45 protein-coding genes and 3 pseudogenes (1 of these 48 only partly in view) are annotated in these 57,671 nt (G+C 32.2%); 40 read left to right on the top strand and 8 right to left on the bottom strand.

The annotated features are described in order from the left end of the window. The 9 genes from DET63_RS09180 to spoIISB all read left to right on the top strand — a co-directional run. Positions 1–215, top strand: the 3' portion of a protein-coding gene (locus tag DET63_RS09180) for an ABC transporter permease (protein WP_113936505.1). 2,125 nt of this gene lie to the left of the window's left edge; 215 of the gene's 2,340 nt are visible here — the last part of the coding sequence; its start codon lies off the left edge, out of view; it ends in the stop codon at positions 213–215. 12 nt (positions 216–227) lie between these two features. Next, positions 228–989 carry an ABC transporter ATP-binding protein gene (locus tag DET63_RS09175; protein ID WP_113936504.1) on the top strand — a complete coding sequence of 254 codons (762 nt, stop codon included), beginning with the start codon at positions 228–230 and terminating at the stop codon, positions 987–989. A 106-nt stretch (positions 990–1,095) separates the two neighbouring features. Continuing rightward, positions 1,096–1,806 carry a class I SAM-dependent methyltransferase gene (locus DET63_RS09170; RefSeq protein WP_113936503.1) on the top strand — a complete coding sequence of 237 codons (711 nt, stop codon included), beginning with the start codon at positions 1,096–1,098 and terminating at the stop codon, positions 1,804–1,806. A gap of 118 nt (positions 1,807–1,924) precedes the next feature. Further along, positions 1,925–2,338, top strand: a complete 414-nt coding sequence (locus DET63_RS09165; protein ID WP_113936502.1) for a VOC family protein — start codon at positions 1,925–1,927, stop codon at positions 2,336–2,338. A 450-nt stretch (positions 2,339–2,788) separates the two neighbouring features. Beyond that, complete coding sequence (locus DET63_RS09160; protein ID WP_002017049.1) at positions 2,789–3,265, top strand: MarR family winged helix-turn-helix transcriptional regulator; 477 nt, start codon at positions 2,789–2,791, stop codon at positions 3,263–3,265. A 153-nt stretch (positions 3,266–3,418) separates the two neighbouring features. Next, entirely contained in the window at positions 3,419–4,156 is a 738-nt protein-coding gene (gene gpmA, locus DET63_RS09155; RefSeq protein WP_113936501.1) for a 2,3-diphosphoglycerate-dependent phosphoglycerate mutase, read from the top strand. A gap of 337 nt (positions 4,157–4,493) precedes the next feature. Continuing rightward, entirely contained in the window at positions 4,494–5,234 is a 741-nt protein-coding gene (locus tag DET63_RS09145; RefSeq protein WP_113936499.1) for a type II toxin-antitoxin system SpoIISA family toxin, read from the top strand. Positions 5,235–5,346: 112 nt separating this feature from the next. Beyond that, complete coding sequence (locus DET63_RS09140; RefSeq protein WP_000588712.1) at positions 5,347–5,472, top strand: hypothetical protein; 126 nt, start codon at positions 5,347–5,349, stop codon at positions 5,470–5,472. Between the two features lie 75 nt (positions 5,473–5,547). Then, positions 5,548–5,724 carry a stage II sporulation protein SB gene (gene spoIISB, locus DET63_RS30175; protein WP_172798766.1) on the top strand — a complete coding sequence of 59 codons (177 nt, stop codon included), beginning with the start codon at positions 5,548–5,550 and terminating at the stop codon, positions 5,722–5,724. 19 nt (positions 5,725–5,743) lie between these two features. On the opposite strand, the gene DET63_RS09135 is transcribed toward spoIISB, so the two are convergent. Further along, the gene (locus tag DET63_RS09135; RefSeq protein ID WP_033733970.1) at positions 5,744–6,133 is read right to left on the bottom strand and encodes a YxeA family protein; all 390 of its coding nucleotides are present in this window, start codon (positions 6,131–6,133) and stop codon (positions 5,744–5,746) included. A 251-nt stretch (positions 6,134–6,384) separates the two neighbouring features. Between DET63_RS09135 and DET63_RS09130 the strand changes: the two genes are divergently transcribed. The 23 genes and pseudogenes from DET63_RS09130 (at position 6,385) to DET63_RS09015 (ending at position 33,658) form a co-directional block, all read left to right on the top strand. Beyond that, on the top strand, positions 6,385–7,854 hold the full coding sequence (locus tag DET63_RS09130) for an aminoacyl-histidine dipeptidase (protein WP_016102002.1): 1,470 nt from the start codon (positions 6,385–6,387) through the stop codon (positions 7,852–7,854). A gap of 359 nt (positions 7,855–8,213) precedes the next feature. Continuing rightward, on the top strand, positions 8,214–8,363 hold the full coding sequence (locus DET63_RS30170) for a hypothetical protein (RefSeq protein WP_002069316.1): 150 nt from the start codon (positions 8,214–8,216) through the stop codon (positions 8,361–8,363). Positions 8,364–9,106: 743 nt separating this feature from the next. Continuing rightward, positions 9,107–9,766, top strand: coding sequence for a CatB-related O-acetyltransferase (locus tag DET63_RS09125; RefSeq protein WP_113936498.1), 660 nt, complete (start codon positions 9,107–9,109; stop codon positions 9,764–9,766). Positions 9,767–10,488: 722 nt separating this feature from the next. Then, the gene (locus DET63_RS09110; RefSeq protein ID WP_113936497.1) at positions 10,489–11,211 is read left to right on the top strand and encodes an ABC transporter ATP-binding protein; all 723 of its coding nucleotides are present in this window, start codon (positions 10,489–10,491) and stop codon (positions 11,209–11,211) included. Positions 11,212–11,227: 16 nt separating this feature from the next. Next, positions 11,228–13,075, top strand: a pseudogene (locus DET63_RS09105) (FtsX-like permease family protein). A gap of 538 nt (positions 13,076–13,613) precedes the next feature. Beyond that, on the top strand, positions 13,614–14,780 hold the full coding sequence (locus tag DET63_RS09100) for a hypothetical protein (RefSeq protein ID WP_113936496.1): 1,167 nt from the start codon (positions 13,614–13,616) through the stop codon (positions 14,778–14,780). 344 nt (positions 14,781–15,124) lie between these two features. Beyond that, on the top strand, positions 15,125–15,811 hold the full coding sequence (locus DET63_RS09095; RefSeq protein WP_113936495.1) for a response regulator transcription factor: 687 nt from the start codon (positions 15,125–15,127) through the stop codon (positions 15,809–15,811). Further along, complete coding sequence (locus DET63_RS09090; RefSeq protein ID WP_113936494.1) at positions 15,808–16,890, top strand: sensor histidine kinase; 1,083 nt, start codon at positions 15,808–15,810, stop codon at positions 16,888–16,890. The genes DET63_RS09095 and DET63_RS09090 overlap by 4 nt, the downstream gene beginning before the upstream one ends. Positions 16,891–17,097: 207 nt before the next feature. Beyond that, entirely contained in the window at positions 17,098–18,201 is a 1,104-nt protein-coding gene (locus DET63_RS09085; RefSeq protein ID WP_113936493.1) for an efflux RND transporter periplasmic adaptor subunit, read from the top strand. Beyond that, positions 18,198–18,872: an ABC transporter ATP-binding protein gene (locus DET63_RS09080; RefSeq protein WP_016126976.1), complete on the top strand. Its 675-nt coding sequence runs from the start codon at positions 18,198–18,200 to the stop codon at positions 18,870–18,872. Before DET63_RS09085 ends, DET63_RS09080 begins: the two co-directional genes overlap by 4 nt. Positions 18,873–18,898: 26 nt before the next feature. Beyond that, complete coding sequence (locus DET63_RS09075; RefSeq protein WP_420196575.1) at positions 18,899–20,050, top strand: ABC transporter permease; 1,152 nt, start codon at positions 18,899–18,901, stop codon at positions 20,048–20,050. Between the two features lie 160 nt (positions 20,051–20,210). Next, complete coding sequence (locus DET63_RS09070) at positions 20,211–20,798, top strand: class I SAM-dependent methyltransferase (protein WP_016126978.1); 588 nt, start codon at positions 20,211–20,213, stop codon at positions 20,796–20,798. Continuing rightward, positions 20,788–21,474 (top strand): response regulator transcription factor, encoded by a 687-nt coding sequence (locus DET63_RS09065; protein WP_016126979.1) that lies wholly within the window; start codon positions 20,788–20,790, stop codon positions 21,472–21,474. Before DET63_RS09070 ends, DET63_RS09065 begins: the two co-directional genes overlap by 11 nt. After that, on the top strand, positions 21,471–22,550 hold the full coding sequence (locus DET63_RS09060; protein ID WP_113936491.1) for a HAMP domain-containing sensor histidine kinase: 1,080 nt from the start codon (positions 21,471–21,473) through the stop codon (positions 22,548–22,550). The genes DET63_RS09065 and DET63_RS09060 overlap by 4 nt, the downstream gene beginning before the upstream one ends. 523 nt (positions 22,551–23,073) lie before the next feature. Further along, the gene (locus DET63_RS09050; RefSeq protein WP_002185854.1) at positions 23,074–24,387 is read left to right on the top strand and encodes a D-alanyl-D-alanine carboxypeptidase family protein; all 1,314 of its coding nucleotides are present in this window, start codon (positions 23,074–23,076) and stop codon (positions 24,385–24,387) included. Positions 24,388–25,141: 754 nt separating this feature from the next. Then, the gene (locus tag DET63_RS09045) at positions 25,142–25,657 is read left to right on the top strand and encodes a transglycosylase SLT domain-containing protein (protein ID WP_002141806.1); all 516 of its coding nucleotides are present in this window, start codon (positions 25,142–25,144) and stop codon (positions 25,655–25,657) included. A gap of 142 nt (positions 25,658–25,799) precedes the next feature. Beyond that, on the top strand, positions 25,800–26,957 hold the full coding sequence (locus tag DET63_RS09040) for an acyltransferase family protein (RefSeq protein ID WP_113936490.1): 1,158 nt from the start codon (positions 25,800–25,802) through the stop codon (positions 26,955–26,957). A gap of 89 nt (positions 26,958–27,046) precedes the next feature. After that, positions 27,047–27,178 (top strand): annotated as a pseudogene (locus tag DET63_RS30585) (Fic family protein); the annotation flags it as partial. Positions 27,179–27,340: 162 nt separating this feature from the next. Next, entirely contained in the window at positions 27,341–28,372 is a 1,032-nt protein-coding gene (locus tag DET63_RS09035) for a VanZ family protein (protein ID WP_113936489.1), read from the top strand. Between the two features lie 169 nt (positions 28,373–28,541). After that, a complete protein-coding gene (locus DET63_RS09030) occupies positions 28,542–29,135 on the top strand; it encodes an SGNH/GDSL hydrolase family protein (protein WP_113936488.1) in 594 nt (197 codons plus the stop codon). 451 nt (positions 29,136–29,586) lie between these two features. Beyond that, positions 29,587–31,560 (top strand): penicillin-binding transpeptidase domain-containing protein, encoded by a 1,974-nt coding sequence (locus DET63_RS09025; RefSeq protein WP_113936487.1) that lies wholly within the window; start codon positions 29,587–29,589, stop codon positions 31,558–31,560. A 747-nt stretch (positions 31,561–32,307) separates the two neighbouring features. After that, positions 32,308–32,841, top strand: a complete 534-nt coding sequence (locus DET63_RS09020; protein ID WP_002127457.1) for an RNA polymerase sigma factor — start codon at positions 32,308–32,310, stop codon at positions 32,839–32,841. Then, on the top strand, positions 32,831–33,658 hold the full coding sequence (locus DET63_RS09015) for an SH3 domain-containing protein (RefSeq protein WP_113936486.1): 828 nt from the start codon (positions 32,831–32,833) through the stop codon (positions 33,656–33,658). The genes DET63_RS09020 and DET63_RS09015 overlap by 11 nt, the downstream gene beginning before the upstream one ends. 11 nt (positions 33,659–33,669) lie before the next feature. Here the strand turns inward: DET63_RS09015 and DET63_RS09010 are convergent, their stop codons facing one another. Beyond that, a complete protein-coding gene (locus tag DET63_RS09010; protein WP_113936485.1) occupies positions 33,670–35,430 on the bottom strand; it encodes a peptidoglycan D,D-transpeptidase FtsI family protein in 1,761 nt (586 codons plus the stop codon). 410 nt (positions 35,431–35,840) lie between these two features. On the opposite strand from DET63_RS09010, the gene DET63_RS09005 reads away from it, so the two are divergent. Continuing rightward, complete coding sequence (locus DET63_RS09005) at positions 35,841–37,976, top strand: peptidoglycan D,D-transpeptidase FtsI family protein (protein ID WP_113936484.1); 2,136 nt, start codon at positions 35,841–35,843, stop codon at positions 37,974–37,976. A gap of 392 nt (positions 37,977–38,368) precedes the next feature. Continuing rightward, positions 38,369–39,295 (top strand): class A beta-lactamase Bla1, encoded by a 927-nt coding sequence (gene bla / locus DET63_RS09000; protein ID WP_395922005.1) that lies wholly within the window; start codon positions 38,369–38,371, stop codon positions 39,293–39,295. 7 nt (positions 39,296–39,302) lie between these two features. Here the strand turns inward: bla and DET63_RS30580 are convergent. After that, positions 39,303–39,392, bottom strand: a pseudogene (locus DET63_RS30580) (undecaprenyl-diphosphatase); the annotation flags it as partial. A 603-nt stretch (positions 39,393–39,995) separates the two neighbouring features. Between DET63_RS30580 and hblC the strand changes: the two are divergent. From hblC to DET63_RS08975, 4 genes are all read left to right on the top strand, one after another. Next, complete coding sequence (hblC, locus tag DET63_RS08990) at positions 39,996–41,315, top strand: hemolysin BL lytic component L2 (protein ID WP_142675676.1); 1,320 nt, start codon at positions 39,996–39,998, stop codon at positions 41,313–41,315. 65 nt (positions 41,316–41,380) lie between these two features. Beyond that, positions 41,381–42,607 carry a hemolysin BL lytic component L1 gene (gene hblD, locus DET63_RS08985; RefSeq protein ID WP_002136363.1) on the top strand — a complete coding sequence of 409 codons (1,227 nt, stop codon included), beginning with the start codon at positions 41,381–41,383 and terminating at the stop codon, positions 42,605–42,607. Positions 42,608–42,638: 31 nt separating this feature from the next. Next, the gene (hblA, locus tag DET63_RS08980) at positions 42,639–43,772 is read left to right on the top strand and encodes a hemolysin BL binding component B (RefSeq protein WP_113936483.1); all 1,134 of its coding nucleotides are present in this window, start codon (positions 42,639–42,641) and stop codon (positions 43,770–43,772) included. Between the two features lie 511 nt (positions 43,773–44,283). After that, positions 44,284–46,893 carry a putative mucin/carbohydrate-binding domain-containing protein gene (locus DET63_RS08975; RefSeq protein WP_113936482.1) on the top strand — a complete coding sequence of 870 codons (2,610 nt, stop codon included), beginning with the start codon at positions 44,284–44,286 and terminating at the stop codon, positions 46,891–46,893. A 681-nt stretch (positions 46,894–47,574) separates the two neighbouring features. On the opposite strand, the gene DET63_RS08970 is transcribed toward DET63_RS08975, so the two are convergent. Next, positions 47,575–47,829, bottom strand: coding sequence for a DUF5065 family protein (locus tag DET63_RS08970; protein ID WP_078177185.1), 255 nt, complete (start codon positions 47,827–47,829; stop codon positions 47,575–47,577). Positions 47,830–48,352: 523 nt separating this feature from the next. Here DET63_RS08970 and DET63_RS08965 point away from each other — a divergent pair. Both DET63_RS08965 and DET63_RS08960 read left to right on the top strand, forming a co-directional pair. Continuing rightward, a complete protein-coding gene (locus DET63_RS08965; protein WP_113936481.1) occupies positions 48,353–49,552 on the top strand; it encodes an NAD(P)/FAD-dependent oxidoreductase in 1,200 nt (399 codons plus the stop codon). A gap of 66 nt (positions 49,553–49,618) precedes the next feature. Next, complete coding sequence (locus DET63_RS08960) at positions 49,619–51,055, top strand: MBL fold metallo-hydrolase (protein ID WP_113936480.1); 1,437 nt, start codon at positions 49,619–49,621, stop codon at positions 51,053–51,055. Between the two features lie 426 nt (positions 51,056–51,481). On the opposite strand, the gene DET63_RS08955 is transcribed toward DET63_RS08960, so the two are convergent. The 4 genes from DET63_RS08955 to DET63_RS08940 form a co-directional block, all read right to left on the bottom strand. Further along, entirely contained in the window at positions 51,482–52,609 is a 1,128-nt protein-coding gene (locus DET63_RS08955; protein WP_113936479.1) for a Ger(x)C family spore germination protein, read from the bottom strand. Continuing rightward, on the bottom strand, positions 52,606–53,709 hold the full coding sequence (locus tag DET63_RS08950) for a GerAB/ArcD/ProY family transporter (RefSeq protein ID WP_002085467.1): 1,104 nt from the start codon (positions 53,707–53,709) through the stop codon (positions 52,606–52,608). The genes DET63_RS08955 and DET63_RS08950 overlap by 4 nt, the downstream gene beginning before the upstream one ends. Beyond that, positions 53,696–55,204: a spore germination protein gene (locus DET63_RS08945; RefSeq protein ID WP_113936478.1), complete on the bottom strand. Its 1,509-nt coding sequence runs from the start codon at positions 55,202–55,204 to the stop codon at positions 53,696–53,698. Before DET63_RS08945 ends, DET63_RS08950 begins: the two co-directional genes overlap by 14 nt. An 842-nt stretch (positions 55,205–56,046) precedes the next feature. Next, positions 56,047–57,090, bottom strand: coding sequence for a Fic family protein (locus tag DET63_RS08940; RefSeq protein ID WP_016091364.1), 1,044 nt, complete (start codon positions 57,088–57,090; stop codon positions 56,047–56,049). Positions 57,091–57,671: the final 581 nt, after the last annotated feature.

Here is a 57,671-nt window from a genome sequence, read left to right as displayed (position 1 = left end):
TTTTAACAGGGACATTTATAGCTGCTACGTTTGGAGAAACACTAATAAGCTGGTTAGGTTCATTTATGGGAGCAGCTCACATAAAGTTTGTTGTTAATCCAATCATTTCTTATGTAATTTGTCCAGCTATTTTATTTATATCTGTGACCGTAGCAACACTTTTCAGTAGTTTTACAGTGAAACAAACAAATGATTTAAAGCTAAATGGGGAGTAGGAGGTGTGTAATTTGAAAAAAATTTTAGAAGTAAAACAATTAAATAAAAAATACGAAATGGATGGAAATAAAACTTACCATATGTTAAAAAATATAAATTTAGAGATTTATGAGGGAGAGTTTATATCGGTTATGGGACCTTCTGGTTCAGGGAAATCGACGTTACTATATAATATTAGCGGAATGGATCAAATGTCATCAGGAAGTGTGAAAGTTGATAGTAAAGAAATAACATGTATGAAAGAAGAAGTGTTAGCAAAATTACGACTCAGCGAAATGGGATTTATTTTTCAACAGAGCAATCTTCTTAGAAATTTGAATCTTTTTGATAATATAGTTTTGCCTGCGTATTTAGCAAAATTTGAGAGCAGGAAAATAATAAATAAACGTGCACTTGAATTGATGAAAAAAACGGGAATTAGTCAAATTGCAACTAATAATATAACTGAAGCATCAGGAGGAGAATTACAAAGGGTATCTATTTGTAGAGCACTCATAAATAAACCTAATATTATTTTTGCTGACGAGCCAACGGGTGCTTTGAATTTAAAAGCGACAGAAGAGGTAATGGATATTTTAGCAAATATAAACCGTATGGGAACTACAATTTTGCTAGTTACTCATGACGTAAAGGTAGCAGCTAAAACAGAAAGAGTTCTTTTTATGGTGGACGGGGAAATTGTTAGCGAAATACAGATGGGTAAGTATAGAGACGATGATTTGAAAGTGCGAGAAGAGCAGTTGTTAAAATGGTTAACCGTACTTGGATTTTAAAGAGATAATATTTTTGACTCCTATTGAATATAGGAGTTTTTTCTTTGTTTGAAAGTTCAAAAAGAGATATAATAATTTTCTGACTATTGATTATGGAGGGGTATAAATGAAAAATGAAACGTTACGTACACAAGAAGATATATTAAAAATGCTTGATTCATTATTAAGACCTGCAGAACCATTTTGGAATGAATTTTATGTGAATAGAGAAAAAGATGTTCCGTTTTTTGAAAATGTTCCAGATGAGAATCTAGTTTCGTATATACAAAAAGAGAGTGTTTCAAAAGGGAAAGTATTAGAACTTGGATGTGGTCCAGGAAGAAACGCAATTTATTTAGCGAATGAGGGATTTGATGTAACAGCAGTAGATTTATCTATAGAAGGTATTAATTGGGCGAAAGAGAGAGCATTAGAAAACGGAATAGAAATACAATTTGTTTGTGAATCGATTTTTAATTTGGATTTTCAAGATGAATATGATTTTGTATATGATTCCGGTTGCTTGCATCACGTTCCACCACATAGAAGAATGAATTATGTTGATCTAGTTAAAAACTCATTAAAATCGGGTGGTTATTTCGGATTAACATGTTTTGCAGCAGGTGATTTGAATGAGCGAAATGGATCGGAAATAACGGACTGGGATGTGTATAGAGGATGGAGTTTGCAAGGTGGTCTTGCATATTCAGAAGAAAAGTTAAGAGAGATATTTAAAGAATTTGAAGTAATTGAAATTAGAAAAATGAAGCAAATTGAACAACCAAATAATATGTTTGGAGAATCATTTCTTTGGACAGCATTATTTAAGAAGAAATAAAACATAGATAATTGACAAACTCATGGTTTTTATAGACAATACACTTATAAGAATATACGTTCGGTTTTATTGTCCGATGTATGTTTTGCATAAATACATAACAAGGGGATGTCTCTAAATGGGTAACACAAATCAAAAAATCACTACATTTTTAATGTTTGAGGGCAAAGCTGAGGAAGCGATGAATTTTTACACATCGCTATTTAATCAATCAGAAATTGTAAGTATCTCTCGTTATGATGAGAATGGACCAGGTAAAGAGGGAACTGTAATTCATGCAACTTTTACGCTAAATGGACAAGAGTTCATGTGTATTGATAGTTATGTAAAGCATGATTTTACATTCACTCCAGCTATGTCTCTTTATGTAACTTGTGATACGGAAGAGGAAATCGAAACCGTTTTTAATAAACTAGCACAAGATGGAAAAGTTCTTATGTCTTTAGGTTCATATCCGTTTAGTAAAAAGTTTGGCTGGTTAAATGATAAGTATGGTGTGTCTTGGCAGTTAACTCTTGCTGGAGATGAATAATTAAAATAATATGGTGACATTAACGTCATAACAAAAGGGATGATTCAAGATTAATATGTATCATCCCTTTTATTTTTTGTTTTACAAACGTCACTGGTTTTTAAAGAACGTTTCATTGTTATAACTAAAGAAGAAAGACCATCGTTATTCAATAAGATTAAAATAGATTTAGCTACCCGTTGTATTTATAACACCTTTAGGTTTGTATATAATATAAAACTGCTAATTTAATTTTTTAGCTTATCTAGTAATGGAATTCATTAACTGGAAGAAGTCTTTAAAAAGTAATTTGGATACTTTATTTGAAGGTATGGTTTACGAATTAAACAACCTTCAAAAAATATAATAGTTGAAATTTGTTGGTTTTAGAATGAAGAAATTAGGCTCAATATACCAACTAAATTATTCATAATTGAGTTGTGGTATAATTTACATACAGGGGGAAAGTAGATGACACAACATAAAGAAGAGCAAATGAATGAGGCATTAGCATTATTTTACTTTGCATATAAAACTTTTACAGAAAAACCAGATGAAATAATAAAAGAGTATAGTATACAGCGTGTACATCATAGAATTCTGTTTTTTATCGCTCGTTTTCCAGGGCTTAGTGTAAATGAGCTGTTATCACTTTTAGAAATAAGTAAACAAGCTCTTCACGGACCGTTGCGCCAACTGTTAGATAAAGGACTTATTGAGAGTAATGAAGCTGCACATGATCGTCGTGTGAAACAGCTGTCTTTAACAGAAGAAGGAACAGACTTAGAGAAAAAACTGAGCGATGTTCAAAGAGAACAAATGGGAGCTATTTTCTCACAGTTTGGCGAATCGTGTGAAGAAAATTGGCATCAAGTTATGAATGAAATGGCAAATAGCCGTTCAGGATTTGATGCATGGACGTCTAAGCGTGAAATACCAGTAGAATAAAAGATAGAAACAGTATCTTGTTTTGTAGTTTGGAAAATCAAAAATTTTTATCTGTATATTTGGCAACTATGGATAAAAAATTCACATTGCCAAAAACTTTATATGTGTACGTATTGAAATTTTAAAATTCATATTTCCGAGAGGGGAATTATAATGATAAAACTTGTACTCATTCGTCACGGACAAAGTTTGTGGAATCTTGAAAATCGATTTACAGGATGGACAGATGTGGATTTATCAAAGAATGGATTAAGTGAAGCGAGAGAAGCAGGAACAATATTAAAAAAGAATGGATATACATTTGATGTTGCGTATACCTCGGTACTAAAACGAGCAATTCGTACATTATGGATTGTACTGCATGAAATGGATCTCACTTGGGTCCCTATACATAACTCATGGAAGTTGAATGAACGCCACTATGGTGCACTACAAGGATTGAATAAAGACGAAACTGCAAAAAAATATGGAGATGAACAAGTTCATATTTGGAGAAGAAGTATAGATGTGAGACCGCCTGCACTTACTGAAGATGATCCTCGATATGAGGCGAACAATCCAAGATATAAAACGTTAAAAAAAGATGAATTCCCATTGACTGAATGTTTAGAGGATACGGAGAAAAGAGTAGTTGATTATTGGCATTCAGAAATTGCATCGTCATTAAAAAGTGGTGAGAAAGTAATTATTTCATCGCACGGTAATACAATTCGTTCGCTAGTGAAATACTTAGACAACCTTTCAAGTGATGGTGTGGTTTCATTAAATATTCCAACTAGCATTCCGCTTGTTTATGAGTTAGATGAAAAATTACGTCCGATTCGTCATTATTACTTAAGTATGGATGGAGAAGTACCTGAAGGGGAAATTCCGAAACATATTTCTTTTTAACATGAAAATTTGAAACGCATGCTTGTCTACATATACAATGTAGATTCATGATAAAGTGAAACTTTAATCAGTGGAGGGTGTTCATCCCGCACTGATTATTAGCCTTCACCAATCGGGCTTTTATGGGCAGTTGATCCCGCACCTAACGTCTTTGCTTTCGCTGAATTTTGAGGTGGGGGGCTTACTGCTCGTTAATGCGGGATAAAAGACGTGGCCTGCTTCTAATGTATATGCGATGTTGCTAACTTTAGAAGGTTGTCCACGTCTTTTGTCATAAAGAGAGCTGTTTGTGCATGTAATGGTATCGTGAGTAGTTTTGGAATGGAGGGTGATGTGATTGACGATCTCTAACATTCGAATTGGCTTATTTATTTTAGCAATCGTTTTTATTGTTCTTGTTTTCTTTTATTGGAGAAATGAAGAGTTGTACGAGGAGAAGAAACAACGAATTCGAAAAACGTGGTACGGTTTGTTCATAACATCAGTCACAGTTTATTTCACGATAAAAGGAATAGATTTAACCCTCTGGAAAAATCTTTTAATGTTTACTGCGATGGTAATTTTCGTTGATATTGCATTCATTTTGACACCAAATATTTCAGAAATATGGGGCGCAAAATTCAGCGATATTGGAAAGACGGTCCAATCAATTAAAAGGTCATTAATTGCTTCAAAAGCAAGGGGAGAAATATATACGACAATTATTCAAAATGTGAATCCAACAGCCTTTGGGACAATGGAATGGCATACGGAAGAGGAATATACAAAAAGCTTAAACACATTTTTAGATTCATATGGGGAAAAGATTGGTGCGAAAATTGTTGTATTTGAAGCGGTGAAGGAATTAAATACAAACTTTCGTGGTATCCGCTCTCAATTTAGTATTATGGTTCCATTAGAACACATCGAGCAATTGAATGAGCAGAAAGCGGTGCAAGTAGAAAATGTCGGAATTATACCAGCAAAAATAGTTAGTGATGTTTTCATTGTTATTGATGGGAAGAAAAATAACCTTCAAGATCGAGATTTTGAAAATGTATATAATTTAACAATTCATCATAGTTATTTTAGTAAATGAGGACAGAATCTTTTTCTGTCCTTTTCACCTATACATAAAGGGAGAACAAATTCAGACAAGCTTGTATAAAATTGGACAATCATTCCTACACTAGCACGTAGAGGTGATTGTAGTGATAAAAGATTATGACAATGATTTTTTTAAAGAAGATAATGAAGATACAACAGATTTCTCTTTAATAAAAGGAGATACTTTGCAGCAAGTAGAAGAGTTAGAAGAAGAATTAAAAAGAAAATGATACGTGTACACTCTGTCTGCATTTGCTATATAATATAAATAAAAGGTTGTATCTTTTTGAAAAGGGGGAGAAGAGATGGCAGAAGTAAATGCTCAAAAATCTTCGTTTTTTAAAACTAAAAAAGAAGAATCAAATACAGATTTCTCTCTTGTGAAAGGTGCATTAACAGAAAATATAAATCGTTTAGAAAAACTTATGGATAGTAATAGTTCGAAATATACTCGAGTGAAAAAAATACAGGAAAATGCATAAGAGCATTTTCCTGTATTTTTTATTTTGCATTAAACTTTTCTTTTACTTTTAAAGGTAAATCCGCTTTTTGAATTTCTTCATAGGATTTTACTTCAATCGATGATATTTCATTTTTATCTTTATTTTCTTGGTCTACATAAATGCACAAAAATGCCTTTTCATTTAATTTTTGATCGTTTGATTGTTTTTTACTTCTAAATGTAATTTGTTTTCTTACTCCATCTTCATCATATGCCGGCAATGTGTAGTTCCGTAAGTTTCTACCTTCTATCTTTTCAATAAACCCTTCACCTTTTATCTGTACGTAATATACATCCTTACCGATTCTATTTAGAGAAGCTCTTTCGCACCCGATAGTTAAGTTGCAAAATAATAAACTTAGTGTAATAACAGATAAAAATTTTTTCATTTTCATTATCTCCTTTAAATTATGTATTTAAAGTATGCGGTTATTTTTTAAATAGAAAAATCGATTTTGATTACAGCACTCTTACAATCTTGTAAGAGTATAGCTTATTTACAATAAATTAAAAAATATGAGGATGGAATGAATAGGTTATAATGAATTTTTGAAATCTTAAAATAAAAGTAAAATAATGAATCATGGTATAATAATAAAGGACGTACATATTATTTTGTCAATTGGAGAGGAGCTTAAAAATGTATTCTACTTTAGAACAATTAACAAAGCACCCTGTATTTTATCATTTTGCAGAAATTTCAAAGATTCCTAGAGGATCAGGTAATGAAAAAGAAATTAGTGATTACTTAGTGAGTTTCGCAAAGGAACGTAATTTAGAAGTTATTCAAGACGAAGCGTTAAATGTCATTATAAAAAAAGAAGCTACTTCTGGTTATGAGAATGTTCCAGCTATTATCATTCAGGGGCACTCTGATATGGTGTGTGAAAAAAACCAAGCGACAGTTCATGATTTTGAGAAAGATCCAATTGAATTAAGGATTATTGGAGATATGTTATATGCAAACGAAACTACTTTAGGTGCTGATAATGGTATTGCCGTTGCATATGCATTAGCATTATTGGATTCAACAGACATCCCGCATCCAGCTTTAGAAGTTGTTATTACAACTGAAGAAGAAACGACAATGGGCGGTGCATTCGCTGTTGATTCAAATCATTTTGACGGAAAAATATTTATTAATATTGATTCTGAAGAAGATCATAAATTACTAGTGAGTAGCGCAGGTGGTGCGAAAGCAGTTGAAACGATTTCAGTGATTTGGGATGAAGCGTCAGTAGATATGGACACATACCGACTATATGTTGGGGGACTTAAAGGTGGACATTCTGGTTTGGAAATTGATAAACAACGCGGTAATGCGAATAAAGTATTAGGACGAGTTTTACGTGATTTATCACTTCACATTCAGTTTAATATGAGTGAAGTTCATGGCGGCTTAAAAACAAATGCAATTCCGCGTGAAAGTGTAGCTACAATTTTATTACGTGCAGAAGATGTACAGCAAGTAGAAGAAAAACTAAAATCATGGACACGTATGTTACAAGAAGAGCTACGTGCTGTTGATCCGGATGTTCATGTTTCACTTACAAAAGTAGAAGAAAAGGCGGAAAAAGTCTTTTCTAAAGAAACACAAAAACAGCTTATTTCTTCATTATTCTTAATTCCAAATGGTATACAAAGTATGAGCATGGATATTAAAGGTCTTGTAGAAAGCTCAACTAATTTAGGAGTTATTCAAACACTGCAAGATGAGATTAAATTACGAAGCGAAGTGAGAAGTTCTGTAAGTAGCTTAAAACAACATATTGTAGATGAAATTAAGTATATTGCGGAATTAGTAGGGGCAACATTTGAAAAAGAGTCTGAATATCCAGAGTGGCCATATAATCCTAATTCGCCTATCCGTAATTTATTCGAAAAAGTGCACCAAGAAAAATACAGCAAAGATGCTGAAATCTTCGCAGTACATGCAGGAATTGAGTGCAGTGTATTTGTTCAAAAAATGCCTGAGTTAGATGCTATTTCATTCGGTCCAGATATCTTTAATGTTCACACTCCAGATGAACATATTAGTATTTCTTCTGTTGTGAATAACTGGGGATTTTTCGTTGATGTAATGCAGGGAACGAAAGAATTAGCTAAGTAATAAAAGACGGAATAAAAAGCAGCCTAAATTTATAGGTTGCTTTTTTGTATAGAATTTTATGTGAAGCAAAATAATGGCAAGAAATTTACCTATTGTTGATTTAAAATAAAGTTTGATAAAAAGATCTATTTTGCAGAGTATCTCTTTCTTCAACAATCGGGCCATTTAATTGAATAAGACTACACAAAAAAGTCGCTTTCCCTTACCTAAGAAAAGCGACTTTTTAGATTGGTTTTCCCCTTATTATCAAGCTTTTTACTTTAAGTTCCTTTGACTAATAAGGTTTACTTCAGTAAAATAAGGTATATTATATTTGTTGAATAGATTCTCTTTAAAGACAAGAAAAGTAGGTGAACAAAGTGGGGAAATATCAATTGGATTACAAAGGTCAGGCAGCTGTGGCAAAGTTTCATGAAAAACAGACGCCTGCCAAATTTGATAAAAAGCAGCAACTTGAAAAATTGCGTGCGGAGTATTTGAAAAAGAAGCAAAAACAAACAGATAAATAATACGTTATGTTTTTCTGAATTTTCTTTATGTAATGCAAACAAACACAAGAAAATAGGTAAGTTATTCATCGTTCAAATATATACAGGCTATTTTTTCAAACCTCTTACTTAATGAACTAAAAAGTCGATTCCTTGAGATGGAAATCGGCTTTTTTAATAAGTGACATTTCCTTAGCGTTGTAAATCCGCATTTTCCTGACGCTATCCCAAGAAGTAATTATCTACCACAGTCGGGCGCTTTAATTGAGTGATGTTCACAAAAATCATCAAAATTTTTTATAAAAGGATGATTCAATTGAATATAGAAAAAGCGTGTTTTGATCAATCTTTTTTTCAAAACACGCTTTTTCTATTCGCTCTTTTATCAAGGTTTATTAAGTTAAGTTAATCAAACTTTATTCAAAAGCTACACCTATGTAAAAGTGCTGCTGTAATATTATATCCTCTTGATAAGGAGAAAGTATTACTACACAAGTGTCATGTGAATTTCATGTACCGTAATTTAAATAAAAAAATAAAGAGTTTCAAAAAAATATAAAATGGTTTTCTTGTCCGCATTCTCGGATTTATTATAACTTGGTTAATTTGACTTGTGTAATTTATTACGTTATGATTTTTCATTATAACTGAAAGGCTTGAAGATAATGATTCGTCGTTTGAAAAAGTTTAAAAATGTCGCTGTCGTATTAAGCTTCTAAGGAAATTGCAAAAATCTACAATACTTAGAAGCGAGGAATATAGTTATGAAGCATCCATTATTTAATCATTGGTCTGAAACAAAGTATTTAAAAGATATAGTAACAAATCCACTCATTGAAGTAGGAGAGTACTCCTATTATTCAGGGTATTATGGAAATCAAAATTTTGAAGATGGTTGTGTAAGGTATTTATGGGGCGATGCTAAGTCCCAAACACTTTTCAATCCAATTGAACAGATGGGTTGGCATCTTGATAAGCTCATTATTGGAAATTATGTTTGTATTGCAAGTGGAGTTGTCATTCTAATGGGTGGGAATCATAATCATCACGCTGAATGGATTACAGTGTATCCATTCGCTGAGCAAATCGGACAATCTTATGAACCGAAGGGTGATACAGTCATTAAAAGTGATGCCTGGATTGGTATGAATGCTACAATAATGCCTGGCGTTACAATCGGTGAAGGTGCAATCGTTGCGGCAGGATCTGTCGTATGTAAAGATGTTCCGCCATATACAATAGTGGGCGGTAATCCTGCTAAGGAAATAAAAAAACGGTTCACTGATACAGAAATTAATATGCTAATGGAAATGCGTTGGTTTGATTGGGATAGAGAATTGATTAAGAAGGCAATTCCTCTTTTATCTAGTCCAGCCATTGAACCATTATTTGATTTTTATAAAAATGAAGTAAAAAATAAATAAATCAGCTAGAAAAACTACATTCAATATAGGATGTAGTTTTTTTATTATTTGTACTAGAAACAATTATGAAATAATCTCCCCATTATGGTTTAGTTTTTATAAATTATCTTAAGAAAGATTAAGAAATATAACCAGTAGTTCTTAATATGTTTTATTTATAATTCAAATGATTGCACAAAATTGTTTCTTCATTTTGCCTTCAAGGTGTTCCATCGCGAATTACTCGCCCGGAGGTAGAAAAGGTAGTTTATATGTTAGAAGTTTCAGCGATACTCTAAAAGCATCCACCTGAAGTATCTAGTGGGCAGCAACATGTGTACTTGTGCATGAGCCGGCCATTATACAGTTTATAAAATCTGCAGCAATGATTCTTTTTTTGAGATAGCGAAAATGGATTTTTTTATGCAATTCATTTTGTTTTCTTAACAAAATACCTAGTGCTTTCTTATCTTAACGGGGAACAAATTTATTACTTAGATGGTCTATTACGTGTATTCCTAAAAATGGATGTCCAAATTGAATACAATATATCCCGTTTGATATCTATTTTTATGTATTGCAAAAATATGAAAGGACTTATTATTTTGAAAAATAAAAGGATATATATTGGTGGGGTACAAGTTTAATACTTTTACAGATGAGGCATTGCAAGTGGAAACGAAAAAGAAAAAGAAACAACCCAAACGGTAGCTTATCAATCATAGAGACGTAGGAGAATATATATGATAAAACAAGTCGTAGACGTAAAAAACATTCAAAAAGTGTACGGTAAAAAAGGTGAGAATCAATCACACGCATTAAAAGGTGTTTCATTCTCGATTCAAGAGGGGGAGTTTGTTGGGATTATGGGGCCATCTGGTTCTGGCAAAACGACATTATTAAATGTAATTTCAACTCTTGATAAAGCGATAGGTGGCGTTATTGAAATTGCAGGAACGGATATTACGAAAATGAAGCAAGGTGAGCTTTCTGATTTCCGTTCGCAAAAGTTAGGATTCATTTTCCAAGACTTTAATTTATTAGAGAATTTATCTATTTACGAAAACATTGCACTTCCATTATCCCTTCAAGGTGTCCCATCACGAAAAATTGGGCCGAAAGTAGAAAAGGTAGCTGATATGTTAGGGATTGTAACAATACTTCAAAAGTACCCATCTGAAGTATCTGGTGGACAGAAACAGCGTTCAGCAGCAGCACGTGCGTTAGTGCATGAGCCTGCAATTATTTTAGGGGACGAGCCAACAGGAGCTCTTGATTCTAAAAATGCAACTAGTTTACTTAATGCGATGACAAATTTAAATAAAGAACAAGGCGTATCGATTATGATGGTTACGCATGATCCATACAGTGCAAGTTACTGTCAGCGTATTTTATTCATTCAAGATGGTGAGTTATATAAAGAAATTTTAGACGTGCTTGCAGATTTAGGCACACAAAAAGCGTAAGAAAGGAGGTTTGGGCATGTTATTTAAACTTTCCATGTCAGGGTTGAAAAGTAAATTGCAAGATTATATTGTATTACTTATTGGTCTTATTGTATCTATTTTTACTTTCTATATGTTTCAAACGCTATCACTAAATAAAGTGTTCCTTGAATCTAATGCAAACATTGGTCCTATTGTATTAATATTCCAAATAGGTTCCTCTTTATTAGCGATTGTAACATTTTTTTACATTATGTATGCAAACTCTTTCTTATTATCTCTTCGCCAAAAAGAGTTTGGTATGTATATGATGTTAGGAGCAAAAAAGTATAAAGTTACATTACTGATGTTCCTTGAAACAATTATATTAGGTGCGGCGTCACTTGTGATTGGGATTACAAGTGGTGTAGGACTTGCAGAAGGTATCGGACAGTTATTAATGAAACAATTGGAGTTGACTGGAGAAGGTTACCAAGCTTTGTACATTCCATCAATGGTCGTTACTTGCATCTTCTTCTTTGCATTATTTGTACTATCAGCAAGTATGAATAGTATTAAATTGTCACGTATTTCTATATTATAACTTGTACATGCAGGTGCACAAACAGAGCGTGGCGCGGTAAAAGGAAAAATGACAGTTGTAGTTGCATTACTTGGTCTGATTTTGTTAGGTATTGGTTATGCATCATTGCTCTATATACCACAGGCAAAAAATCTAGGAACCGTTCCTACATTAATGGCTCTTGGATTAATCGCAGCAACTGTTAGTACTTACATGTTGTTTGGATCACTTCTCCCAGTTATGATAAAAAAAATAAAAAGTAATAAAAAGCGTAGTGAAAAAGGGCTTAATGCTTTTACCTTTGCTCAATTAAACTTCCGCATTAATGGCTTAACAAATGTGCTTGCGACGGTAGCAATCTTAGTAGCCCTTGGAGCAGGTGGAATTGCGTGTGGTATGGCATTTAAAAACGACGTTTTAAAGCAGACTGATAAAGGAACAATTTACGATTCGGTAGTTCATAATCCAACAGCAGAAGAAAAGAACATTTTGAGTAGTATTTTATTTCAAGAGAAACTTGAATATCGTTACAAAGTAGATGATAAGTATGTTTATTATATAAAAGAAGAGCTAGAGAACAATCATCCTTTAGTAAAAGATAGAAAAAATGAGAAGATAATGAAAGTTTCAGAAGAGATTCCCATGGATGCATTTGCATTGTCAAGACAATGGGGTAAAGAGGATGCAAAATCAAAACAATGGAGCGACGCTTTCGAAACAATTCAGCCAAATTATATATATCCTAATCATAAAATAAAAATTGTAGATCAAAACATATACGATAGTATGAAAGGTAAAGAAAGTACTGTGTTTATTGGGAAAACAGATGATTTTGAAGCATATTTAAAAGAATGGAAAAAACTTGATGAATTACAGGTAGTTAAGTATAAAAATGTGAAATCTAAAGAGCTGTATAGTAAGTATCAACAATATATTGCAAATCAAGGTTTTTCCAGCGGACTAATGTTTATGGGGTTCTTCGTTGGAATTGCGTTTTTAGCAATGATGGCAAGTTGCTTAATGTTTAAAATTCTATCTGGTGCATTTAAAGATAGTATACGTTACCAAATGCTTCGTAAAATTGGTGTTCGCCAGGAATTATTAACACAATCGATTTATAAGGAGTTATCCTTCGTATTCTTAGTCCCAGCAATTATCGGGATTGTTCACATATTAGTTGGTATGAATATGTTTGGCCCTCTTTTAATCGATCCGTATTTTCGTATTTGGTTACCAATTGTTATTTTCATAGTGATTTAATCGATTTACTACTGGATTACAGTTCAATTGTATAAAAGAATTGTACTTCCGAAAGAAGGTTAATGTAATAATGTTATGTATACTAAGTATCATCATAATTGGCCCCCGTTATGATGAAGTGAAAAAATATCATGTAAGCAAAATAGAAAGTGGATTTGAGATACAAATATGCAGCAATGAGCGGCAGAAAGTGTTAGAAAAAAAGTAAATACAAGTAGGGGGCGCATTTCATGTATAACTTACAAGAAGATATGTATGAGCAATTAAAAGAGAAAAATACTATTCTTTCTATATCTTAATAATGAAGGGAAAAGAAGAGGGAAAATAGCATCGTTCCTACATTGAGTACTACTTTAACCTTATTTGTAGGAACTCTTGCACTATCCCCTTACAATAAAATTGAATAATCATCCAATATTAATTGTTAACTATTATCGGAATTTTGACAGGATAGAACAATTTTCAAAAAAATATCTTGTATTCATTGTGTCTATTATAGCTATTATTTAAAATTGGGTTTGCACCAAAAGAGTGTAAATAAACATAAAACTTGTAAACTTTATTCATCATAAGGATTATCGTTTTAGAAAAGGAGTGTGTGTTGAAAAAAATTTTAAAGGTAATTTTAATCTTATTAGTAATATTTATAGGAATTATGTTGGGAAGCATAATTTTAAATAAAACATATCATACAGAGTTTAAGTCTTTAGATAACACAGATCAAAACATGTTAAAAGAATTATCTACTATTTATAAGAGCTTCGAAGAATCGAGTGATAAACTTTGGAATGAAGATTATCGCTTCGAAAAAATGCCATTGGTTCTGATACGTAGTAATAAAGACGGGGGATTCTTTAGACAAGAAGCTTATGCAGTTAATGTAACGGGATTAGAAAATAGTATTTTTGCAAAGGAAATAAAAGTCTCAAATTCTCTGCATCTATCTAAAGTCTATCGCTTAACTCGTTTTGATTTTAGAACTATTTCTACCTGGATTCCTTGGAACTTTGGGACAATAAATATTAACGATATGGATGTATTTTATTTAAAATATCATCCTAAAATGTTTAGTAATCCAGATTTATATTTTGATTTTTCATCTTTCTTATTACATGAAGGTTTTCATGCTTATAAACAAAAAGATTGGACATATGATGCAAATGGTGGAGAGTCTATTCACGAATATCCGATTAATAAAGAAAATTACGCGCTAATGGGATTAGAATTTAAGCTATTAGATAAAGCAATGATTGATACGAACCCAGAAAGTATTAATCAGGCATTATATGATTGGACAATTGTACGTAACTATCGCTATAAAAAATGGCCTCAATTAATTGGAGAAACAAAAACTGAAGCAATAGAAGGTTCAGCACGATACTTAGAGTATCGTTATAGTAAATTAACTGGTGGAAATCTTATGGTACTTGCAAAGAAACAGAAGCCATATCATGTTACTTTTATGGAGGCGTTCAACTTCATTGCTAATGGACAGGCAGAATCTCCAAGGTTTTTAGAGCGGAATATGAGATATGAGACTGGTTCAGCCCTTGAATTAAGCATGGACAAAGTAAATATTCCATGGAAAGAAGCTATGGAAGATAGTGCAATCAAACAAGGAAAGACACCATATGAAGTATTAAATACGTACTTTAATATAAATAATACGCCCACAATTGAAAATAAAATCAAAGAAATTAAAGAGAACAATGACTATGAAACACTTTTAGAACAAGGAGAAAAACTGGTGAAAATAAGTAACGAGTAAAGAAAATACGATTTGAAAAAGAATTTTCTTTAAAGAGCGTATTGAAGAGGATTCTTTTTTCATTTTATAAGTTATATACACTACCGGTGTAATCAAAAAAAATTAATTAAAAGAAGGAATCTCAAAATAATTTTTTTTATTAAAAGCTAAATTTAATGAAGAAGAAAAATTATTAATTGTAAATGGATCTAAAGAAAATTTTGAACAATATTTAAGACGTTATCTTTTATATCGATTATGTTACTTTTGGTCATTCAATTGCAGGTTTACAAAAAAGAGGATAGAAATGTACCGTCTGCTTATGCTTTTAGTTGTTCAATATGAGAAAAATGTGGAGGAATCATATGGAGTCAAAAATTCTTATTGTTGATGATGATAAAGAGATTAGAAATCTTATCTCTGTATATTTGGAAAATGAAGGTCTGAAAACTCAAAAGGCAGAAGATGCTATTGAAGCGTTAGAACTGTTAGAAGAAAAGCGATTCGATCTTATTATTTTGGATGTTATGATGCCTAATATGGATGGCATTGAAGCGTGTATGAAGATTAGGGAAGAACGAAATATGCCTATTATCATGCTTTCTGCAAAATCAGAGGATATAGACAAAATTCAGGGTTTAGCCTCTGGCGCCGATGATTATTTATCAAAACCGTTTAATCCGTTGGAGTTAATCGCTAGAGTAAAATCCCAATTAAGAAGGTTTAAAAAATATAATACAAATACAGATAATGATAAAAGTGTCCTAGAAATTGGTGATTTGACCATAAATACAGATACACGTCAAGTATGGATAAGAGGCACGGAAGTAAGGCTAACTCCAAAAGAGTTTGATATACTCGAACTACTTGCTCGTAACAAAGGGATTGTTCTGAGTGTTGCAAAAATATATGAAGCAGTTTGGAAAGATGCTTTTTATAAATCGGATAATACCGTCATGGTGCATATTACAAAAATAAGAGACAAAATTGAAGAGGATTCTAAACATCCAATTTATATTAAAACTGTTTGGGGAATTGGGTACAAAATATGAAGAAGGTTAGTTTTAGAAATAAGATAATAATAAAACTTCTTGGTGCTGTTGCAGTTAGTTTTTTTGTTTCGTTTGGTTTAACAATCCTCACTTTTATATATATTATAATACCATTAAATCTAAATCACTATCTTGATGATCTTAGTACATTTGAAAATAATATACTTACATTTCTTATATTTGCGTTAGCGATCTTTACTTTTATTATCATTTTTTTAATATTGGTTCGAAAGAAAATAGTATATTTGAAGCTCATTTCTGATAATGTGAATGATATTGCCAATGGAAAACTGGGTTTGACAATTGGGATTGAGGGAAAGGATGAATTGACTCATCTTGCTCAAAATATTAATTATATGTCCAAGGAATTGGAGAATACATTTGAACAGGAAAGACAATTGGAACGTACAAAAAATGAACTCATAACCAACGTATCTCATGACTTACGCACACCGTTGACATCTATTATCGGCTATGTAGATTTATTAAAAAGAGGGCAATACGACAGTAAAGCACAATTACAGGAGTATCTCGAAACCACTTATTTAAAATCACAGAGATTGAAATATCTAATTGATGAACTATTTGAGTACACCCGTTTATCAGACATCGATGCTAAGTTAAACATTAACGAAGTTGATTTATCAGGCTTGTTGGAGCAAATAGTTGGAGAATACATTCCTATATTTGAAAAGGAAAGCTTAATCGTTCAAAAATCAATCACACAAGAAACAATACCTATCTTCATAGATGTAGAAAAAATGGTACGTGTATATGAAAATCTCTTTATGAATGCGATAAAGTACAGCATAAAACCATCCGAATTATCCGTATGTCTTGAATTAATGGATAACAAAGCAATTTTGAAAGTGTCAAATACAGTCGAGAAACCGCCTGTTAGCGATCCAAATAAATTGTTTGAAAGGTTTTTCAGGGGGGACAAGGCAAGAAAAGATGACCAGGGAAATGGTCTGGGGCTTGCTATCTCAAAAAGAATCGTTGAGCTTCATAATGGTAATATACATGCAGAATCTAAAGACGACTGGATGTCCTTTATTGTTGAACATCCAATTAAATAGAATGGCTTATGGAATTATAGGTTCCATAAGCTTTTTTTATAAAACTTAAGAATTCTTAAGAATTTTACGGGGTGTTTCCTAATTTTCATAGTTTATCATGTATGTATTGAAAGCGATGAGGAGAGTGAAGAAATTAAAAAAGAAAATTTTCTTTGTAGCTTTCAGGTGGATACATAGTGACAATCTCATTGAAAAGGTGATAAATAGATGAAGAAGAAAAATAAAGTGTTAATTACTAGTGTAGTAGCAATTGGAATTGCTGCTGGATCATATTTTGCATTTGCTGGCGGCGGTTCGGAAGTAGCAATGGAATATAGCGGTTATAAAGTTATAGAAAAACAAATTGAAAATGCACAAAAATTTGGCGGTGAAGTTATTCCAAATGGAATTGAAACAATTTCATTCGATCCAACAAAAGGTACGTATGAATCAGCTGTTAAAAAAGGCGATGAAGTGAAAAAAGGTCAGCTTCTGTTTAAATATAATGCCCCTACTGCTAAACAAGGTGTAACGGAAGCAGAAATGCAAAAGAAAATCGCACAAAAAGAAGTAACATTGTATCAAAAACAACTTGATGCAGCGAAACAAAAATTACAAAAAGATAAAAATGCTGGTCTTCCTCAGGAAGCATTAAAAGCATCGGAAATCGAAGTGCAACAATTAGAATCACAACTTGAAATGAAAAAATTTGAAGTTGAAAAATCTGATGAAATGATTAAAGAAGCAAAAGAGAAAGTAAACACACTTTCTGTAACGAGTCCTGCTGATGGTGTAATTGATGATATCGTAAAAACTGCTGATGAAAAAACAGGTATGAGTGGCATTACACTTCGTCACGCTGGTCCATTTAAAGTAAAAGGTCAACTTTCTGAACATGAACTTGCTAGCATGAAAGTTGGGCAAGAAGTAACTGTCTCATCAAAAACTGTAACTGATAAGAATTGGATAGGAAAAATAACAGAAATCGGTTCTACACCATTAAAGAGTATGGACGAAAATAAAACTGTTTCTAATTATCAATTCACTGTCACATTAGATAATAGTGAAGAATTACAAAACGGCTTCCATGTATACGTAACGAGTAAATCTGGCGAAGCAACTGGTACGATTGTTCCGAAAAGTAGCATCGTGAAAAAAGGTGACAAAAATGTTGTCTTCGTTGTAAAAGACAGTAAAGCGAAAGAACAAGCGATTACTGTTGAATTCGAGACAGATAGCGAAGCAAAAGTTTCTGGAGTGAAAAAAGGAGAACAAATTATCTCTAAACCTGAAAAAGACTTAAAAGATGGTATGGAGGTTGTCGTTGAATGATTAATTTAAAAGGCATCACGAAATCCTTCCAAAATGGTGCAGAAGCCGTTCAAATATTACACGGAATTGACGTAACTCTGAACCAAGGAGAATTCACTTCTATTATGGGACCGTCTGGTTCTGGTAAATCAACATTAATGAACATTATCGGTTGCTTAGATAAACCAACGACAGGTACGTACGAACTAGCTGGTCAAAATATTTCAAACATGTCTGAAACAGAACTTGCACATGTTCGTAATAAAGAAATCGGATTCGTATTCCAAAACTTCATGTTACTACCAAGACTTACAGCACTACAAAATATTGAATTACCTCTTATTTACGCTGGAGTCGATAAAAAAGAAAGACGTGAGCGCTCATTAGCTGCTTTAACAAAAGTAAGTTTAGCTGATCGTGCTACTCACCTGCCAAATGAATTATCAGGTGGACAAAAACAGCGTGTTGCGGTTGCTCGTGCAATCGTAAATAACCCGAAATTTATTTTAGCCGATGAACCGACAGGTGCACTTGATACGAAAACAAGTACACAAATTATGGACCTCTTTTATGAATTAAACAAGCAAGGCTCAACAATCATTATGATTACCCACGATCGTGAAATCGGTGAAGCGGCTGCCCGCCAAATTGTAATTCGTGACGGAAATATCGTCCAAGATTGGAGAGGTTAATTTTGAACACGAGTGAAACTATACGCATGGCCCTTTCCTCTATCTTTGCTCATAAAATGCGTTCTATCTTAACGATGCTAGGAATTATTATCAGTATTAGCGCCATCATTACCATCATTTCAATGGGTGATGGTACAAACGCAAAGTTTAAAAAAGAATTAGGGCAAGGAAAAGATACGGAAGTAACCATTTACTATAACAACCCCGATTATGGAACAGATAGTGCCAAAATCACAACTGATATGCTCAAACGTCTTCAAACTGTGCCAGGCGTTAAAGATGTTGATCCAGATGTGAGTATGAAAGTAAAAGCATCTTCTGGTTCAAAAGATGTCTCTCTTAATCTAAAAGGTGGAACAGTCGCCTTTATGACAGATGCGAAAATAAAATTAGTTCACGGTCGGGAATTAAACGATAGTGAACTAAAACAAGCAATCTCTGCAGTTATTTTAAATGAAGAAACTTTCAACAAATTATTTAATGGTTGGGAACCAAATCTATATACAGACATAAAAGGAAAACCGTATAAAGTAGTCGGTGTTTATGAAGCAAAAAATGATTCCGGAATGGCTATGTCAGCAGGTTATACATCACTTGAAAATGCTCCTGTCATTTCAGGAGTAACTGAGTATGACTCTGTAAAATTAACACTAAGTTCACCAACAGAACGTAAAAGTGTAGAAAAACAAGCTGTTTCTATTTTGAACGAGATGAAAGCTCCTAAATTTGAGCATAAATTTAAAGCTCAAGATATGGGTGAATTTACGAAGCAATTAGACGAATCAATCGGTATGATGAAAATGGTATTCGGTGGTATCGCTGCTATCTCCTTACTTGTTGGTGGTATCGGTGTAATGAATATTATGCTTGTATCCGTAACAGAACGTACACGTGAGATCGGTATTCGTAAAGCACTTGGTGCAACACGCGGTAAAGTATTAACACAATTCTTAATTGAATCTTGTATTTTGACTGGACTAGGTGGTTTCATCGGATTCATGCTCGGTATTTTCTTCGCTTGGATCGTCTCAATCTTTGCCGGATGGCCTCTCGTTGTCTCAACAGAACTTGGACTTCTTGCAGTAGGCATTTCAATGCTAATCGGTATTGCATTTGGTTTACTACCAGCTAACAAAGCTGCAAAACTTGATCCAATTGAATGTTTACGATATGAGTAAAAAAACGTAGGAGTGTAAACTCCTGCATTTTTTCTGTTGAAGCCGAGAAATTTTAACAGTTTTTTTAAATCTTAAGGATTCTTAAGGATTTTCACTCCAGTTTCTTCATGTTTGGATTTTAAACTATGGTTGTAAAGTTAATCTATTGGAGTGACTAAATATGAAGCATTTGTCTTTTTTATCTCAATGTATAACTAATCCAAGAAACGTCGGTGCAGTACTTCCAAGTTCAAAGTTTCTCGCAGAAAAAATGATGGAAAACATTAATTTTGAGAACGCTAAATATATTATTGAATATGGGCCAGGTACGGGTGTATTCACTGAGAAATTACTTAAAAAACGAAATTCGAATACCACTCTTATGCTAGTGGAAAATAATAGAGAGTTTTATTTAATGTTGAAAGAAAAATTTAAAAAAGAGAAAAATTTATTCATTGTATGGGGGTCTGCGGAAAATATCGACGAGTATCTAAAAAACTTCTCTATTCCTTATGCAGACTATATTGTTTCTGGTCTTCCTTTTGCTAGTTTGCCCCAAAATGTTTCAGATGAAATTTTATTAACTACCACAAAAATTTTAAAGAAAGATGGGGTATTTATTACTTTTCAATATACAAAATTTAAAAAGAAGTTCCTTAATCAGTTTTTTGATACAATAGATGAGAAATGGGAGCTTAGAAACGTACCACCTGCTTTTGTTTTTAGCTGTTCAACACCAAAAAATAAGGGAGAAAAATATGGAAGCTAAAATTCTTATTGTTGATGATGATAAAGAAATCAGAAACCTTATTTCTATTTATTTGGAAAATGAAGGTTTGCAAACTCAAAAGGTTGAAGATGCTATTGAGGCCTTAAAACAGTTGGAAGAAAAAGAGTTTGATCTCATTATTTTGGATATTATGATGCCTAACATGGATGGAATTAAAGCATGTATGAAGATTAGGGAAGAACGAACTATTCCCATTATCATGCTTTCTGCAAAATCCGAAGATATGGATAAAATTCAGGGGCTTACTTCTGGTGCCGATGATTATTTGTCAAAACCGTTTAACCCATTAGAATTAATTGCTAGAGTAAAATCTCAATTAAGAAGATATACAAAATATAATACTGAAACGAACAAGAATAAAAATATTATTGAAATTGGTAATTTGACCTTGAATACAGATGCACGTCAAGTATGGGTAAGGGGAAAGGAAACCAGGCTTACTCCTAAAGAATTCGATATACTTGAACTTCTTGCTCGTAACAAAGGGATGGTCTTAAGCATTGAAAAAATATATGAAGCTGTTTGGAAGGAGAATTTTTACAAATCGGATAATAATGTAATGGTACACATTACAAGAATTAGAGATAAAATAGAAGAAGATTCCAAACATCCCATCTACATTAAAACAGTATGGGGAGTAGGATATAAAATATGAGGATGTTTAAACTTAGAAATAAGTTAGTTGCAAAACTTCTTATTGCGGTAGCAATTAGTTTTTTTGTTTCACTTGGTGCGATATTTCTCTTCAGTAAATTGCTTTATCATCTATCCGTAAAAAATTATCTGCCCGAAGTTACTCTAGTTACAGGTTATATTTATACGCTAATTTTGTTTTCAATCATAATCTTTATCTTTATTGCAGTATTTTTGTTAATGGTGCGGAAAAAATTATTATATTTGAAACTTATTACCGAGAGCGTTCACCATATTGCTAATGGAAAACTTGGTTTAACAATCAGAATAGAAAGTAGGGACGAATTGACCCAACTTGCTCAAAATATTAATTATATGTCCAAGGAATTGGAGAATACATTTGAACAGGAAAGACAATTGGAACGTACAAAAAATGAACTCATTACCAACGTATCTCATGACTTACGCACACCGTTGACATCTATTATCGGATATGTAGATTTATTAAAAAGAGGGCAATACGACAGTAAAACACAATTACAGGAATACCTCGAAACCACTTATTTAAAATCACAGAGACTGAAATATCTAATTGATGAACTGTTTGAATATACCCGTTTATCAGACCTCGATGCTAAGTTAAACCTTAATGAAGTTGATTTATCAGGTTTGTTGGAGCAAATAGTTGGAGAATACATACCTATATTTGAAAAGGAAGGTTTAATCGTTCAAAAATCAATAACGGAAGAAACAATACCTATTTTCATGGATGTAGAAAAAATGGTACGTGTTTATGAAAACCTGTTTATGAATGCGATAAAGTACAGCATGAAACCATCCGAATTATCAATAAGTCTTGAACTAATAGGTAACAAAGCAATTTTAAAAGTATCAAATAAAGTCGAGAAGCCGCCTGTTAGCGATCCAAATAAATTGTTTGAAAGGTTTTTCAGGGGAGATAAGGCAAGAAAAGATGACCAGGGAAATGGTCTAGGACTTGCTATCTCAAAAAGAATTGTTGAACTTCATCATGGTAATATACATGCAGAGTATAAAGACGGCTGGATGTCCTTTATTGTTGAACATCCAATTAAATAGAATGGCTTATGGAATGAAAGGTTCCATAAGCTTTTTTTTAAACTTAAGAAACTTCTTAAGTTAATAATTCAAGTAGGCCATTCATAGTAGACATGATACTGATAAGTTAATTTGATTTATTATTATAAAGTGATTAATCGAATAAAGGGGAAGTTCATTGATATGAATAATGTAAGAGACGATAGTAAATTTAGCAACCAGTGTGTTTTGGTATTCAACCGGGGCACACTGGTTTTATTTTTTTATAAATGTGGAACAAATGTATTACTTAGATTGTCTATTAAGTGTAATCCTAAAAGATATGAAAGTACAGATCATTTCGAAAAATACAAAGGTATTAAAAAGAGGGATATGTGTGGGAACACTAAGTGTCAGTGTGCCTAAAAGGGTGGGATGGGATGGTCTATATGAAAGTGGTTCTAATGTCTTATATGTATATAGAATTTGATAACGCTGTCTATTTTTTGGAGGATTATGTTAAAATAACGTTTTTTTGAGTACAAAGATATTGGAGGTAACAGAAGTGAAAAGTATGTTTTGCAAGAGATTTATTACAATAGTAACAGTGCTTACACTATTTTGTAGCATGGCCGTTACATTTGGAAGAGCATCAGCGGAAACAGTTCCTGCTATAGACGTAGAAGCAGGATCAGCAATTTTAGTAGAAGCAAATTCCGGGAAAATTTTATATCAAAAAAATGCAGATGAATCATTAGCAATTGCTAGTATGACAAAAATGATGAGTGAATACTTAGTTCATGAAGCGGTGGATAAAGGAAAACTTAAATGGGATCAAAAAGTTAAAATTTCTGAATATGCATATAAGATTTCGCAAGATCGCTCATTATCAAACGTTCCATTAGAAAATGGTGGCTCTTATACGGTCAAAGAGTTATATGAGGCAATGGTAATCTACTCTGCAAACGGTGCAACAATTGCTTTAGCTGAAGAGATTGCTGGAAAAGAAGTCAATTTCGTGAAAATGATGAACGATAAATCAAAAGAGTTTGGAATGAAAAATTATAAATTTGTAAACTCTACAGGTTTAACAAACCATGATTTAAAAGGACATCACCCAGAAGGGACAACTCCAGACGAGAAAAATAAAATGTCCGCAAGAGATTGTGCGATTTTAGCACAACGTCTTATTCAAGATTTCCCGAAAATATTAGATACAGCAAAAATCCCTAAAAAAACATTCCAAAAGGGTGGCAAGTATCCGATTGATATGACGAACTTTAACTGGATGTTAAAAGGCTTAATTAAGCAATACGAAGGTGTAGATGGGTTAAAAACAGGAACTACTCCAGAAGCCGGAGATTGTTTTACTGGTACAGTAGAAAAAAACGGTATGCGTCTAATCTCTGTAGTTATAAAAGCAAACTCTCATACAGCACGTTTTGATGAAACAAAGAAATTATATGATTATGGATTTGCGAATTTTGAAGTGAAGAAGGTCTATGGAAAAGATTCAGTAGTAAAAGGTCATGAAACAGTGCGAGTAGCAAATGCAAAGGACAAAGATATAGTTGTTCAAACGAAGCAAGCTGTTTCACTTCCAATGCCAAAGGGCAACAAAGACGTTTATAAAAAAGAATTTAAAGTATCGAATAAAGAACAAGAAGCGCCTATTAAAAAAGGTGTAACAATTAGTCAAATGATTATATCGCCTAAAGATATTACAGATCCTGGGTTCTTATCAGGTAAATCATTACAAGTAGACCTTGTAACAAAATCTGAAGTAGAACAAGCAAATTGGTTTACACGTTTTATGCGCGAAATAGGATCTTTCTTTAGCGGTATGTGGAATAGTGCGGTTGATATAGTAAAAGGCTAACTTTGTAGGATAAAACTAAATATTAGCCTGAAATAAAAGGTTTCAAAGTATTATAGATTCTTATGTGGATGGCTTGGAATGGAAGATTGCATTAATTCTCAAATCTGGTTCTTCGGAACTTTCGGTATTGCAATCAAGCTAAGATAAATTTGTATCCATATAATCAAAAAACGCTATTCTTTTTGTAGAAATATACAGAAAGGATGGCGTTTATTATGAATTGTTCGATTCAAAGGGTTCTGGTGCAAGGCTAGTTTAATAAAGTTACATGATGAAAACACATTCATTATTCCATCAAGTGACAATAAAAATAAATACCTGGTACTTATTCCTGTTATTAAATTTTATAAAAATTTAATAAAATCTTTTCTTCTTATTAAATATTTTGTTTTAAATTAATTATATAAAGAAATGGAGGCCGAAAAATGAATTTTTTAAAGAAATTTAAGTATCTTTTTATAGTGTTTATCCCTATGTATATAGTTATTCTTTAATTTCAATCGAATAAAAAAGCAAGGTATTCGAGAAAAAAGTACGGTACCATACAGAGAAAACGCTCTCCCATACAAAAGTAAATTGTACCGAAAGTGATAAAAGCGAATGTTATATGGAGGGAACCCCCTAATAATTTCACCTGAAAATCGATAATTAATGAAACAAACAATAACAAGATGATACATGATTACGAGTTAATATCCCCAAAAGATAGGATTACTAGTGACAATCTTTGATACTGACAATTGAGGTGACGTCGATGAGAGGGACATTAATAAAAAGTGGAGTATTTATTTTAGTTTTAACAGGAGGGCTATATCTTACAAAATACGCATATGACCATCATACTAACCGAGTTAAAGTAAGAGACACGATTCAACAAATATCAATAGAGCATGGTATACCGCCATGGATTCCTTTATCTATTGCATTCCATGAAAGTAAGTTTGATCGAAACGCAATTGGAGATCAGGGGACATCATTTGGACTGTTTCAGCTTCATCGAGGTGGACTAGCACCTAAAGATTTAACGAACGAAGATTTGAAAAATGCAGAAACCAATACTCGAATTGCAATATCTAATATGATAAATGCATATAACCGTGGTTTACAGCAAAATTTAAAAGGACCAGAGCTATTAAAATATGTTGCTAATACCTCAGGGTGGCCTGGGAATAAGGGTGTTCAATGGACAAATAAGCAGACAGACTATAACGAGGGTTTAGAAAACAGTTTTAAAATGTTTTCTAAACGACAATATGATTTTATAGAATGAAATTTCTTTTTTCTTTCTATTATTATATAACTTATGCCTAAATACGAAAGTTTCCTAAAACGGATACATAGATTGACTTTGTACTGCTTATATTAGGAATTTAAAGAAACAATATGTATAATTCTCCCACTACAATAGTATAGTGGCCTTTATTAACAGCAAAATCTACAATTTACAAGGAGAACATTTTATGAGTAAGAGAATAAAAGAATTAGATTCCATACGAGGGTTAGCGGCACTGACAGTGGTATTTGGACATTTTTGTTTAATGCTACCATCGTTACCTAATTCTATTAAATTTTCTCCGCTTAGGTTTTTATGGGCTGGCGGGGAAGCTGTAATCGTTTTTTATGTACTCAGTGGTTTTGTGTTATCTATGGCACTTTATCATTCAAAAACAAATTATTGGGGATATTTAATTAAGCGATTTGTACGAATCTATATTCCTTATTATTTTTGGATAATCATTACCTTTGCTTTATTTATTTTGTTCTCGCCGTATGAAGTGGCTGGACTACGGGATTGGTTCTATGATAGGTGGCAAGGGTCTATAACAAAAATAGATATTATAAACCATTTTGTACTTCTTAATAACTTTTTTACGGAAAATTATAATCCAGTTATCTGGTCATTGGCTCAAGAAATGCGTATATCTATTGTGTTTCCGTTGTTATTCCTTCTTTTTTATAAACTGAGTTGGAAGAAAACGATACTATTTGCTTTGAGCTTTTCTTTAATTAGTGTTTTCCTTAATATGTTGCATATAGGGAAAGCAGAGGGATTTTATAATGGTTATGCCGATACACTGCATTTCACATCGATGTTTATGGTTGGAATGTTACTTTTTAAGCATCAGGAAAAGCTTATCTACTTATATAGGAATATGAAAAAATTTAATAAAGGATTTCTTATTGCATTAGGGATTATTCTATATTTATATTCCATTTTAATTTATGGTTTTTCCCGCAATGATACTACTTTCTTATTAAAAGATTGGGGTGTCGTAATCGGTGTTAGTATATTTATAATAATGGCCATGAGTAACCTAAAAGTGAAAGCATTTTTAAATAAGAGTGTATTTGTATACTTAGGAGAAATTTCATACAGTATCTATTTGTGTCATTTTCCAATCATGATGGTACTATTTAAACTTTTGTATACAAAGATACCTATCTTTTTCCTTCTTGCTTTGTGTATTTCAATGACAATACTTTTTTCTATAGTTTCGTATCATTTAATTGAAAAGAAATGTATCAACTGGGCAAAACAAAGAACAACAAATTCCCGAAAAAAAGTGTAATGCTTGAAGGAATTTTATTTCTTTAGTAAATATACGAATATGACCGATTCCTAAGTATATTAGGAATCGGTCAATTACGGATTCTATATAAATATACTAAAATTGAACAAATTTTTAATTTTATACTTAACTCCAAAAATCCTCTTACTAAAGAGAATCTTCGTAACGTTTTTCCAGACATAGCCGAAAGTACAATTAGTAAAACGCTAGTTTCCTTGTAGCTGCTTGGTCAAATAAAGCTAGTTTCAAGAGGAAGAAATGCTCAATGTATACAGGTTTAATTCTGTATTAATAATTATTAGGGGTAACAACACATCGCTATCTATATCTAAAATGTTATATAAAACTATTGAATATTTTATTCGTAAAAACAGAGGTGTAAAATGAATTTTATTTCCGAACTACTTGTTACCTTTGCAATTCCTACAATACAACTCACATTCTTGTTACTACTCATTTTTGTTTTTAGCTACTTTGTAGTATACAAAAAGGTATGTAAAGGAGGGGGGGAATTTACCGCACAACAAGTTATATTGTTTATATTGATAATAGGATATTATTCCCTTGTATTATCAGCCACTTCATTTGGTCGTCCAGATGATATAACTTTCGCAAGAACAATTGACTTTGATGTACTTAGTGTTTATAAAAAAGCATGGAATACCTTTTCATTTTCTTCTTTTTTCCATATCATTGTGAATATAGGTATGCTTTTTCCGTTAGGAATTTTATTACCTTTATTTAGTAATGTTTTTCAAAAAACAAAATGGATGTTAATCAGCTCAATTATAGCAAGTTTATTGATTGAAATCCTTGAATTTATAATGCAACGTGGAAGTATGGAACTAGCCGATTTACTTCATAATACTTTAGGAATGATGCTAGGATATTCTATGTTAAATATAGTTCTTATATTGTTGAAGAAAAAAGAACCAGATACACAAATGATCACATATTTATTTCTTCCGATTACAGTAAGTTTTGTTGCACTTGGAATAATGATTTCGTATCAAATGAAGGAATTTGGGAATATGCCTTTAGATCCCATTACAAAAACAGACATGACTGATGTCACTATAAAAACATCAATAAAGTTAAAAGACGAAGGTAATAAAATGCCTGTTTACAAAGAGGAAATTACAAAAATGCCTAATGACAATGAGCCAGTTACAAAAAAATCACATATTCGAGATGTCGAAATTCTGTCTCCCAAAGAAGTATTTCAAAAACTAAAACAAGGAGACTTTGATCCTATAATATCTTTCAAAGCAGGTGATACATTAGTCATTACAGATTATAATATAGATTACTACGCTGATACAAAAGGCTTTTCTCAACCTATATATGTTTTTCAAGTACGCTTAAATGATAATGGGAAAGATAGTTGGTCTCAACCTATTTCTGCGAGAAGATAACATAGATTTTCATGTTTTTGTTCATGTGAAATAGTTTAATCGAGTTGTCTTTCTCATTTGAAAAATCTCCTATGGAATTTAATTGAAATTGAAAAACATTTAAGAAGAACAATTACGCTGTGGGCTATTGTATAGTGTAGATATGAATAACAAAAAAGGGGGACTATATATGTGGAAGCGATTTGTAGCGATTGGTGATAGTTTTACAGAGGGGATAGGGGATGAAGTTGAGGGAATAGCATTAAAAAGCTGGGTAGATCATTTTGTTCAACTGTGTATAGATGATTTAAAATATGCTAATTTTGCAAAACGTGGGTTAGTAACTAAAGAAATTCGCTCACAGCAATTGGAACAGGCATTAACTTTTAATCCAGATTTGGTTAGTCTAATTGCAGGTGCAAACGATGTTTTAAAAGGACGTTGGAATCATCATGCATATAAGAACGATATGGAATTTATGATAGATACATTAAGTAAAACAGATGCTGATATTATTATAGCAAACCTTCCAGATTTTACTGTTAGGCTTCCATTTCCTTCTGAAAAAAAACAAGTATTAAAAGAACAATTATTAGAGGCAAATGAAGTTATACTTTCACTGAGTAGAGAGTATAAGCTTCATCATGTTGACTTTTGGAATCATCATTTAGTTAATGACAATACGCTTTGGTCTACGGATTTAATTCATCCAAACTCAAAAGGATATGTAAAAGTTGCTGAATTGATTTTTAGTAGTTTGCCTGTACACGACTCTTTTAAATAAGCTGTAGAATGACCTAAACTCCTGTCGCATGCTGTACAGGGGTTTTGGGTGCGAAAAAGAAGGATATAGAGTGCCTATAAATTATACTTTAAGTAATTCTTTTTATTGTTTATATCTTTGTTATTTTCTGTTGCAGAATCCTTATTATAAGGATTCTTTTTTTGTATCAATAATCTATAAAGAAAAAAGATGAAATTGGCGAAAATGAACTAAAAGGTATTTTAAATGAATTGTTAAAACAACACTAATAATGATAACGTTCGCTAAATATATTCGTCGTTTGTAAGAATCTTAAAATCTTCCCTTTTTGAATGCAGCTTAACCATAAATTTAATTTTTTTGTAAATGTGGAACTATTTCATTACTTACACTGTCTATTAAGCGTTAAAACATTTTTTATTTAACATATTTAGAAAGGAATAATCATTTTTAATTAAGGGAGAAGATTGAATTGAAAAAAATATGGATGCTGCTTTTCTTTTGTTTTGGAGTTATGTTGGTAGGATGCAATAAAGATGAGCCGCCAAAACAAGCATTTGAAGAATATATCAATTTATGGAATGATAAAAAATTTACAAATATGTATGATTATTTATCAGAACATGCAAAAAAAACGATTTCTAAAAAGGAGTTCACAGAGAAATATCAAAAAATTTATGAGGGTATTGGAGTTAAGAATTTAAAAATTAAAACGAAAGGAGAGAATACTAAAGATAAAGAACTTTTTCTTTTTGAAGTTAATATGGATACGGATGGAGGAACAGTTTCATTCATCCATGAAGCAAAACTCGTGAAAGATAAAGATAAGGAATCTTGGAAAATAGATTGGACACCAGACTTCATTTTCCCAGGTATGAAAAAAGATTACAAAGTACGTATGCAAACAGAGCAAGGAAAACGCGGAGAAATATATGATCGAAATGGAAAAGGGCTTGCAACGAATGGTAAAGCGACTGAAGTTGGAATTATTCCAGAGAAACTAGGTGAAACGGCAGCGCAAACAAAAGAAATAGTAGCACAATTACTTGATATGTCTACAGAAGAGGTCGATCAGAAGCTCGCAGCGAAATGGATAAAACCAGATTCCTTTGTACCAATTGGTATTTTAAAAGAGGGAACCAGACAGAATGATTATATTGAATTAGAAGGAGTTTCATCTCGCCCAGTAAATATTCGTACGTATCCATTAGGAGAAGCAGCGGCACACTTAACGGGATATATAGGAAAGGTAAATGCAGAGGAGTTAAAATCGCTTCAAAAAAAAGGTTATCAAGCAGATGATTTAGTGGGTAAGACAGGTTTAGAGAAAGTATTAGAGAATAAATTGCGTGGTGAAAAGGGTGGACGCGTATTTATGGAAGATGAGAACGGGAAAGAGATTAAAAACGTAGCAAAACAAGAAGCAAAAAAAGGAGAAAATGTTACGTTAACTATTGATGCTGCAATTCAAGAAAAAATCTTTAATGAGATGAAAAATGAAGCAGGATCTAGTGCAGCGGTCAATCCTAAAACGGGTGAAACAATCGCACTTGTAAGTAGCCCTGCTTATAATCCAAATACAATAGTTAGAGGAGCATCAAAAGCTCAACGGGAAGCATGGAATAACGACTCGAAACTGCCAATGATGAATCGCTTCACACAAGCATTTGTACCAGGTTCCGTATTTAAAACGATTACAGGTGCAATTGGTTTGGAAACAAACACAATAAATCCTAAGGAAGAATTTAAAATTCAAGGATTAAAGTGGACAAAAGATTCATCTTGGGGAAATTATTATGTAACACGTGTGAAGGATGCTAGTCCAGTTGATTTTGATAAGGCAATGAAGTACTCTGATAATATTTATTTTGCTCAACAAGCTTTGAAAATAGGAAAAGATCAGTATGTAAATGAATTTAAGAAATACGGATTTCATGAAAAATTACCAATTGAATACGAATTCCCTATTTCAATCATTGCAAAAGATGGGATAAAAAATGATATTCAACTAGCAGACACGGGGTACGGACAAGGACAAGTATTAATGACACCTCTTCATTTAGCATTGACTTATGCACCGATTGTCAATGAGGGTAACATTCCGTCACCGCATCTTATAAAAAAAACAAAAGAAGCGGGAAATTGGAAAGAAAATGTGATTTCTACCAAGAATCAAGAGATATTAAAAAATGCGTTAATAAAGGTTATTAATGATCCTGATGGTGCTGGGAGAATTGCTAAAGTTGATGGTGTAACTCTCGCTGGTAAGACAGGTACAGCAGAACTGAAAGAATCGAAAGAAGCAGAGGGTAAAGAACTTGGATGGTTTGCAGCTTTCGATGCAAGCGCGCCAAACATGATTGTTACCATGATGATTGAAGATGTAAAAGGAAGAGGCGGGAGCAACGTTCCAGGTGAAAAAATAAAACATGTTTTTCGGAAATAACACTAAATTATAAGGTGAAATCTTTTACTAAATTTATTATATGTATGCTTAACTCAATGGTATAAATTGGGCAAAACAAAGAACAATTAAGTTTCAGAAAAAGCATTCTCCCTAATTGAGAATGCTTTTTCTATGTTATTGTGGCTCTAGAAAGTTGATATCGCATCATTTTTATTATTTGCAAGTACGGGCTGATTGGTAGTTTGTCCTAAATACTGATTTAAAACCAGAGGGTTCAGTCGGAAGTGCAATTCCGATTGGGACAGGTACTAATACAGCTGGTGAAAAAATTTGTTCATTTTTATTTTCATACCTGAAATCTTGGTGTTGCTAATAGTAAATATAACAGAAGAGCAAATTGAAATAGACAAATGAGGGTGATTTTAAACTTTAACAAAACAGTTATTTAGTAAAAAATAAATAGAGCACACAAATAAGTATGCTCTTAGAAAAAATAGGTGATACAAATCGAGTGTTGCGTGAAATTTTAAAAATCATAATCAGATTTTTATGAGTAAATTTTTAACATTTTATGCATTACTTGTTTTTTTGAGCCTGTCATAAAAAGACTGTATAGGTGATTATCTAATGAAATGTATTGCACACCTTTACATTATACAGGAGGATTCTTCTATCAAAAAAAGATAAACAATGGAACAAATGAAACTTGTATCATGTCTATATATTGAAACCATATTAAAAGTGAGGGCAGCTTTATGTTTATTCAAATAAGTTTGAGGTGTGGAAATGGAACAGAAGTTTATTGAAAAATGTAATCATGATGAGCTTGACTATGTTATAAAAGACTATTGGCAAGATGTATGGAATTATTCATTTATTATTACGAAAGATCCACACTTATCAGATGACATCACACAAGATGTATTTATTAAGGTTTTTAAACATTGGAATTCGTTTCGAAAGGAGTCATCTATTAAAACGTGGATATTAAAAATTACAAGAAATACGGCAATAAACTATTTGAAATCCTCTTATTTTAAAAGGATATCTTTAGTGGGATTTTTTAGTGACGATAAGCAATCTCCATCGGCAGAACAAGAATTTTTTAATCAAGAGGAAATGAATGATGTGTGGGATGTTGTATTAAAACTACCTAAAAAACACCGCGAAATACTAATATTGGACGCGAAATATGAATTATCTTATGAAGAAATGGCTGAAACATTAGGTGTATCCATTGGAACAGTCAAATCTAGGTTAAGCAGAGCAAGAAGTAAAGTTTCAAAATTAATAGGGGAGGGTAGAAGTGATGAACAGTAAAAAAAATCCTGACTGGTATAGCAAATTAAAAAATGGACCAATGGAGCGTCGTAAAGATGAAGAAGCATTTATTTATAAAATAAAGCAATCGATATACCAAAATAGTGAAGTAGACTCTGTACCATACAAGAGACCATTTCGTAAAAAAGCATTGCCTATTGTAGTTGTTTTGGTTTGTACAATGTTATTTTTTATTGTTCAACAACCTTGGCTTGATGATAATAAATCACCGGTACAAAGTAGTACTCAAATTAAGCCCAAAACAAAAGATGAGTCTGCTCAAGATCCATCATTAAAACAATTTATGAATGAGTTATATCGAAGTACAAATTCAAAAAATGAAAATGACCTGTATAGAGCGTTAAATGATGAAGTTCTATTTAAAGGGAAAAGTTATCAGAAGGATGAATTGAAGTTTGATGAGGATATTTTTCATGAGTTGCAAGTCGCTCTTACAATGGGGGGAGAATTTGCAAATGATACAAAGAAAGCATACAAAGTACCAAGTGGATTGACAGAAAGTAACCAACCAAAGCAATCGCATTTTATATATGCAACTGTTACTGGAAATAAAACGAAAATTTTAGCTGAACCAAAACGAGAATCACAAGTTTTATATGAAGTATCTAATGAAATGGTAAAAGCTTTGATTCCAGAAAAAGTACGGAATGATGGATTTATAAAAGTATCGACAATTAACGGTCATACTGGATATGTACAAAAAGAGTATGTTTTAACTGATATTAAATATTCTTTCATATTTGAAAAGAATGATGAAGGTATATGGGAAATAACGAATATAGATTCTATATGGTAAAAGAGGAAGGTTCACTTTAATGAACCTTCCTCTTTATCTTTATCCTCTTTTTGAAGTGAATTCCAGCACTCTAAAATTTCTGATGTAACGAGAGCAGCAATATTTTTTTCCGAATTACTACCAGGAATAACGACAGAAATAGCAATTTTTGGATCTTCGGTAGGAGCATATGCAATGAAAAGAGAATGATTTATCATTCTTTCTTGCTCGTTCGGAGAGCCAGTTATCCCTGTTTTACCCGCGACATGAAAGGGCAAGTTTTTAATCTCCTCTATATTTTGACTCATCCCACCTTGCACGACACTCCAAAATTTCATAGGATAACGATTTGAACTTTCTAAGAGTGGTTTAAACTTTTTTGTTTCCTTATCGTCTTGACCAATAATAGCACTTACGATTTGAGGTTTATATTTATCACCTTTACTTGCCAAATTTGCTGCATATTGAGCAAGTTGTAGAGGGGTGTGTACTTCATTTCCTCCCCAAGATGCATTTAATAAAGCAGAGATTCCATTTTCAAACTTATTAGATGGATGAAATTCATATTCTCCGTCTTCTTCAAAGGGTAAATCAATACCAGTTTTAGAGCGGAGGCCAAATTGCTTTAAATAATCTGTCCATATATTTGCTACTTTTTCTATATTCCCATTATTTCGGTTGAATAAGGGGAGAGCTACTTTTGCCGTCATAAATGTATTTGATGAATTAATGATAGCTTGACTCGGTGTAATTTCACCTGTTGGTGTTCCAGGAGCATTAATGATGTTATTTTGATTATCATACTGAAAACTACCATTATCCAAATATGTATCCTCAGGTTGAAAAAGCTTTTCGTTTAATCCGATTAAAATAGTAAGTGGCTTTATAGTAGAGGCCATATTTACATAAGATTCACCATACTTTAATTTTTGAATTGCTTTATTTTGCGAAAGGGATTTAATGTTTTCTTTTTTAGATGATACATGTGTATTTAATATATTTGGATCAAAAACTGCCGAATTGGCCATAGTTAATATTGCGCCAGTTTTTACATCGGTTACTACTGCATAACCAGCATTAGCATCAGGTACTTTCTTAATTTGAGATCTTAGTGCTTCCTCTGTTTTTTGCTGCAATTTAGAGTCTAAAGCTAGCCGGACATCTTTTCCTTTTTGTACTTTTTGAATGTTCCATAAGAACTTTTTATTATTCATTTTAAAAATCAGAGTTTTTCCGGGTTTTCCTTTTAAATCATTTTCATATTGAAACTCAATCCCACTTTTACCAACAGGTACATTTTTAGAATTAAGGTCATTTTCTACATACCCAATTACTTGTGAAGCAATTTCGTTCTTTGGATAATATCGAATGAATTCGTCTTTGATCACTACATTTTTAGGTTTATTCTTGTTTATGAATGAAATTTCATTTTTATTTATATCAGAGTATAAGGATATTTCATTCATAGTCTGCTTATTACAGGATTGTTGTAATTGAGATTTTATGTCCTCTGTAGAAATGTCATGTTGAAACTCGTTTGAAAATTGATTGAAAAAAGCTAATGTGTTTGATGTATCTTTATTCGATAGTTTTTCATCATTAGAAGTGCAATATAGAGACTTAACTTTCTTATTTGTAGCTAGTATTACACCATTTTGATCAAGAATTTTTCCTCTTTCAGCTGAAGAAGTTGCGATAGTAATTGAAATGAAGTTGATTTTTAATAAAATTAGTAAAATCACACTTACAATAGAAAGAACCGCAAAAAATCTCCATCTTTTCGTATGTAACATATAACCCTCCCTTATGTAGCCTATTCCATCTTATAGTTAATTTTTTTTTTTGTAAATGTGGAACAACTTTATTACTTAGGTTGTCTATTAAGTATTACAGCATGAAGAAAGGAACAATCAGTATGAAAAAAAGTACATGTTAATAGTAAGTCTATGTGTAAGTTTAATATGAGTCATTATACAGTTTAGCATTTCTAATGCAGGTGACAAAAAAATAGAGAAAAAAACAGGAAGGGAGATTTATCAATTACACGGCTAAACCAAAAGGAATGGATGCTTACAAGGATTTAACAAAAAAGATAAGACACTATTATAACTGAATAGTGGTTTCTAATATATAGGGAACGCTTTTAGTATATTTATTTACTAAGTATTAGTGAGGATTTCCTGAAGAATTATATGGAGGATTTATGAAAGAACAAAAAGTAAAGAAACAGAAGACATATATATCTATTCGATTGAATATAATGTTCCTTTGCATATTTGTACTATTCTCAGCTATTATTATGCAGCTAGGAAAAGTACAAATCGTTGAGGGAGAGGCTTATAAGAACCAAGTGGAAAACAGTCAAAATGAAACAACTAGTATACCAGTTCCACGTGGACAGATTCTAGATCGAGAAGGGAAAACGGTCGTTAATAATAAATCTCTTCGCACAATTACGTATACAAGGGTGAAGGGGATTACGAGTGAAGATATTTTAAAAACAGCAAAAGACTTGGCGAAAGTACTTGAAATGCCTGAGCAAGATATAAATAAATTAACCGATATCGATAAAAAAGATTTCTGGATGCAATTGAATACGAAACGTGCGGAATCAAAGATTACTAAAAAAGACATAGGAAAGTTTAAAGAAAAGGGAATAGAGGGAAAAGAACTAGACAAAAAAATTCAAGACTTAAGACGAAGTCGCGTCACAGAAATAGAATTGGCAGAATTAACAGCACAAGATTTAAAGGTGTTAGCTATTAAAAGTAAAATGAGTTCAGGTTATCAACTGACACCACAAATTATTAAAAAAGATGTGACAGATCAAGAATATGCGCGGATAAGTGAAAACCTTGCGGAGTTTCCAGGAGTAGATACAACAGTTGATTGGGAACGTAATTATGTAAATGGTAATTTATTTCGTTCCGTGTTAGGTAATATTACAAGTAGTGAAGAAGGATTACCGAAAGAAAACTTAGATTCTTATTTGATACGTGGATATAACCGTAATGATCGTGTAGGAAAAAGTTATATTGAACAACGATATGAAGATGTATTACACGGCACAAAAGAAGAAGTGAAAAACATTACTGATAAATCAGGAAACATTATAAACACAGAAATAATCTCTAAAGGAAAAAGTGGTAGTAGCTTAACATTAACGATTGATATGGAATTACAAAAGAAAGTGGAAGAAAGTATAGAGAAAAATTTGAGAGCTTTTAAGAGTTCAGAGCCATTGTTGGACCGAGCGTTTGTCGTCATGACAAATCCGAATAACGGACAGATTTTATCTATGGCAGGCAAAAAGATTGTAGAAAAAGAAGGGAAAATAGAGATTGAGGATTTGGCATTAGGTAACATGACAACTTCGTATGAGCTAGGATCAGCTGTAAAAGGCGCAACGTTATTAACTGGATATGAGACAGGGGCAATACAGCCAGGAGATCAATTTTATGATGCACCGATGAAATTTAAAGGTACACAAGCCAAGAAATCATGGAATGTATCCGGATTTGGTAATATTAATGATTTACGAGCTTTACAAGTATCTTCGAATGTATACATGTTCCAGACAGCTTTAAAAATTGCGGGAGTTAATTACGTACCGAATGGTTCATTGGATATTAAACAAGAAGCATTTGATAAAATGCGTTATTATTTTAAACAATTTGGTTTAGGGGTACCAACAGGTATTGATTTACCGAATGAAATAATTGGGCAAACGAGAAAAGTAGATAGTCAACCTGGGTTTTTACTAGATTTTTCTATCGGTCAGTATGATACGTATACGCCATTGCAATTGGCACAATATATTTCAACTATTGCAAATGGTGGATATAGAATGCAACCCCAAATTGTACAAGAAATACGAGAGCAATCAATAAAAGAAGAAGAGGTCGGTAAAGTTATACGCTCTATAGAGCCTGTCGTATTAAATCGAGTTGATATGAAGAAAGAACATATTGATCGGATAAAAGAAGGCTTTAGATGGGTATTCCAAGAAGGTGATGGAACTGGCGTGAAGTATTTCAAAAATGCGCCATATAAACCAGCAGGAAAGACAGGGACAGCTCAAACTGTATATGGTGGAGATGATCCAATTGGTAGAAATGCAAAAGGAGAACGTATGGAATGTTACAACTTAACATTAGTTGGATATGCTCCATATGATAATCCAGAAGTAGCATTTTCTGTAGTAGTCCCATGGCTTCATGATGATAAAAATGGAATTAATTCTATAATTGGAAAGGAAATTTTAGATGTATACTTTGATTTAAAAAAGCAACGTATACATGGTGAAGCTGCTAGTACAGATAGTTCGAATCAAAATTAGTAAAATTTGTGCACTTTTCTCAGGGGAAGAGACCCTGTTTATATAAAAGCCTTTATAAGTTAAAGAAAAAGTAAGATTTGAAATAAGAGATAGTTGCTATCTCTTACTTTTGTTAATACCTTGGCTACTAGTTAAAAAGGTTTTAAATTTATCCCGCTATTTGCCGGGTAGTAAAACTCCCACCTCAAAATTCAGCTGGAGCAAAGAAGTTAGGCGGGAGATCAACTGCCCGTAAAAGCCCGATTGGTGAGGGCTGATTAAAGTTTCACTTTATGGAACAAACTTGTTTTTTAGATGGTCTATTATGTGTACGTATAAAAACAGGTGTTCAAATAGGATACAGTGTATTGAATTTACTACTTGTTTTCAGTATTGAAAATTTGAAAGGAATGATGATTTTGAAAAACAAGAGGATGCTAAAAATAGGTATATGCGTTGGTATATTAGGTTTAAGTCTTACAAGTCTAGAAGCTTTTACAGGAGGGGCATTGCAAGTTGAAGCGAAAGAAAAGACCGGACCAGTTAAACATAAAAATCATGCGACGTATAAAGAATTCTTTCAACTTGAGAAAAAATTTGATGCTCGATTAGGTGTGTATGCTATTGATACTGGTACAAATCGAACAATCGCTTATCGACCTAACGAAAGATTTTCTTTTGCATCAACCTACAAGGCATTAGCGGCAGGAGTATTGCTACAGCAAAACTCAACTGAGAAATTAAATGAAGTTATCACTTATACGAAAGACGACTTGGTGGAATATTCACCCATTACAGAGAAACATGTAGATACAGGCATGAAACTTGGGGAAATTGCAGAGGCGGCTGTTCGTTCCAGTGATAATACCGCCGGGAACATTTTATTTAATAAAATAGGCGGACCTAAAGGATATGAAAAAGCACTTAGACAGATGGGCGATCGGGTTACTATGGCTGATCGCTTTGAGCCAGAGTTGAACGAAGCTACTCCAGGAGACATCCGTGACACTAGTACAGCGAAAGCCATTGCTACGAATCTTAAAGCTTTTACGGTCGGAAATGCACTTCCAGCTGATAAACGTAAAATTCTTACAGAGTGGATGAAAGGAAATGCTACAGGAGACAAACTTATTCGTGCAGGCGTACCAACTGACTGGGTAGTTGGAGATAAATCAGGAGCTGGAAGTTATGGGACACGCAATGATATTGCTATCGTTTGGCCGCCAAATAGAGCACCCATTATCATCGCAATTTTATCTAGTAAAGATGAAAAAGAGGCTGCCTATGATAATCAACTAATTGCAGAGGCAACTGAAGTGATAGTTAAGGCTCTTAAATGATAATTTCTCAATTCTTTATGTAATGTAATTGAAAATAGGAACCTAGAAGGCGATTCTTTTTACTGTGAAAAGAATCGCTTTTTTGTATTCCTATAATAATAGTAAGTATATAAGCAAAAATTATTATTTCATGGATAATTTATCCTCTAAAGTGCATGAGGGGAGTTTTCTCCTGTGGTGTTCGTAGTAACATGATTATTATATATACGATAATAATATTTTGGCGTATGTATGCTAGTTACTCCTATATGGATATGTAATTTTACATATCCATATAAAAGACACATATGCGTCAATCACTATTAAATTATATTAAAATCATTTTTGGGTGAGGGATTCATATAGGATTTGGGGAATAAAAGGATTTTTATGATTAATTATCATAGTATAATTATTTCACTTTATGAAATGAAATTTGGATTTAACTTTTTTAAATATAATATTTTATAATTTGAATAATAAATATCTGAAAAATCAAATTTAATCAAAGCGATTTTCTGGTTTACTTATGAAAAACATAGTGTTTAAAATGAGGGGGAAGTAAGGTCCTTATATTCTATCAAAAATAAATAAAAAACGAGATGTAATTACTTTTTTGAAAAAATCTCTATCCTCAAGTATATGTGAAGAAATCCTAACGTTAGGTTGTACAACATTTACGATTAAAACTGTAAAAAACAATAGTGAAGAGGTGTACGGAATGAAGAATAAAATTATGACAGGATTTTTAATAACATCAATCGTTACTGGAGCGACTATTCCTATCAATACTCTCGCAACGCCAATCGTTCAGGCAGAAACAAAACAAGATAATGTAGATATTTCCTCAGCATTACGAAAAATAGGTGCACACTCCAAGTTAACACAAACCTTTATCGATGGAGCTTTAGCAAGTCCGAATGTGCAACTTGAAGAAGTTCCATCTTTAAATACAACTCAATTTCTAATTAAACAAGATATGAAAGAGTGGTCATCAGAACTATATCCAAAATTAATTCTACTAAATTCAAAAAGTAAAGGATTTGCAACCAAATTTAATAGCTATTATCCAACATTAAAAGGATTTGTAGATAATAAGGAAGATAAAGAAGGGTTTATAAATAGACTGGAAGTTCTTCAAGATATGACTATAACAAACCAAGAAAACGTGCAACGTCAGATTAATGAGTTAACAGATCTTAAACTACAGGTAGATAAGAAACTGAAAAATCTTGATACAGATGTGGTAAAAGCACAGAGTGTACTTAGTTCAGAGGGAACAGGAAAAATAGACAAGTTAAAAAATGAAATGCTAAATACAAAAAAATCAATTCAAAATGATTTAGAGCAAATAGCATTATTACCAGGAGCTTTAAATGAACAAGGGCTAAAGGTATTCCAAGAAATTTATAGCCTATCAAAAGATATCATTGAACCGGCTGCTCAAACAGCGGTAGTAGCGTATAGCAAAGGAAAAGAAATAAACAATGCTATTGTAGAAGCAGAGAAGAAAGCAGAGCAAGAAGCAACAGAAAAAGGAAAATCAGCTATAGAAATTGAAGCTGCCAAAAAAGAAGTACGTGAAGCGATAGAGAAAAGTAAAAAAGGTGAAATTGCTGCAGCTGCAGTTACAAAAACGAAAGAGTATGATCTTATGAAAGTAATTGATCCTGAAAAAATTAAAAAAACATATAGTACCTTTGCCGAAATTAATAAACTAACAGCAGAGCAACGAGCGCATTTAGATGATCTAGAGAAACAAAATCAAAAATTATATGACTTAACAACTAAATTAACAGTAGCAGATTTACAAAAATCAATGATTCTTTTCATGCAAAATGATTTGCATACATTTGCTAATCAAGTAGATGGAGAAATTGAGCTAATGAAACGTTATAAAGAGGATTTGAATCTAATAAATAATAGTATTACAAAATTATTGACTGAAGTTGATACTAATAACACTCAGTCTCAAAAAGATACATTAAGACGACTAAAAAATGTAACAAATCAGCTCGAAGAACAAGTTAATAAATTTTAATATTAAGAAATAAGGTTTAATGAAAAAATTATAACGCAACTGAAAATAAGGAGGAGAATCAAAAAATGAAATTTCCATTTAAGGTCATAACTTTGGCCGCTTTAGCAACGGTTATAACTGCTACGAATGGTAGTACTATTCACGCACTTGCACAAGAACAGACAGCACAAGAACAGAAAATAGAAAATTATACGTTAGGACCTGAAGGATTAAAGAAAGTGTTGGCTGAAACAGGCTCTCATATTCTTGTAATGGATTTGTACGCAAAAACAATGATTAAGCAACCGAATGTAAATTTATCCAACATTGATTTAGGTTCAGGAGGGGGAGAATTAATCAAAAACATTCACCTGAATCAGGAACTGTCACGAATCAATGCAAATTACTGGCTAGATACAGCGAAGCCAAACATTCAAAAGACAGCACGTAATATTGTAAATTATGATGAACAATTTCAAAATTATTACGACACACTAGTAGATACTGTAAAAAAGAAAGATAAGGCGGGCCTCAAAGAAGGAATAGGGGATTTAATCGGTACAATTCATACAAATTCAAATGAAGTTACGGAAGTTATTAAGATGTTAGAAGCTTTCAAAACAAAGTTGTATACAAATACTGTAGATTTTAAAAATAATGTTGGAGGTCCAGATGGACAAGGGGGATTAACTGCTATATTAGCGGGAAAACAAGCACTAGTCCCACAACTTCAGGCCGAAATTGAGAATTTACGTTCTACGCAGAAAGCACATTTTGATAATGTATTAGCCTGGTCAATTGGTGGTGGATTAGGAGCAGCTATTTTAGTTATTGGAACGATTGCAGGAGCGGTAGTAATTGTTGTGACCGGTGGCACAGCGACACCAGCTGTTGTTGGTGGTCTAACAGCTCTAGGGGCAGCTGGTATCGGTTTAGGAACAGCAGCTGGTGTTGCGGCATCTAATCATATGAACTCCTATAACGAAATTTCTAATAAAATTGGAGAATTAAGTATGAAAGCCGATCTTGCTAACCAAGCAGTTATTTCACTTACTAATACAAAAGACACATTGACATATTTGTATCAGACAGTGGATCAAGCAATCATGTCTCTAACGAATATTCAGCAACAATGGAATACGATGGGAGCGAATTATAAAGATTTATATGATAATATCGACCAAATGCAAGAACATAAACTTTCTTTAATACCTGATGATTTAAAAGCTGCTAAACAAAGTTGGAATGATATTCATAAGGATGCAGAATTCATTTCAAAAGACATTGCTTTTAAACAAGAAAAAACAAATTAAAAATCAATATATATGTATAGGAGGAATTAAAATGAATAAAAACTTTCCTTATAAACTACTTGCTGTATCGACGTTTTTAACTCTGACAACAACTACTGTAGTTTCTCCAGTGGCAGCCTTCGCAAGTGAAAGTAAAATGGAACAAACTAGTACCGAAGATATATCTCTTTCTGTAAACAGCGAAAAGATGAAAAAAGCTTTGCAAGATGCTGGGGTATTTGCAAAATCCATGAATGATTACTCTTATTTGTTAATTAAAAACCCAGATGTTAACTTTGAAGGAATTGACATTAAAGGATATACAAATCTACCTAGTCAAATTCTACAAGATCAAAAGAATGCAAGAGAGCATGCTACTAAATGGGATACGCACATAAAAAGACAACTTTTAGATACGTTGACGGGTATTGTGGAGTATGATACCAAGTTTGACAATTATTACGATACACTAGTAGAAGCCATTGATGAAGGAGATGGAGATACATTAAAAGAAGGAATTACAGATTTACAAGAAGAGATTCAACAAAACCAAGCGTATACACAGAATTTAATACAAGAATTAGCTAAGTTAAGAGATAGTATTGGAGAAGATGTCCGAGCATTTGCAGGTCATAAAGATATTTTGCATTCGATTCTGAAAAACCAAGCATCTGGAATTGATGAAGATGAAAAGCGCCTAAATGAAGTTTTAGAGCAAGTAAGACATTTTAAACAAGTAGAATCAGATGGAATAATAACTGTATCAATTCCCTCAATTCCTACGTGGATTGCTGGTGGTGTAATGATAGGGGTAGCAAGAAATAATTTAGGTACGTTAGAGCCGTTGTTAGCACAATTACGTCAGACTATAGATTATAAAGTAACATTAAATCGTGTAGTCGGTGTTGCGTATAATAACATTAATGAAATGCACAATGCAATTGGGTCGGCTATTAATGCTCTTACTTATATGTCTGCACAATGGCATGATTTAGATTCTCAATATTCAGGAGTACTTAGTCATATTGACAAAGCGTCCCAAAAAGCGGATCAAAATAAATTCAAATTCCTAAAACCTAATTTGAATGCAGCGAAAGATAGTTGGAAAACATTGAGCGCGGATGCGTTTACATTAAAAGAAGGGATAAAAACATTAAAAATGGATCCTGTTTCTTCAAAAAAATAGCGGAATACGGTATTTGTTGCAAGGGCATTTATACAGCTATAAAATGATTTTTTGTTCTTTATAAATTGAAAAGACGGAGGTATAATCAGGCCTCTGTCTTTTATTTTATTGAAATATTTTTATAATTCCATCCTATATGTAGAAAGTAGTTATACAAGTTTGAATTTTTAAGGTGAATGATTTTTATGAATTTTTCTGCAAAACATAATCTATGATTAGTGAGCTTTATATTCTTATTTTCCTAATTGAATACTTTTATACAATTAGATGGAAGTTAACAATACTAAATCAAAACATAATAGGTTGTTATTGATGAGTTTATCGCAAAGTTGTTATTTTATGTGTCATCAAATAACATTTATAAACAATTAGAAATAAAGAAAAGGAGATTATTATGAGAAAAAATAGAGTATTAGATACAACATAAATAGCGTAAATGATTTTCGGTGTAAAAACATAATAAATAAAATAATAATCCTTACATGCACTAAGGAAAAATGAGGGAGATAATATGGGGAATAATTCAAAATATAAAACTAGAAAAATACTTGCAGCTACTGCTACAGTAACTATGCTTGCGACTGGAATGATTTCTTCACCGGATGTCTTTGCAGAGGAAATGCAGCAGCAAAAAAAATTATCAACATCACTGCAAGAAGAAAAGTCAGTTAAATTAGAAAATAGAACATATACAGTCCCAGGAAAAGGGGATGTTGAGGTACTAAAACAACAGGAAAGAAAAAGTATGGCATTTAGTCCATATGAACCCACTGGTTTATATGCAAAGCCAAATGAACAAATAACGATTAATGTAGAAGGAAATCAAAATATTCAAGCATACATTGGAACGTATTCGTATGATGCTTCTTGGAGAGAAGATTCTAAAATAAAATCATTTACATTAAAACCTGGTATAAACACAATCCAATCTCCAAATGGGGGGATGATTTATTTTTATAATAAACAACAAGGTGGTACCATTCGAACAACAGTCACAACAGGTGGAACGACTACTCCTTTTTTTGAACTAGGAAAGCATACGAAACAAGATTTAATAAACATGCTGGACCAATATCCCAATGCACATGCAGTGGAGTTAAAAGGAGAACGTGTATTAATTACGGCCAGCCCTGCACGTGTTAAGAAATATTTGTTAGGTTCTAATACAGATCCTGTACAACTCTTAAAAAAGATGGATGAAGCTACTCGAATTCAAGACAAAGTAGCTGGTTTATCCGAGGAACAAGTAGATAAACATTATATTCATTACGTAGAAGAAAATCATTCTCCCGATTATTATATGTATGCAACTTCTTATCGAACCGCATATGTAGGAGATGCAATCCAATACGTGTTAGATATTAATAAATTTATAAAAGATGGCTGGGGTCCTTGGCATGAGGCAGGGCATTTGAGACAGCAATCACCTTGGAAGTTTTATAATATGACAGAAGTACAAAATAATATTTACAGCCTTTCTGTAGAAAAAGTATTTACATCTAATCAATCTTTTAGATTGCAACAGGAGGGTGCTTATACTAAGGCATTTCAATACTTAGAACAACCTAATAAAAATTATGACGAAGTTAGTGATGTTTTTGTTAAGCTTGTTATGCTTTGGCAACTACAGTTAGCATATGGAGAGGACTTCTATCCTAAATTGCATCAATTGTATAGAGACATGTCTTCAAGTGAACTTCCACAAACTGATGAAAATAAAAAACAATTATTTATGATTTCGGCATCAAAAATAGCCAAACAAAATTTGATACCTTTCTTTGAGAAGTGGGGATTACGTCCAAATAACGATACCATTCAAAAAGTGGCTGCATTAGGATATCCAATTTTAACAGCAGAGATTTGGAAGGGTACGGATTCTAATCCAATTAAACCAGATGTGCCTAATGAAAATAATATTTTAGAAGGAAGCCAATTTGCATGGTCACTAAAAGGGATTAGTGATTTCGAATTTGCTAAAATCAATTTCAATAAGTCGACAGAAAAAATGCAAATTGACTTAAAAGCAGGCATACCACATCATTATTTTAATGAAACGTATGCGAGTATTAAAGTACAAAATGCATCAGGAAAAGTAGTATACAATAAAGACATTTATGGAAACAAGCAACAAAATGCTGAATCGCAAAAAGTTCCAGTCAAAGTAGGCGATTATATTGAGTTAACACATCTAGAAGGTGTGCATAGAGCTACTTTCACAAATGTAGACAACAGTAAACAAGAAAGCTTTGGAAAAAAAGCAATGTATGAAGTCACAAAAGAAGGCTTGAAGAAAGTAGAAAAAATGCCAGAAGCAACAATTTTAGATGGAAATCAATTTGGCTGGTCACTAAAAGGAATTAGTGATTTCGAGTTTGCTAAAATCAATTTCAATAAGTCGGCAGAAGAAATGCAAGTGGACTTAAAAGCAGGTGTACCGCATCATTATTTTAATGAAACATATGCGAGTATTAAAGTACAAAATGCATCAGGAAAAGTAGTATACAATAAAGACATCTATGGAAACAAACAACAAAATGCTGAATCGCAAAAAGTTCCAGTCAAAGTAGGCGATTATATTGAGTTAACACATCTAGAAGGTGTGCATAGAGCTACTTTCACAAATGTAGACAACAGTAAACAAGAGAGCTTTGGAAAAAAAGCAATGTACGAAGTTACAAAAGAAGGTCTGAAGAAAGTAGAAAAGATGCCAGAAGCAACGGTTTTAGACGGAAATCAATTTGGTTGGTCTTTAAAAGGATATAGTGATAGAGAAATCGCAAAAGTAGATTATAATAGGGCTACAGAGAAAATGCAGGTAAATTTAGAAGCAGGCGTACCACATTCTTATTTTAATAATACGTATGCAAGTATCAAAGTACAGAATTCATCCGGTAGTGTTGTGTACAATAAGGAAATAGTGGGAAATAGACAGCAAACTGCTGAAAGACAAACTGTGCCAGTCAAAGTGGGAGATTATATCGAGTTTACCCATATAGAAGGGGAAGCAGTAAAGGAAAAGACACGGGCTACACTTATTAACCTTGAGAATAGTAAACAGGAATATATAGGTAAGAAAAGAACCTATCAAGTTACTTCTACGGGATTAAGCAAAATAGATTAATATGAATAAACTTCAAATTATTAGTAAGATGCCAAATAGTCGTTCATTATGAACGGCTATTTGGCTTTTATTTATATAAAAGTGAAATATAATCCAATGTTTAATGATTTATCAGAAGTAAAAAGGTAGGTATTATATAAAAGAAAATGAATAATTTATGCAGAGCTTGTATATGGTATTGTTATTTAACTATTCTAAAATCAATTGATAAAAACGCTGGAATGTTTTTTAGAAAACAACTGACTCCATAGGTGGAATTTGGAAGATTAATTCTATTTTGGAGTTTATTTTTATAAGGAAATTCACATACGTGGATTAGTATTAAGATTCAAAATGTAAAATATCTAAAGACCTAAGTTCAAGCACACATTTTAAATAAAAAAAGTGAGAAGAATGAATAACATTCTTCTCACTTTTAGCAATTAGGGTCGGCATATACATAAATATGCGTTTGAGTGGAATTTTGGATGAAAAATCCACATGCATAGTATACCAAAATATTTAAGGCCCTTCGTATGCAATATTGCATACGAAGAGTAGGTGGATATAATAGTTAACTTATTTCTATTAAAAGTAAAATGTGTTTATATTAAAAAAGTTAAAATCCAATTGAAGCTGGTTAAGATCTTAATTCTTCATAGCTACCTAATTAATCAATTCTAGCTACTGAGTAGGAAAGAGTTAATTAATTTGAAAATGATTTGAGTAGGTAAATTCTCCGTTATACTTAATTACTGCAATATATGTCCCTTTAGTATATACATTTGTAATTGGTGTTCTCCAAATTTCTAACCCTTTAGGCGTAGTAATAAATTCTGGTTCAATTGTAATAAAGCGTTGTAAAGTACCGTCAGGGTGAACCTTGAAAATCTTCATTTTGGCACCAAAATGCGCTCTACCAAAACGTTGAGTTAAGTAGAAAGTATCTCCTGTTATGAGGTGTTCAATATTCCAGTCGGGTTGGTATGTACTATTTTCAGCTCCCTATAAATCAAAGGCTACGGGAAATATGGTAATAGCAATTCTCACATTATTGAGGGACTGGAAAAACAACAAAGACGTTCTCAAATGCATGTATAGATATTTATAACAAAGATTCAAAAAAGAATAGGTAATATAGCTATTGGAATAAGATTGTTTTTGTCTATCTCCTGAAAAGGAGGATGGACAAACCATACCAAAGAAACTTGCATTTCATTATCTATAGAAGTGTAATGTCATTAAAGTGAGATAGGATACAGGCTAATATTGAGAAATGTAAAGTTTGTAGAGTTTGAAACAAATTAAAGAAGTAACATAAGGGATTTACGCATATAGTAATGTCGACGGATAAAGTTAACGGAATATTCGTTTTAATAAGATAAAATAATAGTATTTTAATCTTATAATATTGTTACTACGATGAAATAAGGCTAATAATTAGTTAACTTAAAAATTAAATTCAGATAGGAAGAGGATAATGAAGACCAGAGATAATTATAAAATTATTGTGATTGGTGCTGGGACTGCAGGACTATCTTCTACTGCACATTTGTTACGAAATGTATCCCTATTGAAAGAAAGTATAGCTATTATCGATTCATCTAAAAAACATTACTTCCAACCACTATGGAGTTTAGTTGGGGGAGGAATTGTTTCAAAGGAATGTACGATGCGTGATCAAGAATCACTTATTCCAAAAGGAGCAACGTGGATTCCTAAAAGTGTTGTTAAGTTGTTTCCAGATCAAAATAAGATACTTTTAGATGATGGAATGCTACTTGAATATGAGATTCTTATTGTAGCAGCCGGTATACAAATAAATTGGGGTGGTATTAAAGGCTTAAAGGAGTCTATTGGGACTAATGGGATTTGTAGCAATTATTCTTATAAATATGTTGATTCTACTTGGAGAGAAATTGAAAAATTCAAAGGAGGAAATGCGATTTTTACCCACCCCAATACTCCTATTAAATGTGGTGGCGCCCCACAAAAAATTATGTATTTAGCAGAAGAGTATTTTTGTAATGGCGGTTTGAAAAACAGAAGTGAAGTAATGTTTTATTCTGCGAACGCTAACATATTTCAGGTACCGCGTTATGCTGAAACATTAGAACAAGTAATAGAAAGAAAGCAAATTATAACGAACTATAATAAAAACTTAGTAGAAATTATCGCTGAAAAGAGAGAAGCAATTTTTGAAGATACGCAAACACTGAAACGAGAAACAGTACCATATAGTATGATACATGTTGTTCCACCAATGGGGCCACCTAACTTTATTAAAGAAAGTGAGATAAGTGATCATCAGGGGTGGGTAGATATAAGTCCTTATACTTTGCAGCATGTAAAATATAAGAATATTTTTGGACTTGGAGATTGTACCAATTTACCTACATCTAAAACTGGAGCGGCAATTCGAAAACAAATACCTGTCTTAAAACAAAATATTTTGGACGTACTTAATGGAAGAGACTTGCAGGCTAATTATGATGGGTATACATCCTGTCCGATTGTTACAGGATATAAAAGTCTTATACTCGCTGAATTTAACTATGAGCATGAGCCTCAAGAAACGTTTCCGTTTAATCAAGCGAAAGAACGGTATAGTATGTTTTTACTTAAAAGGTATATGTTGCCCTATATGTATTGGAATTTAATGTTGAAAGGGATTCTATAAGGAAAGATAGAGAGTTGTTGTAACAACCGAGAAGTAATTTGAAATAAGCATTTGGAGGGAATAGCTATGCTTTTAAAATATTTTTATGATGAAAAATTAGCTCATGCTTCCTATTTAGTTGGTTGTCAGAAGGAAGGCGTAGCAATTGTTATTGATCCCAGCCGCTATATAGAACAATATATAGAATTTGCTAAGAAAGAGGGAATGGAAGTAATTGCTGCGGCTGAGACTCATATTCATGCAGATTTTCTATCTGGGTCTAGAGAACTTTCCCTTCTTTTTAATGCAAATTTATATGTATCAGATGAAGGAGATAGTGATTGGAAATATCAAAATCTTAATGAGGGCCGATACAATTTGGTTAGAGAGGGAACAGAGTTTAAGGTTGGTCATATAAAATTCAATGTCATTCATACCCCAGGGCATACGCCTGAAAGTATTTCCTTTTTAGTAACCGATACAAGTCAAAATAATTATATGAATGATAAACCGATAGGAATATTCACAGGTGATTTTATATTTGTAGGAGATATAGGTAGACCCGATTTATTAGAAATTGCTGTTGGTATTAAAGATACCGCAAAAATAGGAGCGAAACAATTATTTGATTCTATACAAAAAATAAAAATACTCCCCGATTATTTGCAAATATGGCCATCACATGGTGCAGGAAGTGCATGTGGAAAAGCATTAGGAGCAATTCCAACTTCCACATTAGGTTATGAAAAGATGTTTAATTGGGCGTTTCAATGTAATGATGAAGATAATTTTATATCGAATTTATTGACGGGACAGCCAGAGCCTCCAAAGTATTTTCCATTAATGAAGCATTTAAATAAGTATGGTCCACCAACTCGTAAGAAGAGAGAGATTACTGCTATTTATATAATAGAAGAACTTCAAGAAGTGATGAGGGGTGTTCAGCAAATAGTTGATATAAGGGATGTAGAGTGTTTTGCTGCTGGCCACATCGAGAAGTCAATTAACATACCTTATAACAATTCTTTCACAACTTGGTGTGGGGGGATATTAGATTATAAAAAAGAAACTTTAATAATTTTGGATGCGGAAAATGTTAAAGTGGAGGAAGTTATTAGAGACTTTGAGTCCATTGGCTTAGATAATATTATTGCTTTTGCACCTTCAAAGGTAATTCAAAGATTCCATAGTTTAGAGATTTATAAGGAAAAAACATCAAATGAATTATATCCGTTAATAAAAGATGGAAGTGTAAAGGTTATCGATGTGCGTAGTAAAAAAGAGTGGGATGAAGGACATCTTCATGATGCAATACATATCACTTTAGGCAATCTACTTGAACGGCTAGATGATGTACCGAAAAATTGTCCAATAGTTTTACAATGTCGAACGGGGTTACGTTCCGCTATAGCAGCTAGCATTTTACAAAAAGCTGATATAAAGAAAGTAGTTAATTTAAAGGGAGGATTTCTTAAGTGGAAAAAAGAAGGGCTCCCCTATACAACATGTAATCAAGAAATTTGAAATATATCAAAAGAGTCAAATGGAAAGAAAATAGAATCATTTGAAATAATCTAAGGGGATAAATAATAAAATTCAATTGCTATCAGTATGGGATATATAAACTAAAAATGATTTATTAAAGCCGCATTAAACGATAAAATTAAGCACAATATGCTGATGTGTATCTATTCTATCAAAGTACATAAAACTAAAACTAAGATATTCGAACGAACTCAAAAAGCCGAAACCCCTTAAATTAGAAACTTGTACTTGATTACCGTAGTTAAATTGTTGCCCTTTTAAAAGAACTGGTTAGAGAAAAAAGAAAAATCTATTGGTTAGCATTTAACCGAAAGATTTTTCTTTGAATTAGCGTCTTTTATATCATAATTATTGAGGAAGGGAAATTCGACTGAGAAATGCTGTCAAATAAAAGAATAGGCTAATCTAATTTCTAATGGTCCCTGTATCTTTTATTTTGACGTGTGTCTTTACATTTATTTTAGCCTCTGTTAACGCTCGCAACCAATTTCCTTTTACTTTTTTCCACTCTTTATATTGAAAAGCTCTAGCATATAACGATAATCCGATAGGATCAATTTTATTCTTTTGTAATTCATACAACATATTTTGTAATTTCTTATTAATTTCTTTTTGAACCTCATTTTCTAAATTATGTATGTTTTTTTTATTATCATAATGCTCCTTAATTAAATGTGCGTTAGTTTTTTCTATTACAGCTACATTAGCGTTTATATCGAAATTAAATACAAACTTTCCTTTTTGAAAATTAACATCTATTTTCCTAGTCGCATTCTGTATTAATATAGAAGTGTTTGGTTTTTGGCTGTATTTTTTAGGTGGAAGCGCAAGGTGTAGTATCATCCGGCCTTTATTTTTGGGCTTATTTAAAAGATTGAAGAACTTAACATTTTTTTTAGGGATACGGCTTAAATATTTACCTTGTCGATCTAAAAGTGCAATTCCTACCGTGTCGATTTCATTCTTTGTTTTTTTTATAACTGGAACAGCTTGTGTCACTCCTTCTTCATTTTTTTCTCTCATTAATTGTTGAATCGTGGAAGAAACGGATTGATTATTTTGAATGGAGGATTCGATTACACTACTTATGTAAGATGGTAGTGATGGTTTATCGGGCTTATTAATTGTGAAAATTTCTTCTACAGGTCCATCAACAAGTACTACTTTAGCATTAATGGTAGCGTAAGGATCACGGTAAGAAGAATCAAGCTCCTGCATCCAATTTGCTTCTTGGGCCAATTTTTTCCCAATTAAAATGATTTCAGCTTTTGAGGCTGTCATATAGCCCGTTAACTTCGTATCTATTTTACTGAATCCATTATATACAGTGGATGCCCGCGCCCATTGCTCTATAGTACTTCTTTGCTGTTTATGATGAAAGAGTGGTATGCTTGTGCCCACTTTTATGTCTCCATTAGAAGTTCTATCTAAGGCGATTAACAGGATTAATGAAACCTGTTCAAGAGGGATTTTTTGACTACAACCGATTAAACATACACAACAAGTTACAATCCATATCCATTTTCGAATCAAAGTTGTTTCCTCCTAGTTAACCAAGTGAAAAGAATGCTGTATGCGAAAAAAAAGATTGGTAATAGAATAAAAAAAATGATATTTAAGATATCCATAAGAGAATATATAAACAAATATTGATCCACGTCGGGATTTAGAAAAATAAATAAGCCGACTATTAAAAACATAAAACTAACGAGCACCCAATTGCGAGCATTTTTTTGAAGTGAAATGGTCACAGATTCAAAACTGAAAAATAAATACGGATATATTGTAGTAGAAAATACAATCAAATAGTAAGCGATATATATAATTTCTAATCGTTCTATGAATGAAAAACGAACCCCTTTTAACAAATGAAATACTGGCCAAATTACGTCTTTTATCCCCTCCGGACTAAAGTATATATAAGAAAGAATAGTCACATATAGATAGAAAAACATGGTTCCAGTATTCGCTATTAGTATTCCTTTTATGGCTTTTTGTTTTTTTTGTAAGAACGGATAAATAAAATATGCAATTTCTAAGCCAGCATAAGGGGTAATTGTTTCTTTTGTTGCCTTTACAATAGGGGATATGCCATCTTTAAAAATAGGTAGTAGGTGTAAAGGATTGTAGTTACTCTTTAATGAAAACAGAAGAAATAGTGGCATCCAAGCAGTGAAGAAGAAAACAAGCATAGAATAACTAGTAAGAGCCCTTATCCCACTCAATGATAAAATAATAAAAGGCAATAGTAATAATATGGCGATTTGATAAGCAGGAGTGGAAGGGAATATCCACACTTTTATAATGTCAGTTGCCTTTAATAAAGTATTAAAACCAGCAAAAAATAGATAAAAGGCATATAAAAGAAGAAAAATTGTTCCTAGCCATTTACCAAAGTATGTTTTTAAAATCTGTGAGAAATTTTTGCTAGGACTTTTTTGTAACATTAATACAATAAATACGCCAATTATAGAAGTAACCATCCATCCCAGAATGATAGAAATCCAGCCATCTGTGCCAGCGGTAGTAGCAAGTGGGCTTGGCATAATTAACATACCTGATGCAAGTTGCAGTGAATGGATGAAAACAATAAATTCAAATAAAGTTATGTTTTGAAATTTAAGATTCCCCATGCGAACCACCTTCTTTTTTCTTTTTTTGTTTCGGCTGTCCTGTACTCGAGCGGGTCGTGATCATGGAAATAGGAAATCTTACAAAAGAATCTTTTAACTCTTGGAGACGAAATGGTGCAATTGGCAATCCATATGGTGAACCATAGGAAGTTAATGAAACAAAATGAGCAAATAAGAGCATTAATCCACTAACAATACCTACAATCCCATAAAAATAGGCCAATAACATCATTGGAAAACGAATAAGCCGAATACAACTTGATAAATCATAATTAGAAACAATAAATGATGCAATGGCGGTAATAGATACGATAATAACCATAACGTTACTTACAAGCCCAGCTTGAACAGCCGCCTGCCCAATTACAATCCCTCCAACAATTCCAATTGTTTGTCCAATTGGTTGTGGTAAGCGAATACCAGCTTCACGTAGCATTTCTAGTGTGATTTCCATTATAAAAGCTTCCAATAAAGGAGAGAAAGGGACTTTAACTCTTGACGTTGCAATAGAAGTGTATAGATCTAAAGGAATGATTTCAAAGTGAAAAGAGACTATAGCAATATAAATTGCGGGTAAAAAAATAGCTATAATAAATCCTGCAAATCGTAATAAGCGAAAAAATGATGCAATGAGCCAATGTATATTATAATCATCTGGAGTCTGAAAAAATCCAATTAAATTCATTGGGACAATCATCGCACCAGGAGATCTATCAATTAACACTGCTACTTTTCCATCAAGTATATGATTAGAAATGGCATCTGGGCGTTCACTTAAATAAGCCTGTGGAAAAGGAGTCCAATTTTGATCCTTTGTAAAATTAGATAGTTCTCCAATGCTCAATACCGCATCCGTTTTAATTTTACAGATTCTAGTTTCTATTTCTTGGACCACATCTTCGTTTGCTACATCCCCTAAGTAAATTAAATAGACTAAAGAAGTGGCACGTTCTCCAATTGTCATTTTTTTAATTTTCAATTCAGTAGAAGGAATATATCGACGAATTAAGCCTATGTTTTTTGTGGCATTCTCAATAAACCCATCATGTGAGCCTTTAATAGTAACTTCTGAAATGGGTTCTTGAATCGCTCTTTCTGCCCAGCCTTTTGTATTTATTAGAAGGGACCTCTTTTCTCCTTCCATAAACAGTACACATTGTCCCTCAAGTAATCCTTCTTTAATTTCATTCCACGTATATACTATTTTGGTATGAGTAGCAATAATATTAGAATTAAATATTTGACTGTCTTCATTTACTTCTTGTAATAATGGTGTAACAACATTTCCTTTTAATGCAACACCATCTGTAAGGCCTTCAAAATAATATAGTAAAATATTCGTGTTTGTTTTTAATTGCAAAGGATGTTCAATCAAATCTGCACTAATATCAAAGATGTTATCTAATGTATTTTTAAGTTCTTTTAAGTTACTTGTTTGGATTTTTTCAATGGCTTTATCTGTCTTTGTTTCTAGGGTCTTTTCATTTAAGGACAAAATTGACACCTCTTTAATATATAACGATTAGTTGTAGTTATTATTTTTATATGTTTGAATTTTATTCACTAATTTAAACGAATTGAGATCAAGAATAACTAAAATTGAAGTACTATATTATAAATTCAATAATTGAGAGTAAAAAAGTAGATGTAATTTGTGTAGAAATCTAAGTATCAAGATAGAAGTGAAATTTGAATGATTATAATAAAAAAGAACCCTTGATAGGTTCTTTTTAATAGTTGGTAAATATGTTGTCAACAATAGATGGCGATAAAGGTAGTAATTTAGATGTCTTTATGTTACTCAGCTGAATTTTTAGGAAGAATTATTTTTTCATACCTCAATGCTCAATAAAAAAGGACATTTCATTTATTTGGGTGTTTTAGTGTATTTGAATTTTGCACGCTAACAAATTTTGTTTAGGGACAAAATGTGAAGTTTTATTCTGAAATAACAGAAAGTTAATGCGGCAAAATTCCTATTGGCAATTTGGATAGGTATCAAATATTTCTTTGGCCTTATTTTCTTGATATGACCGTACGTTTATATGTTTCTAAGGGAAAGAAATATTTTCATTTTTATTACCATCTATTGTTTGATTAAGATGGTAACACGAAAATGAAACGTTTACAACCAGAAAATAAAGAAAAAATATTAAAATGCGACTTTTTTCGACAAATATTCCTATAAAACGTTTTGTAGGAATTAGAAATAACTAAATTAGTAATAATAGCTTAATATATTAAAGTGAAATTCAATGAATAAGAGTCCAAAGGCATGAATTTAAATGATAAAGTTATAATTTTCTTTTTTGAACTGTAAGTGTTTTACAAGTATAGTTAAACTTTAATCCAACTAGCATTTCTTCCTTTTGTCACTAGCTTAATATGGCCAAACAATTGCAAGGAATTTAAAGCCTTACTGATTGTACTCTCTGCTATGTCTGGATATGTGTTACGAATACACTCCTTAGTAAAGGGTTGTTTTTGTTTAAGGATAAAATCCTGAATTCTCTCCACTTTAGTATGCTTACATATAGAATCTAGAACTGTATTATGAAGATCTTTGTACGCCTCTAATATAATAGTTAAAAAGGTTTTTAACCAAAAGCTACTATTATGTTCCTCACAGTACCAATTTACCGAAGATTTATAAATCGAATTGTAATATTCAGATTCATTTTTCTTAATGTATTTATCCAGACATACATATTTTACAAATGTATTTCCACTCTTAATTAATAGCAATTGCATTAACATAAGTGCCAATCTGCCGTTACCCTGATTAAAAGGGACTATGCAATAAAAATTAAATATAAAACGAGCTATTAATAAAAGTGAATGATGGCCCTTACTAGAATTTAATGAGTTATATTGATCACATAATTGTTCCATTACTTGTGGAATAAGCTCATGTGGAAGAATGCGGTAACTATTTAAGTGCATTCCGTTTTCAGGAATACCTGGAATAGTAAACGGTTTTTCGCGCCATTTGGCACTGTCAGAGGTAATGTAATGTATTAATTGAAAATGTAATTCCTGTATAGTCTCTGGATTGATTAATAAATCACAGGAATTCTTATGTACAAAAGTAAGTGTTTGATAAAAACAAAAGATAGCATCTTCCGAAATATTTTGAGGTACTATATCATCTAAAATAAGTTCTTTTAATCTTTTATTAGGGACTTTTATATCTTCATAGGTAGTAGTAAAGTTTTTTATGTAATGAAGTGGTATGGTTTTTTCTAAGCTAGTAAATATATCAGGATTTTGTTCCTGATAAGCAGCTAATTTTCCTTTTAATTCACTAATTTCACTAATTATATTTAATAGTCTCCTTTTTAATTCAATATTTTTATACCTGTCATCGAAAAAATTTCTCATTTTTATTCCCCCTGTAACCCCTTAACATGCTGTTACATAAATCTTTCCATTCTAAAGATAGTTTACAACATTATTTTGAAATAACAATATATTTATTTTGATTTTGAACTTATTTTAGAATCAAAATTGTTATTTAAATTTGATTAACGAGTTAGAACTTATGATTAATCATGTTTGAATAAAGAATGAATATACACAGATAGAAAAGATAGTTTGACTTAAATTCCTTTTTATGAATTTACGAGATGAAAATATAATTTTAGAATTATTATTAGTGTAGTTTGCTGTATTATTGCTGGGAATTTACTAGAAAGTAACTAATTTTCAAAAATAAAATAAAGAAATCTTAAAGAGGAATCAATAGGATCTAATTTGAATAGGCATAATCCTAACATTAAATGTGCAAATGTACAATAATTAAATGAAAAAAATATGAAAATATCGACTTTTTTCGACAAAATAAAATAGATAGAAAAACAATCTAATGTAAGAAAATTGTTGCTTTAGATGGTCTCTGTATTTCATAAATTAATATTGAAGGAATTATCAAATGATTTTTACGAGTAATAAAAGAGTTAGAT

It is taken from the genome of Bacillus sp. DB-2 (assembly GCF_003315125.1).
Classification (GTDB): domain Bacteria; phylum Bacillota; class Bacilli; order Bacillales; family Bacillaceae_G; genus Bacillus_A; species Bacillus_A mycoides.
The sequence above is the reverse complement of the archived record's forward strand: the minus strand, read 5'-3'. Positions and strand labels throughout refer to the sequence as shown.

Coding starts and splice junctions, on each gene's coding strand:
- DET63_RS09170 (WP_113936503.1), top strand. CDS start 1,096: ATGAAAAATGAAACGTTACGTACACAAGAAGATATATTAAAAATGCTT.
- DET63_RS09165 (WP_113936502.1), top strand. CDS start 1,925: ATGGGTAACACAAATCAAAAAATCACTACATTTTTAATGTTTGAGGGC.
- DET63_RS09160 (WP_002017049.1), top strand. CDS start 2,789: ATGACACAACATAAAGAAGAGCAAATGAATGAGGCATTAGCATTATTT.
- gpmA (WP_113936501.1), top strand. CDS start 3,419: ATGATAAAACTTGTACTCATTCGTCACGGACAAAGTTTGTGGAATCTT.
- spoIISB (WP_172798766.1), top strand. CDS start 5,548: ATGGCAGAAGTAAATGCTCAAAAATCTTCGTTTTTTAAAACTAAAAAA.
- DET63_RS09135 (WP_033733970.1), bottom strand. CDS start 6,133: ATGAAAAAATTTTTATCTGTTATTACACTAAGTTTATTATTTTGCAAC.
- DET63_RS09130 (WP_016102002.1), top strand. CDS start 6,385: ATGTATTCTACTTTAGAACAATTAACAAAGCACCCTGTATTTTATCAT.
- DET63_RS09125 (WP_113936498.1), top strand. CDS start 9,107: ATGAAGCATCCATTATTTAATCATTGGTCTGAAACAAAGTATTTAAAA.
- DET63_RS09110 (WP_113936497.1), top strand. CDS start 10,489: ATGATAAAACAAGTCGTAGACGTAAAAAACATTCAAAAAGTGTACGGT.
- DET63_RS09095 (WP_113936495.1), top strand. CDS start 15,125: ATGGAGTCAAAAATTCTTATTGTTGATGATGATAAAGAGATTAGAAAT.
- DET63_RS09090 (WP_113936494.1), top strand. CDS start 15,808: ATGAAGAAGGTTAGTTTTAGAAATAAGATAATAATAAAACTTCTTGGT.
- DET63_RS09085 (WP_113936493.1), top strand. CDS start 17,098: ATGAAGAAGAAAAATAAAGTGTTAATTACTAGTGTAGTAGCAATTGGA.
- DET63_RS09080 (WP_016126976.1), top strand. CDS start 18,198: ATGATTAATTTAAAAGGCATCACGAAATCCTTCCAAAATGGTGCAGAA.
- DET63_RS09075 (WP_420196575.1), top strand. CDS start 18,899: ATGGCCCTTTCCTCTATCTTTGCTCATAAAATGCGTTCTATCTTAACG.
- DET63_RS09070 (WP_016126978.1), top strand. CDS start 20,211: ATGAAGCATTTGTCTTTTTTATCTCAATGTATAACTAATCCAAGAAAC.
- DET63_RS09065 (WP_016126979.1), top strand. CDS start 20,788: ATGGAAGCTAAAATTCTTATTGTTGATGATGATAAAGAAATCAGAAAC.
- DET63_RS09060 (WP_113936491.1), top strand. CDS start 21,471: ATGAGGATGTTTAAACTTAGAAATAAGTTAGTTGCAAAACTTCTTATT.
- DET63_RS09045 (WP_002141806.1), top strand. CDS start 25,142: ATGAGAGGGACATTAATAAAAAGTGGAGTATTTATTTTAGTTTTAACA.
- DET63_RS09035 (WP_113936489.1), top strand. CDS start 27,341: ATGAATTTTATTTCCGAACTACTTGTTACCTTTGCAATTCCTACAATA.
- DET63_RS09030 (WP_113936488.1), top strand. CDS start 28,542: ATGTGGAAGCGATTTGTAGCGATTGGTGATAGTTTTACAGAGGGGATA.
- DET63_RS09020 (WP_002127457.1), top strand. CDS start 32,308: ATGGAACAGAAGTTTATTGAAAAATGTAATCATGATGAGCTTGACTAT.
- DET63_RS09015 (WP_113936486.1), top strand. CDS start 32,831: ATGAACAGTAAAAAAAATCCTGACTGGTATAGCAAATTAAAAAATGGA.
- DET63_RS09010 (WP_113936485.1), bottom strand. CDS start 35,430: ATGTTACATACGAAAAGATGGAGATTTTTTGCGGTTCTTTCTATTGTA.
- DET63_RS09005 (WP_113936484.1), top strand. CDS start 35,841: ATGAAAGAACAAAAAGTAAAGAAACAGAAGACATATATATCTATTCGA.
- bla (WP_395922005.1), top strand. CDS start 38,369: ATGATTTTGAAAAACAAGAGGATGCTAAAAATAGGTATATGCGTTGGT.
- hblC (WP_142675676.1), top strand. CDS start 39,996: ATGAAGAATAAAATTATGACAGGATTTTTAATAACATCAATCGTTACT.
- hblD (WP_002136363.1), top strand. CDS start 41,381: ATGAAATTTCCATTTAAGGTCATAACTTTGGCCGCTTTAGCAACGGTT.
- hblA (WP_113936483.1), top strand. CDS start 42,639: ATGAATAAAAACTTTCCTTATAAACTACTTGCTGTATCGACGTTTTTA.
- DET63_RS08975 (WP_113936482.1), top strand. CDS start 44,284: ATGGGGAATAATTCAAAATATAAAACTAGAAAAATACTTGCAGCTACT.
- DET63_RS08965 (WP_113936481.1), top strand. CDS start 48,353: ATGAAGACCAGAGATAATTATAAAATTATTGTGATTGGTGCTGGGACT.
- DET63_RS08960 (WP_113936480.1), top strand. CDS start 49,619: ATGCTTTTAAAATATTTTTATGATGAAAAATTAGCTCATGCTTCCTAT.
- DET63_RS08950 (WP_002085467.1), bottom strand. CDS start 53,709: ATGGGGAATCTTAAATTTCAAAACATAACTTTATTTGAATTTATTGTT.
- DET63_RS08940 (WP_016091364.1), bottom strand. CDS start 57,090: ATGAGAAATTTTTTCGATGACAGGTATAAAAATATTGAATTAAAAAGG.